Source organism: Rhodococcus sp. G6(2025) (assembly GCF_058628105.1).
Genome location: NZ_CP179750.1, coordinates 7,354,073 through 7,410,714, shown reverse-complemented (window position 1 = coordinate 7,410,714; position 56,642 = coordinate 7,354,073). Strand labels below are relative to the sequence as shown.

Here is a 56,642-nt window from a genome sequence, read left to right as displayed (position 1 = left end):
GAACGGGTCTCCGGAGACAGTGGGATCGAACATGCTGGAGACGATGATGCCGCTGCCGTCCGGCAAGGGTGCGACTGCGTTGGCGTACACGTCACCGGGGATGGGAACGCATCCCACCCACGTCAGCGCCACGGGATCTGCCTGTGGGTCGAGGTGGAAGACTTCGATCGATTCCCGCTTGTGATTGACCGCGTACAGGGTGACTGGCTGTCCGTCGGTTGTCGGGGCAATGGCGATTCCGTGTGGTTCGGCGGACGAGGCGTCGGGGACCCCGGCGCAATCGGGGTAGATGCTGCGGTTCCATTCGGCATGCTGATCCGGGCTTGGCCAGAGCGGCACAGTGGCATTGGTCGTCGAGTCGACGGCGACGAGCCTTCCCGGGGTTCCTCGCTTGGGCGAGGCCATGCTGCTGGCCAGAACCCATGCGGTGTCCGGGACCGCGACGAGATCCTCCGGTCGGACGACGCCGCTGACTTGGTTTTCGCTAACCGACGTCCATGGCGTCCCAAGCGGGGAGAGGGTGGGTTCCGGATTTGTGGCGGACTCTGCATCGTCGGGGTTCGTGGAACAGGCACCGGCGAACATCAGCGCGCACACGCCGATGGCTATAACAGTTTTCGACATAGGACCTGCTTTTCGTGGGAGCGGCTGATGGAGAACACCGCGGAACTGTGACCGCCGGGCGGCGCAGATCCGCTCAGCGCCGGTGGCTGTCCGGGGCCGTGGTGCACGGGTCGCTCATCGCCCAGTCTCCCGGCACCATCGGCGACGCCTCCGGTGCTATTTGTGGCCGCCGAGCAGTCCCGACGACGGGGCGCCATGGCACGGGGTCAGACGGCGATCATCCCGTGTGGATCGATGACGAACTTCTCGGCCACGCCACGGTCGAATGCGCTGTAGCCGTTGGGTGCGTCGTCGAGTGAAATCACGGTGGCATTCACCGCTTTCGCGATCTGTACCCGGTCGGCGAGAATCGCATTCATCAACTCCCGGTGGTAACTCATCACCGGGCACTGCCCGGTCGCGAAGGACAGCGACTTGGCCCAGCCGGTACCCAAACTCAACGAGAGCGCTCCCCCCTTGGCAGCATCGTCGGCGGCGCCCGGGTCCCCGGTGACGTACAGACCCGGAATGCCGATGCCACCGCCGGCGGCGGTCAAATCCATCAACGAGTTGAGGACGGCGGCAGGTTGCTCGTGACCTGCGTCGCCACCGTGACCGCGGGCCTCGAATCCCACGGCGTCGATCGCGGCATCTACCTCCCGGGCACCGAGGATCTGCTCGATCTGATCCTGAGGTGCGCCCCGGGAGACATCGATGGTTTCACATCCGAACGAGCGGGCCTGAGCAAGTCGATCAGAGTTCAGGTCGCCGACGATCACGACTGCGGCACCGAGCAGTTGCGCACCGGCCGCGGCGGCGAGTCCGACCGGTCCCGCACCAGCGACGTACACAGTCGAGCCGGCGTGCACCCCGGCGGTGACGGCGCCGTGGTATCCGGTGGGAAAGATGTCCGAGAGCATGGTCAGGTCCCGGATCTTTTCCATCGCCTGATCCCGATCGGGAAACCTGAGCAGGTTGAAGTCGGCGTACGGGGCCATCACGTATTCTGCCTGACCACCGACCCAGCCGCCCATATCGACGTACCCGAACGCGGATCCGGGCCGATCCGGGTTGACGTTGAGGCAGATCCCGGTCTTGCGTTCCTTGCAGTTGCGGCATCGACCACATGCGATGTTGAACGGCACAGAGCACAGGTCGCCGACCTTGATGAACTCGACGTCGCGACCGACCTCGATCACCTCACCGGTGATCTCATGGCCGAGGACCAACCCCTCGGGGGCAGTGGTGCGGCCGCGAACCATGTGCTGATCGCTGCCGCAGATGTTGGTGGAAACAACCTTCAGGATGACGCCGTGCTCACACTTGCGGCCGATATTGGCGGGGTTGACGCCGGGGCCGTCCCGCAGCTCGAGCTTCGGGAACTCGATGTCGCGTACCTCGACCTCGCCCGGTCCGACATACGTCACCGCGCGGTTTGCGCTCATCGTCATCATGGTCTTTCTGTGAAGTGATTCGAAGCCAATTGCGATGCAATCGGCCGAGGTCAGCGGCGGAAGTTGATCCCGCCGTTCAGCTTTCCTGGGAGGAGAGGGCACTGCCAGTAACGGTCAGGACCTCGTTGCGAGGTGTGTGTGCTGCGATCGTGCACTCGGAACCACTCATGGCTGACCGATGGTTGTCAGGTACGCATGGTTCCGGGGCGATCACAGGTCGAGAACCAGTCGTCGCGAGCAGGCCCGGGACACGCAGATGAACATGGTCTCCTGAGCGTCCTTCTCGTCCTGGGTGAGCAGCGAATCGCGGTGATCGGCCTCACCCTCGAGTATCGGTGTCTCACAGCTGCCGCAGGTGCCCTCCCGGCACGATGAGACCACGATCGCGCCGGCCTCCTCGACGACGTCGAGGATCGAACGGTCGGCCGGCACCGACACCGTGACTCCCGTTAGCGCCAGCTCAACCTCGAATTCGGTGTCGATGGTTCCGGGGTCGGCGGTCTTGGCGCGAAACCGCTCCATGTTGACTGATCCTGCCGGCCACGAGATGCAATAGCCGTCGATGGCATCGAGCAAAGGGCCCGGACCACAAGTGAAGACCCGGCGGCCCGGCCGGTGTTTCCCAAGAATCGCGGGCAGATCCAGATGCCCGACCTCGTCCTGGGGGTGGATTGTGACCCGTCCGGGATAACGGTTTTCGAGGTCCTCGACGTACGCCATCGAGGACCGCGCGCGCCCACCGTAGACAAGCCGGAACGGAATGCCCTGGGCCTCGGCGGTGGCGATCATCGGAATCAGCGGCGTGATGCCGATTCCCCCCGCGATGAACAAGTACTCCTGCGCGTCGACCAATGCGAAGTTGTTGCGCGGACCCTGGACCTCGAGCGTGGCCCCGACGGTGAGATTGTCGTGGACCGCGAGGGAGCCGCCGCGGCTGTCCGGTTCACGCAGGACCGCGACCCGGTATGCCGTGCGGTCACCGGGGTCGCCGCACAACGAGTACTGGCGCACCAGGTTCGGACCGAGGACCAGGTCCAGGTGTGCACCGGGCGCCCACTGGGGTAGCGGCCACCCTGCGGGGTGGGTCAGGGTCAGTTCCACGACAGCATCGGCGACCACGGTCCGTGCCGCGACAGTCAACGTCATACGGTTCTCCGCGGACGTCGGCAGGGACGTGTCAGTGTCGATCACAGGTGTCGTTTGCATGGGGAGGTCCTTGTCGGCGAGTTATTCGGTGGTGCTGTCGGCGGGGTCCCAGGTCGCGACGAGGCTACGTCGGATCGGCAGCATGACCAGCGGGAGGAAATCCTGTTCGAAGTCGGGAGCGATGCGCAGGCTGGGTAGTCGTTCGAACAGCACGCGGACCCCGGCGGTGCCTTGGGTGCGGCCGAGCGGCTGTCCCAGACAGGTATGGCGGCCCTTGGTGAACGCGTAGTGGTCGGTGGGCTCGTCGCGGTGGATGTTCCACTTCTTCGGTTCGAGGTAGTGGTCGGGGTCGTTGTTGGCGCTGGCAAGTGCCACCCACACCATGTCCCCGGCAGGGATCGTGACCCCTGACAGTTCGACTTCGCGGGTTGCCTGCCGTGAGGCGAACGGGGCGGAGGGGCGCCGCCGGAGGGTTTCTTCGAACACCCTGGGCCACAGGCTCGGATCGGCTTGGGCCTGGTCGAGTTGGCCTTCGTTGCGCGAGAGGAAGATGACGGCGTTGGCCATGCCCTGGGCGGTCGTGTCGGTGCCGGCGGCCGAGAACTCGCACAGGTGAAGCGCGACACGCTCATCGGACAGGGTTGGTTCGCCGTTGCGGTTCCGTGCCGAGGCCATGACCGAAATCAGATCGAAGGCGGCGCTGTCGCGGCGTTCGCGCACCAGTTCGCGGAGCTTGAGTTGCGCGTTGGTGTACCGCGTCCACACCTCGGTGCGGCGCGGCTCCTCCATCGGCTCTCGACCGCTGGCCAGGACCGCGAAGTGGTCGTCGCGTAGTTGGCGCATCATCGGCTCGAACGAGTCCGGCAGATCCATCAGCGCCATCAGCGTCTGGGTGGTGAGCTCGAGGCAGTAGTCCTCCATCAGCTCGGCGGTGCCGCGGTCGGCGAGCCGATCGATGATGCGGTGGGCGCGGGCTTCGATCTCCGGCTCGAGGGCGTCGATGACCGGCTTGAGGAAGCCGCGTTGGGCGACCCGACGCATTTCGGTGTGGATCGGCGGGTCCATGCTGATGGAGATGTGCGCCATCAGCTCGGAGGTGACGATAGAGGTGAATTGCTCGGGCACGGGAAGGTTTCCGCCGTTACCTGTGCAGGAGAACGTCTTCCAGTCCATCAGGGCTGTGTCGACGTCGTCGCGGCGAGTAACGACCCAGGTGCCGAGCTGCTCGTGCCAGAACACGGGCCGCTCGGTGCGGATCTGGTCGTACATCGAGGCCGGGTCGAGCAGGGCGCTCTCGCTCAGCGGATTGAATTCTGGTGGTGCAGCGGGGCGCTGCCCGTAGGTGCTGGTCATGTGGGGGTCCGTTCAGAGGGCGGTGGCCGCGGCCATGGTGGACAGACGTTGGAAGCGGGCGAGGTTGTCGCCTTCCTCCATCACTCCGGCGGTCAGGCACACGAAGGTCAGGTCCTTGTCGGGGTCGACCCAGAACAGGGTGGAGCCGGCGCCGTAGTTGCCGTGGGTGCGTGGGCTGGTGGATGCGCCGAAGAACGTCGGGTACACCCCTTCGCCGCGCAGCGCGAAGCCGAGACCGAAGTTGCCGGGGGGCACGTCCCACCCGCGGGCGTGGCACAGCATGGCATACAGGTCGTTCGGTGCTGTGCCGGTCTGCAGGGTGGTGGCGAGATCGAGGATGCTCGGCGAGAGGATCCGGACACCGTCGAGTTCGCCGCCGCGGCGGATCATTTCCGCGAAGCGCAGAATGTCGCTGGTGGTCGATACCGCGCCGACCCACGGCATTTCCGCGCCCTCGACGACGATGTCCTGCATGACCTCGATGTCCGAGGACTTGAGCCATCCCCCGGGAGGGAAGTGGGCTTTGATGGGCACCATCCGATCGGCCCACGCCTTGGGGGCGCCGAGTGCGGTGTCGGTCATCTTCAACGGGGCGAAGAGCTCGTTGGTGAGCAGTTCCCCGTAGCTGCCGTATCCGGTGGCCCGGCGCACCATCTCCCCGAGCAGCGCGTGGTTGAGGGTGGGGGAGTAGTTGAAGGTTCCGCCTGGTTCGCCGACGACGTCGAGCTGGCTGATCGCGTCGATGACGGCGTCGAGGTTGCCGAGTTCGGAGTACGGCAGGGGGGTGGGTGTGGCGACGAGACCGGCGCGGTGCGTGAGCAGGTGACCGACGTTGACGCGGTCCTTCTTCGCGGCGCGGAACGGGTCGCGGCCGACGAACTCGGGGATCACGTCGACGACCCGGGTGGTCAGATCCAGCTGACCGCGGTCGATGGCCTGCAGGACCAGAATGTTGGTGAACGCCTTGGTCATCGAGAAGATCCAGAAGATGTCGTCGACGGTCGCGGTGCGTCCGGTGGTGCGGTCGGCGTATCCGATGGCCTCGTGCATGCCGATTTCGCCGTGGCGGGCGATGGCGATGACCGCGCCGTCGTAGTGTCCGGCGTCGATGTCCTCGCCGATCGTGGTGCGGATGCGGCGCAGGGCGTCCTGGTCGAAGGTGGTCGTGGGTGTGCTCATGGTTGTGCTCTCTTGTCTGTGTGTCCGGGCGGGTTTACATGTAGAGGCCGCCGGACGGCGACAGGGTCTGTCCGGTGTAGTACTTGCTGTCGTCGGAGGCGAGGAACAGCATGGTGGCGGCGAGGTCTTCGGGCTTGGCCAGGCTCGAGATTGGCTGCACGCTGGCGATGGAATCGACGATCTCGTCGGGCTGGGCGCGCAGCAATGGGGTGTCCACCGCGCCCGGTGCGACGGCGTTGACGCGGATGTCGTGGGGTGCGAGCTCCCCGGCCGCGGCTCGGGTCATGCCGAGGACACCGGCCTTGGAGGCCGGGTAGTACAGCGGCATCGGCGTTCCCACGAGTGCGGACACGCTGGAGATGTTGACGATCGACCCGCCGCCGGATCGTTTCATCAGCGGGGCAGCCTCGCGGATGGTGTAGAAGGGGCCCTTGAGGTTGACGGCGAGGACGCGATCGAAGTGCTCGTCGGTGACACCGGACAGGAAGTCCGGGTGCAGGATCTCGCCGCGTTTGCGGGCTTCGAACACAGCCACGTTGACATCGACCAAACGCTGGTTCTCTTCGCGGGTCGGTGCGTTGATGCCGGCGGCGTTGATCAGCACATGGAGTGCGCCGTAGCGGTTTTCGACGTGCGCGAATGCCTGCTTGACGGCCGTGCTGTCGGCGACGTCGAGGGCGATGCCTTCACCCTTGTCGATTCCGGACAGTACCTCTTTGACGTTGGCTTCGGAGATGTCGGCGCCGATGACGGTCGCACCGTGCTCGGCGAACAACCGGGCGGTGGCGGCGCCGATTCCGGACCCGGCGCCGGTGACGAATGCGACTTTTCCAGCAAGCTTCATGGAGAGACTCCTCGAGAGGGGGCGAGCGCAATGACGGCTCGTAAGTGGTGCAAGACACACCATACCAAAAACTAGATCCGTGTCTAGTTTTTTTCTGGATTCTTGTCTAGTTCAGCTTTCAGTGCTGGTCACGGCACCTATACGATGGGCCTATGAGCACGACGGAAACCGCATCCCCGACCGACGCGTCTGCACCGCGCATGGGCAAGAAGAAGCGGGCCACCCGCGCCCGCATCGTCGAGTGCGCGATTCCGCTGTTCTCCGAATACGGCTACGACAAGATCACCATGGAGTCGATCGCCAAGGCCGCCGGCATCAGCCGCGCCAACCTCTATCTGCACTTCAAGGCCAAAGCGGAGCTGGTCGACGCCATGCTCGAACAACTCAGTCCGGAGGTCATCGACAGCTACCGAACGCTCGATTCCCTCGACCCGGCCGATACCGACGGCCTGCGGCGGTGGGTCGAAGACAGCTCACAGTTGTGGGTGGACAGGCGTCGGCAACTCGAAACCCTCGAGCATGCCTTGTCCGTCGAACCGGTCGTCTCACAGCGGTGGTACCAGACGCTGTCGGAAGCGGCGGACGCGATGACGACCTTCCTCGGTCGCTACCCGGACGGACCGGAACGGCAACGGGCACGATTGACGCTGGTCACGACGATGCTCGGCTTCGAGCGCACCCTGTACTTCGTGCTCGTCCGCTCCGCTCCGGCCGACCACTCGGATGTGATCGACGTCTTGACGGCGCAATGGCACGCCGCTCTCGCCGGCGCGACTACCCCGGCGGCGACGCACCCGGGGTGACGCGCACGGCGGCTAACGCGGGCCTACTCGATGACGAGCGTGTCGAGTTCGGTGCCCGGTGGGTAGCGACCGTCGAAGATCACCGCACCGGCGCCGGTCAGGGTCGCGGCGTACCGGCGTGCGGTGAGCCCGTGCTCTGCTTCCCGAAGATGCAGCTCGGCCAGGGGGATGCGTCGAGTTCGATCCGGCCATCCGGTCGGATCTGCCACCGACAGGATCGGCCCGGACTCGGTCATCTCGACCCACGGCTCTGCAATCAGGATGTCGAGCATCCCACCGTGCCCACCGAGCCGAACGACTCCGCCGAACCGCACCACCTGCGGCGCGTCCGGCGATGGAATCGGCGGGAAGGTGAAGTAGCTCGTCTCGCCCAGATGCGCGCCCTCGGACATCGCATGTCGACCGTCGGGCAGAGTGGCGATATAGCGGATGAAGCTGCGCTTGATTCCCCAGGTCAATCCGACCCGGGCAAGCGCGCACGGTCCGACGCCGGCGGTCATGGCACCTCGAGGGTCAAGGTCGCGCCGCGCCCGCCTTTGCCGCACACTACGCGGGACACACAGGCGCACAGCTTCTTCGAGTTGGCCTTCTGCTCCTCGCTGAAGAACACGTCCCGGTGGTCGACGGTGCCCTCGACGTCGACGATATCGACCTGGCACAGACCGCACTCGCCCTTACGGCAGTCGAACATCATGTCCGCGCCGGCTCGCTCGAGAGCGTCGAGCAGCGAGTCACCGGACCGAACGGTGGTCTCGATGCCCAGTCGCGGGATGTTCACGACGAACTCCTCGGCCTGGAACCACCCGCTGTTCCCGAAGGTTTCGTACCGCAGATTCGGCAGCGGCAGATCCCGCTCGATCCAGTTGCGGCGCACGGCATCCATCAGCCGGATCGGCCCGCACATGTACAACTCCGTCACCTCGTCGACGCCGGCCACGAGATCCCGGACATCGAGTCCGGTGCCCTCGTCGTCGATGTGCGCCTCCAGGCGATCACCGTGCACGGCGAGCAGTTCCGGCAGAAACGCCATCGCGGTCCGACTGCGCGCGACGTAGACGAAACGGTAGTCGGCCCCGACCCGCCGCAGCACCGCCGCCATCGCCGCCATCGCGGTGATCCCAATGCCCCCGGCGAGCAGGACATACCGCGGTGCACCGACCCGCAGCGGGAAGTTCTGCAGTGGGGCGGTCAGCTCGATCGGGTCACCGGCCTGCAGGGTGTGCATGTACCGGGACCCACCACGGGAGGTGGGGGACAGGTGGACCCCGAGGGTCACGCTGTGGCCGTCGGCGGCGCCGGAGACGATCGAGTACGAGCGGACGGCGCCGCTGCCGATGCGGACATCGACGTGCGCTCCGGGGGCTGCACGATGGGATTGTTCGGTGGCGATCACGATCTTGGCGATGCCGTCGGCGGCGGGCTCGACAGAGGTGACCTGTCCCTGCTGCCAGGTGATCTTGTTGTCGGTCATGTCAGTTCACAGTTTCGGTCAGCGCGTCGATGTTCGCGGTGTGCAGGCGCTCACTCTCGATCATGCGCTGAATGATTCGGCGGACCCACATCCCGCCCGCGTCGATGTTGAGGTTGTAGAACTCGTGATCCGGGTTGGCCTCGATGGCGGCCTGCTGGGCGGTGAGCATGGCCTCGTCCTCGCCGAAGACTCCGTGCACGCCGTCGCGCAGCTGCGTGGTGATCAGCTGGCTTTCGAGGCGGTAGTTGCGTTGGAAGGCCCAGAAGTACAGCGCCGTCTTCTCGTCGACGGGGGTAATGGTGTTCATGACGAACCCGTTCACGCCCTGGCTGCGATCACCCTCGGGGGCACCGGTACCCGCCTCGGCCACGCCGACGTCGATGCGGATCGTGCCCGGTGCCTGGAATTCGATGATCTGCCAGCGATCGACCTTGCCCTCGAACCCGGGGAACTTGTCGCGCATATTCTTCAGCCAGAACGGCGGTGCGTCGATGTTGTGCATCCACCGGGTGACGGTGACCGTGCGCTCGTCGTGGGTGACCACGAAGTCGGACTCGCTGAGTTCCTCCTGCCCGATGGAGGAGGAGTGGACGAACTCTTCGTGGGTGAGGTCCATCAGGTTGTCGAGCACCAACTGGTAGTTGGCCTGAACGTCGATGGTGCGGCCGTCGCCGGCCCACTCGGGCGAGTCCATCTGGAACATGTCCGGGATGGTGGCGGGGTCGGCGAGCGTCGGATCTCCCGGCCACACCCACAGGAACCGATGACGCTGTTCGACGGGGTAGGACGCCACCATCGCCGACGGGTTGATCGTCTCCTGCGCCGGCATCTTGGTGCACCGGCCCGCAGAGTTGAACCGCAGGCCGTGGTAGGGGCACTGCACCTCGTCCGCGCCGATACGGGTACCGAGTGAGAGCGGGGCGAGTCGATGCCAGCAGGCGTCGGCGAGGGCGACCGGGCGGCCGTCGGTGGTGCGGTACAGCGTCATCGGCTTGTCGGCAATCCTGCGGGCAAGCAGCTTCGCGGAGGTCACTTCGTAGTCCCACGCCGCGACGTACCACGCGTTGAGGGGGAAGGCCATGCTCTTGGCGGTCGCGCCGCCCGGGCCGAGATCGGTCATGCGATGTCCTTGGGGATCGTCACCAGTAGAAACCGCAATAACTATGCAGATAGCTATTGGGTGATGTGACGCACACACTATCTATCGATATAGTTATTGGCAAGACAGTCCGGCCGATGAGGAGACATGAGCCTTCGCTACGCACTGCTGGCCCTGCTCACGGCGGGCCCGCTCACCGGATACGACGCCGCCAAACGGTTCGGCGGCTCCGTCGGGCACGTCTGGCACGCCCCCGATTCGCAGATCTATCCCGAACTGCGCCGCATGCAGAAGGACGGACTGATCGAGGGCGAGCAGGTCAGGTGGGGGCCGAGGAGCACCAAAACGCAATACAGCATCACCGACGACGGCATCGCCGCCTTCCGAACGTGGATGAACACCCCGCTCGACCACGCCCCCGAACGCGATGCCCACCACATGCAAGCCGCCTACTTCGAATGGGCGGACCCCGATCATGCACGGGAGATCCTGCACAAGCACATCGAGTACTACACCACTCAAGTCGAGTTGCTCACCGCCGTCCGGGACGGAATCAAGGCCGGCACGGATCCAGCCATCGTTCGGCGACTCGATCACTACCCGCAGCACGAACACGCCCGGATCATCGCGTACAAGGCCTACACCTACGACGGCATGATCAGCCGCAGCAAGGCCGAGATCGATTGGGCAGTAAAGGGACTTGCCCTCCTAGACGAAATGTCGCATCCGGTCGAGCCCAGCACGCACCCGTGACTATGTGGCGGTGGCACCGCCCTCTCGATCCTCATCGTCCGCGTACCGGCAGGCGCGACTTGTTCTTGAACAGCTCACCGCAGACCGTGCATTCTACCGCTGAGAGTCTGACCTTTCGCGAATACTTCCAGATGCTCGTCGACGCCGCGGGCGGTACACGCAGCATCGACGAACTGGACGAGGAGCACCCCTGCTGCCCGACGCGATGATCGTCCAGGGTCGGGGCAACACCATGCACTACGAGCCTGACGCAACCGAGACCGCGCTGCTCGGTTACACCAAGACAGATTGCACACGTGCGATCGCGCAGATCGTGCACACCGCCAGTCGCGCTTCCGTATGAGACCGCACACAGCATGCGTGTAAATCTCATACCCTCCCGCGTGGCGGGAGATGCCAGTTCGAAGGGTCGCCGAGGCTTCGTACGGTGACCCCCGTCACGCTACGAATCGTTCACATGCGAAGGAAGTAATCTACGTGCGCACACGATCGCTTGCTGTCGTAGTTTCGGTCACAGCTGTGGTCGGCGCGCTGCTGCTCGCCACTTCGGCGGCTGCACAGCCACTCGATTCTCCTGGCCCCGGAAGTACGTCATCAGCGCCGGGATCTGGGAGTTCGTCATCGCCGGTGAACTGTCCGCGTTCCCCGCTCGCGCCGCCGATGCGTTTTCTCGAGAACGCAGCGCTCAATACTCGGGCAGTCGAGTTGGCACAGGATCCGCTGGTTGTCGCGGCCAAGGCCACGCTCCGCGCCACGCTGGCACAGTCGGGCCTCGCCACAGACGATGCCACCACAGCAGAATTGGCGTCCTAGATCGATGGTCTGGCACTCGCGGTGGCCAGCGATGTCGCCAACCTCGGTCGAACTTCCATCGCTGGGACGATCAGCCGGACCGTCGATGGGGGCTCGACAACCCCGACGTGATCTACCGATCCGCCACGATCGACGAGAACGGCTCCTACGTGATCAAGGGCATCCGACACTCGTCGCAGAACATCTACATCCAAGTCCTCGACGCCTACCCGGGTGACGGAACCCTCGGGAACACAAACTTCTCCGATTACCTGACGCTCACCTGGTTGCTGGCGTCCATTGCGACCATCGGTGGGGCGCTCGGGTCGGGTCTCGAGGACGACGCCGCCGTCAAGGAGGCGGCGTACGGGGTCCGGCAGCGGCAGCGCTTCGAGGAGACGCGGAGGCGGTCGAACGAGGCGGGATGATCCCAGCCCGCGAAGCGTACAACCCGGCGTCCAGTGAGCCTTGTGGTCAGCGTCCGTCATGGGTGTGCAAGGCGGGAAGGCGTTGTGGCGTCCAGAAACAAAGATGGCACCGGTGACCATGACCGATGAGCGGAATCGACAGCGGTGCCGGCGGCGCGCGACATTGCGATCTGCAGCAGGCTGGCAGCTCCGCCGAAGGACAGGCCCCAAGCGGCACTGAGGTAAGCGTGCGCAGGCGCTGGTCCGATCGATGCTCCGGTGCCGACGAGGCTCGCCAGCGACGCGACACCGAAGGACAGCACGCACCACCAGCGCCGCTCTCTACCTATCTCGATGCGCGCGCGCCGTGGCGTATGCCGACGACCTCCTGCACACCGAAAGCCCCAGCGGGTGCCGGCGCACGATCACCCTGTCCGACTTGGACTACCTGCCCGGATACCGTTCCAGCACGGCACCCTCGCTGGGCGAGAACACCGCGTCCGAGTCGGACCGCGGGCCCCCAGGTGAGCGCAACGGGCCCATGGGTGAACACCTCATCGGGCCGTGAGGAAGGGTGCGTGATGTCATTCCCGCCTCTCTCCGGCGCGAACGTGCACCGACGGATTCGGACGTCCACCTCTGCGGCACGCGGGTGTCCGGACCGCTACCGATTCGTACCGAAAACCGTTGACGGAGCGCCACACGCGTGCAACACTGAACTCGATGGTTCAGTATCCGATTCTCGACGCCACGTTCGCCGCACTCGCAGACCCCACGCGACGTGGGATCCTCCGTCGGCTCGGCGAGGGCGCCTCCTCGATCAGTGACCTGGCCGAACTCTTCGAGATGACGCTCACCGGCATCAAGAAACACGTGCGACTGCTCGAAGAGGCGGGGATGATCGTGACCGAGAAACGTGGCCGGGTGCGGTACTGCATGTTGGGGACCAATTCCCTCGAGCGTGAGGTGGCCTGGATCCGCGACTACCAGCTGTCGCTCGAAGGGCGCCTGGACCGTCTGGACGAATTCCTCAATCGAACGGAAGGCACGTCATGAGCACCTCGCAGACCCCCACGACCGCGACCGTCTCGACGCCGACGGACCGGGAGATCCACGTCGAACGCATCTTCAACGCTCCCCGCGACCGCGTGTGGGCCGCATTCACGAGACCGGAACTGCTCGCCCAGTGGTGGGGCCGCGGAAACGAACTCGACCTCGAGCGCTGGGAATTCGAGCGCGGCGGGCACTGGCGCTTCGTCGAACATTCGGACGGCGAAACCCACGGCTTCGAGGGCAGATTCCGGGAGATCACCCCGGAAGAGCGCCTGGTGTACACGTTCGAGTGGGACGGCATGCCCGGCCACGTCATCGTCGAGAACAACACCTACACCGACCTCGGCGACGGACGCACCAAGCTGTCCGTGGTCAGTCAGTTCCACACTCCCGAAGAGCGCGACGGCATGCTGCAGACCGGTATGGAAAGTGGCATGAACGAGAGCTACGCGGCGCTGGATGCGGTTCTGGCGCAGACGAGCTGGTGATCACTCGACGAGCACGCAGCGCGCTCCGCTGAAGATGGTGGGCATGCACTTGTTGCAGTGGATGCACAACGACTGGGTGCGGGACTCGGACCGGATGCGGTTCACCAGGTCGGGTTCGCGCAGCAGCGCCCGGGCCATGGCGACGAATTCGAAGCCCTCGGCCATGGCGGTGTCCATTCCCGCCCGGTCGGTGACTCCGCCGAGCAAGACGAGCGGCAAGGTCACCGCCGCACGGATCTGGCGTGCGTGCTCGAGCATGAACAGGTCGCGGTACGGGTAGGCGTGGATCATCGACTTCCCGAGCAGTTGCACGCCGAGGCGGACCGGCTGCGGCATGGCGGCCGCGAACTCCCGCACCGGCGCGTCACCCTTGAACAGGTACATCGGGTTGAGAAGTGAACTGCCCATAGTGAGTTCGAGGGCGTCGACGCTGCCGTCGTGCTCCAGCAGTCCGGCCACCTGGATGGCCTCGTCGAGCCAGAACCCGCCGGGGACGCCGTCGTCCATGTTCAGCTTGGCGAGGATCGCGACCCGGCCGCCGACGGCGTCGCGCACGGTCCGGGCGACGTCCCGCACCACCCGGGCCCGGTTCTCGAGTGATCCGCCGTAGGAATCGGTGCGACGGTTCAGCTTCGGGCTGAGAAACGCACTGGCGAAGTAGTTGTGGCCGAAGTGGATCTCGACGGCGTCGAAACCGGATTCGACGGCGATCCGTGCCGCGGTTCCGTGGGCGGCGGTGATCCGGGTGATGTCGGCGGTGGTGGCGCTGCGGATCATCCGCATGCTGAGCGGGTTGAACGACCGCGAGGGTGCGAGCGCCGGCAGTCCGGTGGACTTCTCGTTCGCGACGGGTCCGGCGTGCCCGAGTTGGGCGGATGCGGCCGCACCCTCGGCGTGGATAGCGTCGGTGAGCCTGCGCAGCCCGGGCACGGCGTCCGGGCGCATCCACAACTGCCCGCGTTCGGTGCGACCCTCCGGTGCCACGGCGCAGTAGGCCACCGTCGACATCCCGACCCCACCCGCCGCGGGCCGGCGGTGGAACTCGATCAGTTCGTCGGTGACCAGCGCGTCGGGAGTGCGGCCCTCGAACGTGGCCGACTTGATGACCCGATTGCGTAACGTGATGGGGCCCAGCGTGGCCGGGGCGAAAACGTCTGGATGTGTGGTCATTCCCGGCCCTTCGTCGTGTGCGTTCGACGGTAGGCGGCGGGAGGGTTCGGCGACCGGAACGTGTCCGCTGAGCGGGAGACCACCGCGGCCCCACGGATGACCCCTCGACATCCGTGAGACCGCGGGTGTCGTCTCAGCCGACGGTCTCGGGCGTCTTCTCCGGCGTGGAGTCGGCGGCCGCACCGCGTTGCCTGCGTCCGAGCACCCAGCAGGCCAGTGTGATCGCACACGTGAACGTGAGCGTCGCGAACAGCTGGTTGCGTGCCGCGTCGTCGAACAACGCCAGCACCGCGACCGCGGCCAGCAGCGCGAGGGCGACGTACGACAGATACGGGAAGCCCCACATCTTCAGCGGCAGATCCGTCCGGCCCGACTTCTCGGCGCGCCGCCGCAACACGATCTGCGAGACGGTGACGAACGTCCAGAGCACCAGGATCGTCGAGCCGACCGCGTTGAGCAGCAGCGGCAGAACACGATCCGGGGCCAGGTAGTTGAGGACGACGGTGACGAACCCGAACGTCACCGACGCCAGCACCGCCACGCGGGGAACGCCGTTGCCCGACACCCGGCCGAACACCTTCGCCGCCGCCCCACGCTCGGACAGCGAGTAGATCATCCGGGAGCCACTGAACAGCATGGCGTTCAGCGACGACAGCAATGCGATGACCACGACGACAGTCATGACGGCGCCGGCTCCGGGCACGTGCGCGGCGTTCAGGACCGCGACGAACGGTCCCGTCGCGAGTTCGTCGGCGGTCCACGGCAGCACCGCCACCATGATGAGGACGGAACCGACGTAGAACACCAGGATCCGCCACACGATGGACCGCACCGCCCGGCTCACGTTGCGTCGCGGTTCCGACGTCTCGGCGGCCGCGATGGCCATCACCTCGGTGCCGCCGAACGCGAAGACCACGATCAGCAGGCCGGCCGCGATGCCGGTGACACCGTTGGGGGCGAACCCGCCGTGACCGGTGAGGTTCGACAGGCCGGGCGCGTCGAAGCTGGGAATCCAGCCGAGGATCATCGCGGAACCGACCGCCAGGAACGCGACGATCGCGACGATCTTCAGTGCGGCGAACCAGAATTCGAACTCGCCGAAACGGGAGACGCCCGCCAGGTTCACGGCGGTCAGCACACTCATGTACGCGAGGGCCGCCGCCCATTGTGGCACCGCGGGTATGGAGGCGGCGGTGATCGCCGCCGCCGCGGTCGCTTCCGCGGCCACCACGATGACGACCTGCACCCAGTAGAGCCAGCCGATCGTCCGGCCGGCGACCGGGCCCATCGCGTTCTCGGCGTGGACGGAGAACGCGCCGCTGTCGGGGTCGGCGGCCACCATCTCGCCCATCATCCGCATCACGAGGACGACGAGGAATCCGGCGATGAGGAAGGAGACGAGCACGGCGGGCCCGGCGACGGCGATGCCGGCACCGGAGCCGACGAACAGTCCGGCGCCGATCGCGCCGCCCAGGCTCATCATCACCAGCTGGCGTGGTTTCATCGCCTGCTGCAGGCCAGAGGATTTCGGTGGGTCGTGCACGGTGTTCATGGGGGCTCCCGGCCGTCAGACGAGCTGATCGAGTGCGATCTCGAAGGCGGTACCGGCGATTCCGGTCGGCTGCGACGAACGCGCGAAGCACCGCTCGAGCGCCGTCGCGACGGTGGCGGAGACGTCACCGAAGATCGCCTCGTCCGACACCTCGATGTCGCCCTCCATCAGCAGCGCGAACGCCCGGGCCATACCGCAGTTGGCGATGAAGTCGGGGACGACGGCCACACTCTTGTCGGCGTACTCGTAGATGGGGCCGTAGAAGATCTCGTCGTCCGCGAACGGCACGTTGGCGCCGCTCGCCACCACCTCCAGGCCACCGGCGATCAGCCGGTCCACCTGGTCGCGGGTCACGAGACGTGATGCGGCGCAGGGGAGGAAGATCTCGGCGCCGGAACTCCAGATCGTCTCGTTGATCTCCTCGAACGGCACCGTGCCTGCCGCGCGCAGTTCGTTGCCCTCCTTGGCCAGGAACAGGGCGCGGATCTGCTCGAAGTCGTAGCCGTCGGTGTTCGACAGCCCACCGTTGCGGTCGAGGATGCCGACGATCCGGGCCCCGGACTGCGCCAGGTAGTACGCGGCGGTGGCGCCGACGTTGCCCCAGCCCTGCATGATCACGCGCTTGCCGGCCAGTTCGCCGCCGTAGACCCGGTAGTAGTGCCGCACCGATTCGGCGACACCCCAGCCCGTGATCAGGTCGGACACCGTGTACTTCGCGTGCGGATCGGGAGTGAACCGCGCATCCTCGACGACCTTCGCGACACCCAGGCGCAGCTGTCCGACCCGCTGGACCCGCTCACGATCGCTGGCCGCGAAGTGCCCGTTGACGACACCTTCCTGCGGATGCCACAGGCCGTAGCTCTCGGTGATCGGCACGACCTCGGCCATCTCGTCGACGTTCAGGTCGCCGCCGGTGCCGTAGTACGCCTTGAGGAGCGGGGTCACGGCCTTGAACCAGCGTCGCAGCACCTCGTCCTTGCGTGGGTCGGTCGGGTCGAAGTCGATGCCCGACTTCGCGCCGCCGATCGCCGGACCCGAGACGGTGAACTTGACCTCCATGGTCTTCGCGAGCGACTCCACCTCGCGCCGGTCGAGACCGCGACGCATCCGGGTGCCGCCGCCGGCAGCGCCGCCACGCAGCGAGTTGATCACCGTCCATCCGCGTGCGGAGGTCTCCGTGTCGTGCCACTCGAAGACGATCTCGGGGGCCTTCTCTTCGAATCGGGTGAGCAGATTCTTCATGGCTTCTCTCGGTTTCTCGACTGCCGGGGGCTCGGGGCGACCCGGTCGGTGTTCCCGACCGCTGCCCGCGCTGTTACGGCGATCACTGTGTCGGGCACCACTCGTGCGCCGCAACCGGCCGGGCGGCACATAGCCACGATGAACATCACCGAGAAAGAAGTTCCAGGATTTTCTATTCAGTTTGTGCAGCAGAGCCGATGATCGTGTTGCTAATCCGGTTCCGAGGAAGCTGTGCGGTAGGCCGGGGCCTTCGCTGAGCGCGGCCGGTCGAGGGTCCGCAGGAGAGGCATCGACCGGTACGGGACGATCACCGACAGCACCATCACGCTGGTGGACCGGGCGACGACGCTCGACTTGTTCAGATCGATCAGCGTCTGCTGCAGCCCGAGGTGGGAACCCGCCGCGATGCGGCACAGGATGTCGCCCGAACCGGTGGTCGCGAAGGCCTCGAGCACGCCGGGAATCGACTCCAGTTCCGACGTCACGGAGTCGAGCGCGCCCTGCGCCGTCTCCAGCGTGACGAACGCCTGCACGTCGAACCCCGCGGCCGCGATGTCGAGACGCGGCTCGTACCCGGCGATCACGCCCGACTCCTCGAGTTTGCGCACCCGCGCCTGAACGGTGGCCCGCGCGACCTTGATCCGGCGCGACAGCTCCAGCACGCCGGCCTTCGGGTCGTCGTGCATGGCGTCGAGAAGGGCGAAGTCGAGCTCGTCCAACTGCACTGCGTCCTTCATGGCCAGACCTCTCCGGGCGGATTCAACTAGTCCGACTGTATAAGAAAAGTGGTTCCGGGGTCGCCGAAGATGGCACTGTGGCTAGCTTCTGCTGGCCCGGTTGCCTATGTGGGCGGGGTGGGTTTTCGTAGTGACCCAGGCAACAAGCCATACCCCGTCCCTCGAACCAGGAAGACAGCGATGACGATCGAGCAGACTCTCACCGACAAGGAACGCCTGGCAGGTCTCGACCTCGGCCAGCTCGAGCAACTGGTCGGGCTCGTCGAGTACGACGGCACCCGCGACCCGTTCCCGGTCAGCGGCTGGGACGCCGTCGTCTGGGTGGTCGGCAACGCCACCCAGACCGCCCACTACTTCCAGTCCGCGTTCGGGATGACCCTCGTCGCCTACTCCGGACCCACCACCGGCAACCGCGACCACCACAGTTTCGTCCTCGAATCCGGCGCCGTCCGCTTCGTCATCAAAGGCGCCGTGAACCCGGACAGCCCCCTGATCGAGCACCACCGCACCCACGGCGACGGCGTCGTCGACATCGCCCTCGCCGTCCCCGACGTCGACAAGTGCATCGCCCACGCCCGCGCCCAGGGCGCCACCGTCCTCGACGAACCGCGTGACGTGACCGACGAGCACGGCACCGTCCGCCTCGCCGCGATCGCCACCTATGGCGACACCCGCCACACCCTCGTCGACCGCAGCAACTACACCGGCCCCTACCTGCCCGGCTACGTCGAGCGGGCGTCGTCGCACACCAAACGGGACGGGGCGCCCAAGCGGCTGTTCCAGGCCCTCGACCACGTCGTCGGCAACGTCGAACTCGGCAAGATGGACCACTGGGTCGACTTCTACAACCGGGTCATGGGCTTTACGAACATGGCCGAGTTCGTCGGCGAGGACATCGCCACCGACTACTCCGCCCTGATGAGCAAGGTCGTCTCCAACGGCAACCACCGGGTCAAGTTCCCCCTCAACGAACCCGCCCTCGCCAAGAAACGGTCGCAGATCGACGAATACCTCGACTTCTACCGCGGTCCCGGCGCCCAGCACCTGGCGCTGGCCACCAATGACATCCTCACCGCCGTCGACCAGCTGACCGCCGAGGGCGTCGAATTCCTGGCCACCCCCGACTCCTACTACGAGGACCCCGACCTGCGGGCCCGGATCGGCAACGTCCGCGCCCCGATCGCCGAACTGCAGAAACGCGGCATCCTCGTCGACCGCGACGAGGACGGCTACCTGCTGCAGATCTTCACCAAACCCCTCGTCGACCGGCCCACCGTGTTCTTCGAACTCATCGAACGCCACGGCTCCCTCGGCTTCGGCATCGGCAACTTCAAAGCCCTCTTCGAAGCCATCGAACGCGAACAAGCCGCCCGCGGAAACTTCTGAGCGAGAGGATCACTCCGCGAGGCCGGTGAGCGGGCACCTTCGTCGACGATTGTGCAGCGACTTTCCCGCGCGATCGGTGCCGTCCCGAATACGATGACGCCATGAGCCCTACCGAGGCAGTGGTGGCCGGTGCCGGTCCGACCGGGCTCACGCTCGCGCTGGAACTGGCGCGTCGGGGCGTGGAGGTGCGGATCCTCGACAAGTCGCCCGAGCCGTTCGCGGGTTCGCGGGGAAAGGGATTGACCGCGCGCAGCCAGGAAGTGATGGACGATCTCGGCATCGTCGACGAGATCGTCGAGGCGGGGTTCCGGCACCTGCCCAGCCGGGTCGCGGTGCGCGGCCAGGTGGTGCGCGACAGCGACCCGCACGCGGACCTGAGCCCCACGCCCGATCGGCCCTACGACGGCGGTCTGATGATCCCGCAGTGGCGGACAGAGCAGATCCTGCGAGAAAGACTGTCGGAGTTCGGGATCGACGTGGAGCGCGGTGTCGAGGTGGTCGGCTTCGAGCAGACCACCGACAAGGTGACCGTCCGGCTCGCCGGCGGCGGGACCGTCATGGCGCGCTACCTGGTCGGCTGCGACGGCGGGCGCAGCGCGGTGCGCAAGGCGCTCGGGGTGACGTTCGAGGGGACGGGCGGCATCGAGGGCATGCTCCTCGGCGACGTGTCCGTCGACGGGCTGGTCCCCGATCGCTGGTACCAGTGGACGCACCCCGAGCGGGGGTTCGTCGCGTTGTGCCCGTTCCGTGGAATCAACTCCTGGCAGTTCCAGGGCGTGCCGTTCGCGGACTTCGACGAGGAGGGCAACCTGCCCGAACCGTCGCTCGAGTACTTCCAGCGGGTTCTCGACGACATCGCCTGCGGCCCCGGCGTGCGATTGTCCGAACCGACGTGGCTGTCCACCTGGCATGTGAACGTGCGGATGGTGGACCGCTTCCGCGACGGTCGGGTGTTCCTGGCCGGGGATGCGGCCCACGTTCATCCACCGTCCGGTGGGCTCGGGATGAACACGGGAATCCAGGACGCCTACAACCTCGGGTGGAAGTTGGCTCTCGCCCTGGCCGGCTCCGCGGACCCGTCGCTCCTCGACACGTACCAGGAGGAACGCTTGCCGCTCGCGCGCTGGACGCTCGGGGTGAGCAGCGCGGGACTGCAGAAGGTGGCCTCGAACCTCGGACGCGAGGACTCCGAGAGTTTTGCGGGCGCGGTGACCGAAGACGGCCAGCAACTCGGTCTGGGCTACCCGTGGAGTTCGCTGTCGCGGGACGGGGACGCGACGACGGGTCTGCGCGCCGGAGATCGCGCACCCGACGCGCCCTGCCTGAGCCCCGACGGCACGCCGCTGCGGCTGTTCGACGTGTTCCGGGGGACGCACTTCACGGTCCTCGGGTTCGGCGGCGGCTCCCGGCACATCCTGCAGACCCTGGCCGAAGACGCGCCCGACGACGTGACGTACGTGGTGGTGGGCGATTCCCGAGGTCCCGGCGTGGACGTCGTCGACGACCGCGGTTTGGCGCGCAGCGCATACGGGGCACACGGTGGCACGCTGGTGGTGGTGCGCCCCGACGGGTACGTCGCGCTCACCGCCGCGGCCACCGCGGCCGACGACGTCATCGACTATCTCGGTCGACTGGTGGGGAGGTCGTCCTGACGAAAGGCTGAACGATGCGACACAAGGACGAGGAACGGGACTACGACGAGGCCGATCTCGAGGTCGGGCCCCCGAAGGACCACGCGGCAGGCCCGACCGCTGTCGCGGTGTCGATGAAGCGCGCGCTCGAGCACATGGGCGTGGTCCGCACGGCCGAGACGTTGCTGCAACTGAACCAGGCCGAGGGGTTCGATTGCATGAGCTGTGCGTGGCCCGATCCGGAGCCGGGCCACCGGCACGCCGCGGAGTTCTGTGAGAACGGCGCCAAGGCGGTGGCAGAAGAGGCCACCCGCGACCGCGCGACACCCGAATTCTTCGCCCGCCACAGTATCGCCGAGCTCGACTGTCACAGCGAGCACTGGCTGGGTCAGCAGGGCCGGATCACGCATCCGATGGTGAAGCGGCCCGGCGGAACGCACTACGAGCCCATCGAATGGGACGAGGCCTTCACCCTGATCGGGGATCAGCTGAACGCCCTGGACAGTCCGGACGAGGCGATCTTCTACACGTCCGGCCGGGCGTCCAACGAGGCGGCGTTCGCGTACCAGCTGTTCGTCCGCGCGTTCGGGACGAACAATCTGCCCGACTGTTCCAACATGTGTCACGAATCGACCAGCATCGCGCTGCAGGAGTCGATCGGCATCGGCAAGGCCAGCGTCACGATGGACGACGTCTATCAGGCGAAACTCATTGTGCTGCAGGGCCAGAATCCGGGTACCAATCATCCGCGGATGTTGTCGGCGCTGGAGAAGGCCAAGCAGAACGGTGCGAAGATCCTCTCGATCAACCCGCTCCGTGAGGCGGGCCTGGTCAACTTCAAGAATCCGCAGACGCCCCGCGGCATGGTGGGCCCGGGCACCGACTTGTCCGACATGCACCTGCCTATAGCACTGAACGGCGACCTCGCGCTGCTCCAGGCGTTCGGCTCACTGCTCGTCGAATGGGATGCCCTCGATCAGGAGTTCATCGACCAGCACACGATCGGATTCGAGCTGTGGAAGCAGCACGTCACCGACATCGACTGGGACGTCGTCACCCGCACGACCGGGCTGTCGCGGGAACAGATCACCGACGCGGCCCGGCTCCTGCGGGATTCCGACGCCACCGTGTTCTGCTGGGCGATGGGACTCACCCAGCACCACAACTCGGTGGCGATCATCAAGGAAGTCACCAATATCGCTCTCGCTCAGGGAAACATCGGCAAACCCGGTGCCGGGCTGCTGCCGGTGCGCGGGCACTCGAACGTACAGGGCGACCGCACGATGGGGATCTGGGAGCGTCCGCCGCGGCACTTCCTGGACGCGCTCGCGAAGGAATTCGACTTCGATCCGCCCCGCGAGAACGGGTACGACACCGTCGATTCCATCCGGGCGATGCGTGACGGCAAGGCGCACTTCTTCCTCGGGCTGGGCGGCAACTTCGTCCAGGCCGCCCCGGACACCGACGTCACCGCCGCCGCACTGCGCAAGACCCGGATGACGGTCCACGTCTCGACGAAGATCAACCGCTCGCATCTCGTGTGCGGTGACACCGCTCTGATCCTGCCGACGCGGGGGCGCACCGAGCAGGATGTCCAGGCGGGTGGGCCGCAATTCATCTCGGTCGAGGACTCGACGTGTTCGGTCCACGCCTCCCGTGGTCCATTGAAACCGGCCAGCCCGCACCTCGATTCGGAGGTGGGGATCGTCACCCGCATCGCCGAGGCCACGATCGGCGACCGCTACGGTCTCGAGTGGAAGAAGATGCGGGACGACTACGCGAACATCCGCCTGCACATCTCGCGGGTGGTGCCCGGCTGTGAGGGGTACGAGGTGAACGTCCGCCGGCCGGGCGGGTTCGTCCTGCCGCACCCGCCGCGTGATTCCCGGACGTTCCCCACCCACTCGGGGCGCGCCGAATTCGCGGTGTCCCCGATCGAGGTGCTGCAGGTGCCCCCGCGGCACGTGATCCTGCAGACGATCCGCAGCCACGACCAGTTCAACACCACGATCTACGGGCTCAGCGACCGCTACCGCGGAATCGAAGGGGGACGCCGCGTGATCTTCCTGCACCGCGACGACATCGCCGCCCTCGGATTCGACGACGGGGACATGGTCGACCTCTTCACACACTGGGCAGAAGACGACCGCGTCCGCTGTGCCCACGATTTCCGGATCGTCGAATACGACACGCCCCGGGGTTCGGCCGCCGCCTACTACCCGGAGACCAACCCGCTCGTCCCGCTCGATTCCACGGCGGCAGGCAGCAACTGTCCCACGTCGAAGTCCGTCATCGTCTCCCTGGAACATGCCGGCAAATACAGCGCCGAATTCCCACCGGAGGCGAGCCAGGACCAGGTCGGATCGGACCGATTCCACAAGGCGACCCCCCAGCCGAAGCACCTCTCCTGACGTGAGTGGCATCGTGTGCGCCGGCACGCTTTCCCACTCACCTGCGCAGGTGAGTGGCGATGTGTGCGGGGCTACGCGTCGGCACTCACGTCGCCGGGCGAACCGGACATTCTGCACTTACCACGAAGGGTGTGGTGCACCTCGCCGGTGAGGGGCCGAGGCCGCTGTTCAGCTCGCTCGAGTTGTACGCGCTCGTCGTGGTGGGAGCCGCCGCGGTCGCGCTGCAGCAGTCGGCCTTTCAGGTCGGAGCGCTGCAGGCGTCGCTGCCCGCGACCACTGTGATGGAACCACTCGTGGCGTCGCTGCTCGGCGAATACCTCGACGCCGACCGGAAGGTGACCGCCGTCCTCGTCGCCCTGATCGCGGTCATCATGGCCGCGGTGGCGCTGGCGCGCGGCGCCGCCGTCGTGGAGGACGCGGGCACGGATCCGGCTCAGCCCCTGTCCCGATCGCGCAGGTAGGCCGCAAACGGTTCGTGGCGTTGTATGCGCGACACGGCGATTCGACGCGCCACCACCCACATCAGCGCGGAGATGACGACGGCGAGGACGACGCACAGCGCGAAGTCCGCGGTGCCGATCCGTGTGTGCACATCGGCGGGTCGCATGAGGCGCCACAGCACGACCGGGACGACGGCGATCGCGACGGAGAATGCCGGGAACACCCCGTACGGCACCACCAGCAGGATCAGCCATCGGACGACGACGGTGTGCCAGCGGTCGCGTTGCTCCCACCGCCACCGCAGCGACCGCTGGTGGTAGGGGAAGAACACACCGACGAGACTCGACCCGGCGAGTGCACCGAACGGACACAGCGCCACCGCGACGACCACCACCGCCGTGAACAGCCAGTCCTGCTCGACGAAACCCACGGCGACCGCGATGGTCGCGCAGATCGGCGCGATCAGCATCCACAGCGCCACCGCCTTCGCGGCGAGCAACGCACCCAGCGCGGCCCCGTCGTCGAGTGCGGCGAGAACCCGCTCACGGTCCGGTGCCAGCACGTTGGTGGCGGTGACGTCGGCGTACATCCAGCCGGCGAGGGCCAGAGCGAAACCCGACGGTCCGGTCCACTCGAACAACCAGTTCCGGGGCAGCAGGAACCAGGCCCCGATCATCAGGACGGCATTGAACGCAACGGTCGCCAGGGTGTCTGCCGGGTTGCGCCAGATTCTGATCCACTCCGCGCGAAGAGCGGCCATGCCGTTCAGCGTAAAGCGTCGGGCGGGCCGTCGGAGCCGTGTCGGCAGGATCCCGGACGATCGGGACTCCGGTCCCTTCCACCTGGGACATCGGGTCGGCGACAGTGGTGCGATCCGAGAGAAAGGCCTGTCGTGACCATCGACGACGAGGAGGCAGCCGGGGCCGCGACCCTGATGGACACCCTCCCCGACCGCCACCGGACGGTGCTGCGACTCCGGCTCGCGCACCGCCTCCCGGCCGTCGAGGTGGCGCGCATTCTCGGGACGAACGTCGAGGGCGTGCTCCTCCTCCAGCACGCGGCGCTCAACCTCCTCCGGCGGCAACTCGCCGCGGGGGCGGTGGTCGACGGCGACAATCCGGCGAACGGGCAGTACTGATCGACGCCGCGGGATCCCGCGGTGCTGCCTCTTTCACGTCGTCTCGGCGGTGTGCCGGCGCGTTCGTGGAGTTTGCCGACCCACAGGTTCATTCTGAGGAGGGTCCGAAAGGAGAGCCACAATGATGACAATCATCACCAGAGTTGTGCTTCGCGAGGAGGGAGCCGAGCGATGGGACGGCGCAATGCATGAGCGGGTTGCTGCGGCGCGTGAAAAGCCGGGGTGGATATCAGCGCAGCTTCTCAAGGGGGTCGACGAGCCACTCGAGCGCGCCATCGTCGGTGTGTGGGAAACGAGAGAAGACTGGTCGGCCTGGCATCATGACGAAGCCTTCCGCGCGACTCGCGACGAGCTCGTGGGACTTGAAGCCGGCCAGATGGATTCCACCTGGTTCGAGGTGGTCCAGAACACTGCGACTGAAGAAGACTGATCGAGGTGTCGGTAGCTACCGGCTGGAACAGGGCACGTGTGGTCCGGGCGTGCTGATCGAGCCGCGCCCGGACCACCAGGGATCCGGTTGTGCCGGACTTTCGGTTCGGCGGTGCATATCCGGATTCGCCGAAGCATGCTCCGTTGAATGTTCGACGAAGTGAAAAGGAGTTCCGTCCCTCACGAACTCGTGTCCGGAATGTGATGCTGCTCCACGTCGAGGACGGATCAATCTTCGAAGCCGGGCGTCCGTGGTCGGGCGGGACGACCGGCGACCATCTCGCGGACGCCGGGACGGTACCGAGCGATTGGGTTGGGCGCAAGTCCCCCCGATCCGCGTCCTTCACGCTGGCAGGGTGCTGATCTTGACCAGGTTGTGCGCCAGGACACCGTGGCCGACCCAGATCTTGGCGCCCTCGGTGCTGTCGATGCGGGTGCGGTCCCAGCCGTATCCACGTTGGCACTCCTGCGCGAAGGACTGAGCCGAGACCGGATTGCCGTCCCCGATCGCGGTCTCACAGGCTGCGAGGATTTTGCCGCCATCGATCAGCGGCTGCAGGTACTCGTTCTGCCCTGCGTGAACTCCCGCGCCGTACACGCCCAAAATTATTTCGCCCGAGCAATCTTCAGGCCCTCGCAGGGCATTGCCGCGAGCAAAATTCGCGGCCGGCTAGCAAGCAGGTAATAAGTTCCGTCGTCTCACGTTCCATCGTCAATAGTGCCGAGGGTCACCGCTCGCCGTGTGACTGGTGACCGACCGCAAATATAATTGGATCGAACGATTGTGTCAACTGATCCACTACCCTGATTGCTGGTTGAGGGTGGGGGACCTGAGAGTTGGGCATTCTAGAACGCAGGTTGTCACCCGACCCTGTCGCGTTCCTCCTAATCGTGGCGTGAGATCTGGTGTCACGCGATAGGGGTGTCCCGGCAGCACTCGAAAGATCCCATGATTTCTGAATAGACAATGAGGCTATTGCCAAGACCCGCTGTCTCGTTTACGGTCTGTGACCGGTAGCACAGCTGAGTGATGCGATGCGAAGGGCGTTCGAGGCGACGGCGATTGGGTCTTCGTTGTCCCAACCAATCGTGTTCGGAGAGCGAGGGCAACGACAGGCATAGATGAGCAGTGAATGAGGTGATTTCCGGTATGACGGCGTGTAAGCAACGCGGTCACGCGGGAGCGGCGGTTGTGCTGGGCAGTACAGGACCAGTGTGTGGCGCATCCAGGCTTGGATGAATCGTCCTGAGTTCGTCGTGTAGAACGATTCCAGGCGGCCCTCACGTCAGAGCGAGCACCGAACGCCGCGATTCGCAGTTCCACAACTCAGCGTGGAGCGCTGTGCCCGCGGACCCGAAAACTGACCTGGGCCACATTCTCGAGATGGGAAGGTCCACAAAGCCACAGCGCCCGCACGTCATAACTTCCGCACGTGGTCATCGGTCGATCTTCGTCGATGCGGAGAGAGTAAGAAGGCTCCTCTCGATGCCTCTCCCGTAGATGGGATCGACCTCATATCTCAACTTGGCCTATGGGCCGCGTTAACAGCTTCCAACCCGAATAAGGAGAATCAAGTGATCACGAACGAACACAAGCCGGGTTTCCCCCGCATTGTGCGTATTGCAGGCCTCGGTGCCGCTGCTCTTGCGTTCAGCGTGATGTCCAACGCCGTAGCGAGCGCTGACACTCTTATTCCGCTGCCTGATGGGTCGAAAACGGGGCCGAACGCGACGGTGACGCGGACGGCGGAGAGTGCATTGGTATCGCCGTCGTTGGCGGCCAATGGTGCCGGCCGCACGGCGTGGGTGTCAGGCACGGTGACCGCAGATGTCAAGGGCATAAAGGAGGTCACCGAGGCGCCCACCGCAAATGGAACGCCCAATACCGCGGGTACGTATAACGGCACGAACGGATCTACCACACACGGGGTTTCGCGAGTATCGACCGGGTACATCGTGGGTTGTCAGGTGGACGTGACCGGTCTGTCGGCCAACCCGTCGCTCAGCTTGGGAATGGACTCCCTCGCGACGTCTGTCGGTTTGACAGTTCCCCTGAACTCCGGTGAAGTCAAGTACGTTCCTGTTACCGCTAAGGACATCCTGAAGGACGGGGTGTACACACTGCAGTACCACGACGCCGAACTGCAGGTACAGAACTGCGGCGGCTTTGCTCAGGCTCGCGCATACACCGTAATGGAGATCGTGGGCAACGACTATTCGAAGACTGTTCTATACGGAGCCCCGTTCAGCATCGGCTGACTTCTGCGCTAGCTCCAATTCATCTTTCTCGCGTGCGCGAGGCTTCTACCCTGAGAGGGAACAATGACTATTAACCGAAAGAACGGTGCGCGGTTGGCTGCGGTTGGAGCCGCTGCTGTCGCGACCATGGGTTTTTTCTCTGTCGGTGCCGCGAACGCTGACACCTTCGTGCCCCTGCCGGGTGGCACGGCCACAGAGACCCTGGCGGACGGCACTGTAGTCACACTTCACTTGACGAACGAGAGCGCAAACGTGTCAGCGTCGCTGGGCTCGACGCCACTGCACCGCAACGTCTGGGTGTCGGGTAAGGCTTCTGTCAACCTTCAAGGCAATCCCGCGAAGACTGCTTACATCTACCCGGGTTATATCTTGGCTTGTCAGGTCGACTTCGGGGCCGGGGTGGCAGGCAATGCAGGAGCCTCAGTGACTCCCAGCCAACTGGCCTCCGGAACTGCTTCGATTCCGGCTTCCGGCGGCGCAAACGGCGGTATTACGCTTGGGCCAGGTCAGGCGGTTGACACCGCCATCCTCGACATCGAAATGCCGGATGCATATGGATCGGAAATCCATTGGGGCGCTCACTACTTCCAGGGTGGTGCAGGTTCCGTTGGTTGGTCCGACGTCTCTCTCGGCGTCAACGGCTGCGCCGGCTACGCCCAGGCTCGCTCGTACGTCAAAGTCGAGGTCGAGACCGGGAATGTCAAGAGCACTGTCACACTGTGGGGACAGCCGTTCAGTATCGGATGATCGACCGGCTGCCGGATGCCTCCAACTCCAGAACAGGAACCGCGTAGGCAGGCCTGTGCTGGAGTTTCATAGGGTGGTCGCAGCGCCGTGACCATCGCTGACAGCCATGCTCGTTGCGGTAGAAGGTCTCGCCATCTTTGGCCGCAACGAGCGGACGAACCGCAAGCGCGGCCATCGCCCACCGCGTGGCCGTCTGAGTGCTGAAGGTCGGGCTGGTTGTGGCCTCCGTACTAATCCCGCGAGATCGTCCGCCGGCAGGGCTGGCTCATTGTGAACGGGCGCGGGACGCTCGAGTTCAAACACAGCGTTGTCGAATGTCTTTTCTGCGACCATTGTGCGCTGCGTAGGGATTCGAGGGAGCTCCGGCGGTGTAACCCACTCCTCGGGCGATGCGGAACCGATGGGAAACCAGGGCACGCTCGCGTCTCCTCGTCTTCACAACCCCAAAGGGGCGTCATGGATGACACCGTCACAGAATTGAGCGATCGCTTGGTTTCGTGAGCGTTGCCGAAGATTTGTTTCACTCGCTCGCTCCGGTGGGCCGGTGGCGTGCCGCCATGGGAGTGTGTCAAATACCCTCCAGTGCAACGTGGATGGGTCTTGATTCCTGCGTCCAACGTAGTGGATCAGTTGACGGAATCGCTCGCTCTATCTTAATGTGTGACGGGTCACATGGTCCGTGGGACTCCCGGACAACGCACATCACTCACGTCCGCGCGGCCTAGCCGCTAAAGAAATGCAGGTAGCGCATGTCTGCTAACCCCGAAAACTGGGCCCGCCAGGGAGCCGCTCCGATTCCCCCTGCCGGCGAGGACTATTCGCGCGATGCGGACGGTGTCGCACACAAATCGACTGCGGGTTGGATCGGCGTCCTGATAGTTCTGGTGCTTCTCTCCGAAGAAGTAGCGTATGCCTTCAATCTGGTGACTCCCGCACTGCCGGAGATGGCGATGGCCTTCTCGACGCCGAATATTGCGTGGGTGTCCACTCTGTTCACCCTCGCCGGTGCTGTCACTGCACCGCTGGTCGGAAAGCTCGCGGACAGGGACGGCAAGAAGAAATGGCTGCTCATTGTGACTGCCTGTATGGCGGTCGGGTCTTTGATCGTTGCCGTTGCTCCGAACTTCGCCGTTGTTCTCGCCGGACGTGCGATCGAGGGTATCGGCCTTGCAATCCTACCCATCACATACTCGCTGATGAGGGATATTTTCCCGAAGCGGATGCTCGCACTTGCGGTCAGTCTCGCCACCGCGGGTATTGGTGTCACTGGCATTATTGGGCCGGTAGTCGCAGGTGCCCTGCTCGACCAATTCGGCTACCGTGGTGTGTTCTTCGCGCTGGCAATCTTCCCCATCGTGATAGGTGGGATTCTAGTTATTATCGTGCCCGAGTCGCCAGTGCGCGTCACAACCAGCATCGACTGGGTTGGTGGCTTACTGCTCGGAGGTGGCGTGGCGGGCCTCCTGTTCGGACTCGGTGAAGGTGGAACGTGGGGTTGGACTTCATGGAAGACTCTGGCATGCGGCGTAATCACACTGGGCGTCTTTGTCGGGTGGGCGCGTTACGAGTCGAAGATCGTCGAGCCGCTCATTGACCTCGCAGTTCTTCGCGGTCGGGCCGTTGTCACCACGTTGATCACCCAGTTCACCGGCCAAGCCGTCATCGTTCTTCAGTTCATCCTCTTGTCGTTCATCGTGCAGACCCCGGCGGCACTGGGGATCACATATGGACTCGGTGAGTCAGCGGGGTATATGGCCCGCATCACGACGCCGGGTGGCATTGCGTCGGTGCTGATGGGCTTCACGGTTGGGTATCTCGCGGAGAAGCGTGGAGCACGACTGCCAAACGTCGTCGGGTTCGGGTTGATGGCGGTCGGATCTGCGATGCTGGCTCTCGCTCACACGAGTTTCAGCACAATTTTAGCCGGGTACCTCGTGTACGCATTCGGTGGCGGATTGATCAGCGCTGCAATTCCCAATCTCGTTATTGCGGCCGCGCCGGTGCGGCTGCAAGCCGTAACCGCCAGCACAGTAAACGTTGTCGGATCACTCGGCAGCGCGGTCGCCGTACAGATCGGGTTTGCGATTCTTTCGCTCAATGTCGTCACCGTTGTGGAGGGCTCGCCGATCTACGCGGGAATGGGGTTCACCACCGTGTATGCCTTGACGACTGCTCTCGCTCTCGGTGGCCTGGTGGCGAGTTTGATGATGAGACATGGTCTCAAGCCGCAATCAGTGGAGTCCGTGGCCTGAACCCGCCTGGTGATCGCCGAAGATGTCCCCGAGTGCGGGCTTCGGATGAAAAAGTGCAACAGACCAAGACGCATCCAGCACTGCTGCAGAACATTAGCGCCACCGGCAAGGTTCCTCGTCGCAAACAATTAAGGGGAAAGAATGAATGACACATCGGCAAAGATCGTGCAGGATCACCCGATCGCGACTACCGATATAGAACTCGGCAAGCGTCAACTCGACAAGTTCGGGTACACAGTTCACGAGAGCCTGATCTCGGCCGATGAGGTGGCGCGCACGCGAAGTAGGCTCGAGGAGCAGGCCGCGCTCGAGCTCGAGCAAGGCGTTGCATCATTCAGGATGGCAAACGAGATCACGCTCGGCGACCGCGAGCTCGGGAGGCCCGCACACGGTGCGCTTCCTGCATGGCAAGCGATCCTGGCACTGCCGAACAAAGGTCGCGAATTTATCGACCTGGCCATGAATCCTGTTGTGGCTGAATATGGTCGACACATACTCGGAGGCGTTCCTTTCTTTATGGCGCAGTCGACGGGTCTCGTAGTGCGCCGCGGGTCGGGGGGCCAAGTTCTCCACAGCGACCAACAACCAATCCCCTTTGCGACGCCTTCCCCGGTCTACTTCCATGCGATGGTGGCGCTGAGCGACTTCGAAGTCGGTATGGGTGTGACCGAGATGGTGCCCGGTAGCCATCACTGGCCTTCGCCACGCATAGGGAGAAACCCCCAGACCGGGAAGGCTGAGTCGCTAGAGTCCTTCACCTCGGAACCGATGGTTTGTAAGGCAGGCTCGGCGGTCATCTTCGAGAGTAGAACGTGGCATTTCCAGGGACGATCAAGTTCAGATAAGACACGACTCTCCATCCTCAATGGCTATTGCATGCACTTCATGCGACCTCAGGACGACTACGTCGCCTCTCTGCACGACGACGTGTACGACAACCTGTCGGAAGCCGAAAAAAGGATGCTCGGGTTCGAGGTGGTTGCTGAATACACGGGACGGGTCTTTCCCCGCTCTGAAACCGACAGTCGCGGTAGTGTGAATGCCCGGTACCCCTACATCCCGGAACTCCGGAGCGGAGTCGATCGCCGGGCGATACGGTTCGAGGATATGCATTCCGACGAGAGCTGACAGCAGAGGGGTGCGTGGCCATGGCTGTTTGGCACGCACCCCAGGCTGGCAGCTGCAACCTGTCGTCAGGTGCGGAGGGCGCCGAGTGCGTCGATGCGTTTGATGGCGTCGGCGATTATGCCGTCGATGAGGTCCTTGCAGGTGGGTAGGTCGTCGAGTAGTCCGACGACCTGTCCGGAGGCGAGGACGCCGGCGTGGGTGTTGCCGTCGACGAGCCCGGCTTTGAGCAGCATCGGGGTGTTGGCGGCCATGATGATCTGCTGCCAGGTGCGGTCGCTGGACTTTTTCATGGCGAGGCCGTCTTTGACGAGCGTCGACCATGTCATGCCGGTCATGGCCTTGAATTTGGATGCGTTGCGGGCGGCGGCGACGAGGCCGCGGATGTTGCCGGAGTGTTCGAGGCTGTTGACGAGGTCGGTGTTGAGGACCCGGTGGGGCATGCCGTCGACCTTGCGGGAGACGGTGGTGTCCTGCAGTCCCCGGGCGAGGTATTGCTGTTTGACGGAGTCGGGGACCGTCGATTCCTGGGTGAGCAGGAAGCGGGTGCCCATCGCGATGCCGGCGGCGCCGTAGGCGAGGGCGGCGGCGAGTCCGCGTCCGTCGTAGAAGCCGCCGGCGGCGACGACGGGGATGTCGACGGCGTCGAGCACCGAGGGCAGCAGCAGGGTGGTGGCCACGGGGCCGGTGTGCCCGCCGCCCTCGCCGCCTTGCACGATCACGGCGTCGGCGCCCCACGAGGCGACCTTCTTGGCGTGTTTGGCGGCGCCGATCGACGGGATGACGACCACGCCGGCGGTTTTGAGCTTCGCGATCAGTTCCTGTTTCGGTGCCAGCGCGAACGACGCGACGCGCACGTTCTCCCGGATGAGCAGGTCGATGCGTTGCGGGGCGTCGGTGGCGTCGGCGCGGATGTTGACCCCGAACGGTTTGTCGGTGAGGGTCTTGGTCTTCGCGATCGCCGATGCGAGTTCGGTGTAGGTCATCGTCGCCGATGCCAGGATGCCGAGGCCGCCGGCGTTGGCGGTGCCGGCGACGAGTCGTGGTCCGGCCACCCAGCCCATCCCGGTCTGGACCACCGGGTGTTGCACGCCGACCAGCTCGGTCAGCGCGGTGCGGAGGGTGCTCATGCCGACACCTCCCGCTCGCGCAGGTTGCGGGGGTCGAGGACCTCGCGGATCAGCTGTAGTTCGTCGTCGGTGGGTGCGCGGGTGGCGCCGGCGTCGGCGAGTCCTGCCACCTCGAACGAGGTGTTCTCGGTGACCTGGTCGGCGGTGACGCCGGGGTGCAGCGACAGCGCCCGGAAGGTGTGGTCGGGTCCGCCGAAGTCGAACACCCCGAGGTTGCTCACCACCCGGTGCAGGTGGTGGAAGCGGTAGGCGGGGTTTTCCGGGTCGATCTGGTCGTAGCCGACGCCCGAGACGATGTCGACCTTGTCGCAGAACACCCGCGGGGTGTGTTTGCCCACCCAGTAGCTGGTGGGGTGGTTGATCGTGTTGCCGGGGGCGCCGCGGACGCCGAACATCTGCCGTGTCGGCTGCTGCAGCGGACCGAACGCCGACAGGTTCTGGTTGCCGTGTCGGTCGATCTGGTTGGCGCCCATCACCACGTGCCGGCGGCCGGAGGCGACGACGTCGAAGACCTTCCGGAACGGCATCCAGCCCTCGATGGGGGCCTTCGCGCCGACGGCGGGGGTGTCGGCGAAGATCAGGGCCTCGCCGTCGGTGATCAGCAGGTCGGGTTCGGTGGTCAGTCGCGCGAGGCGGGCGCCGATCAGGGGCAGGGTTGCCATCGGGCTGGCCATGATCTCGCCTGCCCCGGAGAAGATGTCGGCGCACGCGATCGCGCAGTACTCGGCGCGGGTGACGTCGGTGGTCGTCTCGCTCATGCCTGCTGCTCCTCTGCAAATTTTTTCACGGCGGCCTGGTAGTGGTCTTCGCTGCCGGACAGGTAGGTGTCGACGAACTGCTGCCACGCCTTCGGGGTCTTCGCCGATTCGGCGTAGTGGCGCTGGAATTTCTCGTCGCGGCCGTAGCTGTCGCCGGCGAGGGTGAAGTGGGCGCCGTGCGGGGCCTCGATCACGCCGTCGACCATCATCCGGTTGAGGATGAGGTTTTGCAGTGGAACGGTTTTCACCAGTTCCTCGGTTTCCACCACCCGTTCGACGGAGACGAACCGCTTCTCGGCGGCCGCGCAGTACAGGTCGTCGAAGTAGGGGTCGACTCCGGTGTAGGCGGCGTTGCCGTGCTTGTCGCCGAGGTTCAGGTGGACCAGGGCCGCATCGAGATTGAGGGCGGGCATCGCGATCAGCGTCTCCGGCGTGCCGGACGCGTCGGGGTAGGGGGAGGTGACGGTGCGCAGTTCCTCGCCCCAGAAAGCCCGGACGTCGGAGCCGAGCCCGGCGCGGATCGGCAGGAACGGCAGCCGGGCGGCGGCGGCCTCGAGGCCGCACTTGACCATGCCCTCGTCCATTTCGCGGACCTCGATCGCACCCGCGGTCCGCGCCTTCGCGAACCACGGGTCGTAGAACGGGGCCGAATCGAGGGACACGAAACCGTAGTACGCCTTCCTGACCTTGCCCGCCGAGCACAGCAACCCCAGGTCGGGGCCGCCGTAGGTGACGACGGTGAGGTCGGTGACGTCCGAGCGCAGCAGCGCCCGGATCAGCGCCATCGGTTTGCGGCGCGAACCCCAGCCGCCGATGCCGATGGTCATTCCGCTGCGCAGTTGCCCGACCGCGTCGTCGAGCGAGATCCTCTTGTCGCGTTTGCTCGCCATCGATGTCAGCCTTTCCTGGTGTTCGAGTTCGAGCGGGGCTTGCCGGTTTCGACGAACTCGTCGCGGTGCTCGTCGGAGACGCCGGCCAGGTTGAGTTCGAAGGTGTAGCCCTGCTCGAGGCGGTAACTGGTCTTCACGTCGACGGGGTCGATGCCGTTGATGGCTTCCTTGGCGCAGCGGATGACCCGGGTGTCCTTGGCCGCGATCGTGGCGGCGATGTCGCGGGCGGTGTCGTCGAGTTTTTCGCGCGGCACCACCTCGTACACCGATCCGAAGTGCTGGAGTTGCTGGGCGGTGACGTTCTGCGCCGTGTAGTACAGCGTGCGCATCATGTGCTGGGGGACGAGTCGGGCGAGGTGGGTGGCGGCGCCGAGTGCGCCGCGGTCGACCTCGGGTAGTCCGAAGACGGCGTCGTCGGACGCGACGATCACGTCGGCGTTCCCGACCAGGCCGATGCCGCCGCCGACGCAGAATCCGTTGACCGCGACCACGACGGGCACGGCGCAGTCGTAGACGGCGGCGAACGCGGCCGCGCAGCCGCGGTTGGCGTCGACCAGCGCGCCGTAACCGTCGGTGGCCTGCATTTCCTTGATGTCGACGCCGGCGTTGAACCCGCGTCCCTCCGCTCGCAGGATCACCACGTGGGTGTCCGGATTCCGGCCCGCGTCGAGTACGGCGTCGGCCAACTCGAACCAGCCCCGGGACGGGATGGCGTTCACGGGCGGGTAGTCGACCGTGACCGTGGTGATGCCCCCGGTCTCATTTTCAGTCCGGATCCCCATTTTCTTTTCTCCTCCACGCCGCGACTTCACTCACCAAGCAATTGCTTGGTAGGGTAGCACGATGGAAACAGGTTCTAACATGACCGGAAGTGTCGTGCTGGTGACCGGCGGTGTTCGCGGGGTGGGCGCCGGCATCAGCCGCACGTTCCTGCGGGCGGGCGCGACGGTGGTGGCCTGCGCCCGCCGGCCGGGGGAGGCGCCGGTGGAGGTGGACGGCCGGGTGGTCGAATTCCTGCCGTGCGACATCCGTGATCCGGGGCAGGTGCAGGGTCTCGTCGACCGGATCGTCGAGCGGCACGGCCGGCTCGATGTCCTGGTCAACAATGCCGGCGGCGCACCGTTCGCGCTCGCGGCGGAGGCGAGTCCGAAGTTCCACTCCAAGATCGTCGAGCTGAATCTGCTCGCCCCGCTGCTGGTGTCGCAGGTCGCGAATGCGGTGATGCAGAAGCAGGATTCCGGTGGTGCGATCGTGAACATCTCCAGCGTCAGCGGCTCGCGACCGTCGCCCGGGACCGCGGCGTACGGTGCGGCGAAGGCGGGGGTCGACAGTCTCACCGGCAGTCTCGCGGTCGAGTGGGCGCCCAAGGTGCGGGTCAACTCGGTGGTCGTCGGCCTGGTCCGCACCGAACTCGCGCATCTGCACTACGGCGACGAGGCGGGGATCGCGGCGGTCGGGGACACGGTCCCGCTGGGCCGGATGGCCTGCCCGGAGGACATCGGCAACTGCGCGGTGTTCCTGGCTTCACCGCTGGCGGCGTACGTCAGCGGTTCGACACTGACCGTCCACGGCGGCGGAGAACGTCCCGCCTTCCTGGCGGCAGCGACAGCATCTACAGCGACAGCATCTACAGAGGAGAAGGCATGAGTGGAGTGGTCGACGGTCGCGTCGTCATCGTGACGGGCGCCGGACGCGGAATCGGACGCGCCCACGCGCTGGCGTTCGCCGCCGAGGGCGCCAAGGTGGTGGTCAACGACATCGGAGCCGGTGTCGACGGTTCCGCGACCGGGGAGGGTCCGGCCGAACGGGTGGTCGCGGAGATCGTCGCCGCGGGCGGCGAGGCCGTCGTCAACGGTGACGACGTCGCGGACTGGGCCGGCGCCGAGAACCTGATCAACACCGCCATCGGCACGTACGGACGCCTGGACGTGCTGGTGAACAATGCCGGGTTCCTGCGCGACCGCATGCTCGTCGGGATGAGCGAGCAGGAGTGGGACGCCGTCGTGCGCGTGCATCTGAAGGGGCATTTCGCGACGCTGCGCCACGCCGCCGCGTACTGGCGGGCCGAGGCGAAGGCGGGCAACCCGGTCGACGCCCGGATCGTCAACACCAGTTCCGGTGCCGGACTGCAGGGTTCGATCGGGCAGGGCAATTACGCCGCCGCGAAGGCGGGGATCGCGGAGATGACCATTCAGGCGGCCGCGGAACTGAACAACTACGGTGTCACCGTCAACGCGATCGCCCCGGCCGCACGCACCCGGATGACGGTCGGCGCGGGCGGCGCGATGGCGGAGGCGATGGCCGCGCCCGAGGAGGGGTTCGACGCGATGGCGCCGGAGAACATCTCCCCGCTCGTCGTGTGGCTGGGCAGCACGGAGTCGAAGGATGTCACCGGCCGGGTGTTCGAGGTGGAGGGAGGCAAGATCACCGTCGCCGAGGGCTGGCGGCACGGCCCCACCCAGGACAAGGGTGCGCGCTGGGAACCGAAGGAGATCGGGCCCGTCGTCGCCGACCTCCTCGCCAAGGCCGAAACCCCGCTCCCGGTCTACGGCGCCTGAACAGGGGGGTGCGCAGCGCATGTCGATTCCGCTGCGCACCCATGAGTCGTCGGAGCACGGCTGCCTTTGGCAATTCAGCTCGGGAGCACGTGGACTAGGTGAGCCGCACTCGGATCATTTCGAGTCCCTGAGTGGCCGCTGACGACCCGGAGAAGGCCGACGAGTCGACGAGGTGCATGTCAGGAAACCGAGTCGCCAGCACTTGCAGCGCTTCGGTCATTTCGGCTCGCGCCAGTGCGTGGCCGAGACACAATCGGTGACCGCGCCCAAAGGTGAGATGCTTTGTCGCGTTCGCCCGGGCTAGATCAAATACATCGGGGTTAGGGAACATCGCAGGATCGCGGTTTGCAGCAAAGATATTGAGCGCGATCGGAGTGCCCGGGGAGAAGTGAATGTCGTCGACAACCAGGTCCTGGGTTACCGTCCGCAAGATGGTGTGCAGGGAAGGTTGCAGGCGCATCGATTCGTCGATCGCAGCTGTTGCCAGGTCGGGGTTCTCGACGAGCGCATCCCATTGCCCCCGGTTCTGCATGAGAAGCGCCACGGCGGAACCGAACTGCAGCCTGGTGGTGTCATGTCCCGCGAAGAGAAGGTTGACTAGAGCGCCAAACATCTCTCCCTCGGAGAGACGGTCCTCGTTACCAGCGTCGGATTCCGCTTCGATAATCGCTGTCACGAAGTCGTCAGCAGGTTTCACACGGCGAAGGGTGACTAGATCACGGAAGTACTCGTACAGACCGCGCAATGCGCGATCGATTTCGCCCATGAATGGGTCGATGGGGTAATGGGAGAGTCGTGCAAGACTGACAGTCCACTCCTTGAAAAGTGGAATATCCGCAACGGGCACGCCGAGTAGTCGGCAGACGACTTCGATGGGATATACATCGTTGAAGTCAGCGACGAGGTCCAGCTCACCACTGGACGTGTGAGCGTCCAGCAGCCCCTCGGCGCAGGCACGCATGACCGAACGGAGTCGCCTCACTCGTGACGCCGAGAACGCCAGTTGTAGTACGCGCCGGATCGGATCGTGGCGAATCCACGGCATCAGCGGGAGCATGCCTTCCGACGCGTACTGGAGGATAAGGTCCGAAGCGTTCTGCTGTCTGTAGTACTCGCTGCCGGGTCCGTCGAGGTGTTCTTTGTCCAGGGTCAGTTGGGAACAGGCTTCGTACGACAGAACCTCATAGCCGCGAACGGACCTAGCCAGCCATATTCGCTCACGCGCGGCGCGCACTACCGATGCTGGATCTGCCCGATACTCATGACTTTCGTAGTCGAGATAAGGAAGCGCCAGGTCCTCCAGGGTGCGTATCTGCGTCGCCATCACGCGTTTCCTTCAGAATGGGAGATGGACTTCACGCCAGCGCCCGCAGGCGCGGCGCAAGGTCACGCTCGAAAAGCTGAAGGAAGCGCTTCTGGTCGTGCCCAGGCGCATGGAAAACGAGGTGATTGAGTCCGGCATCGACGTACTGCCGGATCTGCTCGACCGCGTGGTCGGGGTCCGATGCAACGATCCACCGCTTGGTGACCTGTTCGATGGGCAACGCATCGGCTGCCGCTTCCATCTCGATCGGATCATCGATGCTGTGTTTCTGCTCCGCAGTCAGCGATAGGGGTGCCCAGAACCGAGTATTCTCGCGTGCACTCGCCGGATCGGTGTCGTAAGAAAGCTTGATCTCGATCATCCGATCGATCGAATCGGACTCACGGTCCGCTTTCTGTGCCCCTTCCTCCACCGCCGGCAGCAGCCTCTCGGTATACAGGTCCATCCCTTTGCCTGATGTGCAGATAAACCCTTCCCCGGCTCGTCCTGCATACCGCGCTACCAAGGGTCCGCCCGCCGCGATGTACACGGGGATGCCGCCCTTGGGAACGTCGTAGATCGATGCCCCCTTCGTCCTGTAATAGACGCCGTCGAAGTCGACGCGCTCCCCGGTCCACAGGGCTCGCATCAGGTCAACCGACTCGCGGAGGCGGGCGAACCGCTCCTTGAACTCCGGCCAGTCACCTTCGAATCCGGTGGCGATCTCATTGAGCGCTTCACCTGTGCCCACGCCGAGCATGATCCGGTCGGGGTAGAGGCAGCCCATGGTCGCGAAGGCTTGCGCAATCACCGCGGGGTTGTATCGAAAGGTTGGGGTCAGAACCGAAGTGCCAAGCTGGACTCGCTTCGTACGCTCGCCAACCGCGGTCATCCAGGCGATGGAGAAGGGTGCATGTCCACCGGTGTGCCGCCACGGCTGGAAATGGTCGGAGACGGTGACACTGTCCAGGCCGTGATCTTCAGCCGCCACGCCCAACTCGACCAATTCTCTGGGCCCGAACTGTTCTGCAGATGCTTTGAGGCCAAGCTTGAGGTCCATGATTCTCCTGAGGTCAACGCTCGTCGGGACATCGCATCATCAGGTTCTCTGCCCGTCGTATCGTGCTTACGGGCCGGGCACGCCGCCGCAGCGCACCCAGGATCGGCGTCACTCGACCCAGAGGCTGTGATGTGCGACATACGCTATCACGAAAACGAGCAAGCGCATGCTTGGTATTGCTCCCTTTTCGTGTGCGGCGGGAGTGGCGGGTGGCGGCGGGCATGGTCGGCACCCGGCATGGTGGCGTGGGCATCCGTGTTCAGCCCCACAGTAGGAGGGTGCGTAAACAGTGCATCTCCGTGCGAACTTCGCCCACTTCGCCCAGGTATGAGAGTGGGTCGATATCTGCGTCGTCGTGCCGGGTTTTTGAGCCGTTGGCGCGAGCGGGCTGCGGGGTGCCGCTACGCGGATGATTCGGCAATGAAACCCCCTATTGTGTAATTGATTTCGCTTCTACTTGCGATCAGGCATAAGTGCCGGTCATGGAGCGATTCGACCATGGTCCCGAGGATGGGTGAAAAAGGGGGATCGCGAGTGCGCGTCCAATCTTGAAGCCGGGAACGCTGGCCCCGGGGTGTCGACGTCGGATACTAGCAGGCTGGAGGACGGGATGGGGCGAAAGGGATGGCTCCGAGGTTCCGCTTGACAGTTGTGACCTGCCTCATAAAGATGGGTAGCAAGCGCATGCTTGGGTAGTCGCGCTTGCACGCGTAGTAGGAGTACTTGTTGTTGACTCATGCGTCGCCAGGATTCGAGAAGGTCCCAGCCTCCCTGAGTGGTCGTCGCGTACGAGTGGCGACCAGGATCTGCGCGAACCCGACGCGTGCTCGCAACCTGTGTTCGCATACATCCATGCGCGCACGTCGGCGAAGTAGGAAAGGGCATCGACCGATCCGGTCGACACCGACATCACCACGAGAAAGGAAACACTCACAATGGGACGGGTAGCCGGCAAGGTCGCGTTCATCACCGGAGCCGCACGGGGTCAGGGCAGGTCCCACGCGTTGCGGCTGGCGGAGGAAGGCGCGGACATCATTGCACTGGACATTCTCGAAGACGTGGAGACCGTGCCCTACGAAAGTGCCTCCGCTGAAGATCTCGACGAGACAGTCGCCCTGGTGGAGAAGACCGGCCGGCGGATAGTTGCACAGAAGGTCGACGTCCGCGATCAGGCAGCCGTGTCGGAGGCTGTACGCCAAGGAGTCGCCGAACTCGGCCGTTTGGATGTGGTTGTGGCCAACGCAGGGATCTTCGGAACTCCGGCGAAGATCTGGGAAATGACCGACGAGTTGTGGCAGACCACCATCGACGTCAATCTGACGGGAGTCTTCCACACCGTGAAGGCCACGGTCCCATACCTCCTCGAGCAAGCCGAGGGCGGCTCGATCATCATCACCAGCTCCGCAGCCGGCCTCAAAGGCGTACCGAACTACGGAAGCTACTCGGCGTCCAAACACGGTGTACTCGGCCTCGCGCGTTCACTCGCCATGGAACTCGCCGAACACAACATCCGAGTCAATACCGTACATCCCGGGAATGTCGACACCAAGATGATCATCAACGACACCACCTTCAAGGTGTTTGTGCCGGACAAAGAGCATCCCACGAAGGACGATGTCCGGGAGAGCTTTATGTCGACGCTGATGATGCCGATCCCCTGGCTGGATGCGACCGACATCTCGAATGCCGTGCTATGGCTCGCGTCGGACGAGTCGCGATACGTGACCGGTGTGGCCCTGCCCGTCGACGCAGGAATGACGGCGAAGTAGCAACACCGAATTCAGGAGTCGGGATGCCGGGGGCGCAGCTACATTTGCCCAGCCCCCGCGCGGGAAGCCGTGTGAAGTCGACCGTTGGTTCCGCACGAGTGAACCCGCAATCGACGCCGGGCCCGATTCGGGCCAGCGCGCGAAAATCACTATCGCTCAACAACAACTGCTCCCGGACGGCTCGAAGACCTGATGAAGCAGAAGCTCGTCAGCCTCGACGCCGTCGAGATCACCGTGCTCGATGAGGCCGACCACATGGCCGACTGAGTTTCACCGGCCAAATAGGACGAAAGTCCGTCGCGAATTCAGCACGTCATCCACGCAGCTTGAACCCGCTGTCGACGGCTTACATGACGCGAGCCAATCGTTTCCAACCAGTTTTGGCGCACGAGCGCACCCTGAGGAGGACCTGCATGAGACTGCGAAAACCCGTCGTCACGGCATCAGCATTTGTGATGTTGTTAAGCGCGGCAGCATGTGGTGGTTCCGGTGGTGACGAGGCCACGGCGGCAACAGGCACCTGCACCACCGAGCGAATCGGTGGATCGGTTACCCAGGGAACGCTGCTGTCGCCGCGTGGACTTGACCCGGTAGGTCAACCCGGTGCCGCCGGTAGCGGAGGCACAGAAGTCCAGGCGCTATTCGACACCCTGATCACCTACAACGCCGAGACGCAAGCGTACGAACCGCAGGTTGCGCAATCCTTGGACTCCAACGCGGACCACTCCGTGTGGACGATGAAGCTCCGTGACGGAGTGACATTCGGCAACGGTGACGCTCTCACCGCCGACGATGTCAAGCGAAGTATCGAGCGCCACCAATCGCCGAGCAATACCCAAGTATCTCGTGGCGAAGCGTTGACCATCGCCTCCATGGACGTTGTCGACCCGCTGACGATTCGCTTCACACTCGACGGTCCATATCCCAGCTTCCCTCACGTTCTGGCCACTGACATCGGCATGGTGACCAATCCACGAATCGTCGACGCGATGGGGCCTGATCAGTTCGCACTCAACCCCCGAGGTGCCGGAGTCGGTCCCTACGAGCTCGTGCGGTACACGCCAGGCGAGGAAATCGTCATGGCCGCGAAGAACGACTATTGGGGCGGTCCTGTGTGCATTGGGACGCTGAGGTTCATCAGCATCTCGGGCGCCGACGCCACCTTGGACGCGCTCCGAACGGGTGAACTTGACATTGCACTTCTCCGTGAACCCCCCGCAATCGATGACGCACGAGCGGAGGGATTCGAAAGCTTGCCCACCCTCTACAACTATGGCGAGGGCATCGTGATGAACTCAGCCTCGAACAGGCCAACCGCCGATGTTCGGCTTCGCAAAGCGATCACTGCGGCAATAGATCCCGAGGCCATCAACAACCGCGTATTCAACGGAACGGCACTTGCGACCTCGGCGCTAATTCAGGAGGCAACTCCCGGCCTGTATTCCGGCGAGAAGGGGCCCGCGTACGACCCCGACTCCGCCAGACGCCTCGTCGACGAGGTCAAGAGTTCAGGGTGGAACGGGTCCATTCGGCTGCTGGCGGATAACAGCCCCATTCGGGTCAACGAGGCGATTGCAGTCAAGGCGCTCCTCGAGAACGTGGGCATTACGGTCGAATTGACCAACGACATGTCCTTGGCGGAGGTTCTGGGAAGGGTTGCCTCCGACCGTGACTACGACCTTGTCATTTGGGGACCCAACTACACCAATGAAGGCCTGTGGGCTCTGATGAATCGACAGCTGAACAGTCAGAGCAAATCCAACTACTACGGATACGCCGACAACCGGATGGATGCAGCGTTGGCAGACCTGCGGGCCGCGGACACGGTCGACAAGCAACAGAAGATCGTCGGTCGCATGCAGGCAATCCTCAACGACTCTCCGGTAATTGCCAGTTTCGCCGCCTACGAGGAAGACAACATTCATTCCAACCGCGTCGGTGGCTTGCTCCTCACACGGGGGAGCGTGCTCCGTTACGACAAGGCATTCGTCACAGGTTCATAGGAGTCACGCGACTGGAGGAGGTCTGTCATGTTCCACAGAGTTGCCACTGTGCTCCTGAGAATCATTCCCGTCCTGATCGTTGTGAGCGTGAGCACGGCGGTTCTGATTGAACTTGTTCCCGGAGACCCGGCAGTTGCCGTCGTCGGCGCCGAAGGGACCCCCGAACAGTACGCCGCAGTTCGTGAGAATCTCGGTCTCGATCGCCCGTGGTTCGCGCGCTACCTGGACTGGCTCAATGGACTTCTACACGGAGACCTGGGTAAGACACTGGTCCCACCCATCCAGGATGTCTCAACCCTGATCGCTACGCGTCTTCCCGTGACGTTGGAGATTGCTATGCTGTCGGTTCTTCTTGCGCTGGCGATTTCGATACCGGTAGGAACATGGTCGGCCTACCGGTACGGCCGTGCATTCGATCGTGTTGCGTCGGGCTTGTCCTTTGCGTTGATCTCGGTACCGAGCTTCCTGCTGGCGCTGATCCTGATCTACTTCGCGGTCTTTCGCCCCGAGGCGGTGAAAGGGCTCATACTTGCGGCCTGTGTGATCGCTACCGTCGTTCTGGCGGCGGCGACGGTCGGCAGGCGGGGTGCACAATTGACCGCACAGGGACGCCGCGGCGTCCGGTTGTTCGCACTGGGCGTGTTCGCGGTCGGTTTCGTCCTCGCCGCCTTCCTGCCGGACTTTCCACGACAAGGGTTCTCTCGGATCGGTGAAGATGGTCTGGCCGAGAATCTGCGCACGATTTTCCTCCCGGTTCTCGTTCTGGGGCTCGCCGAAAGCGCTCAGCTCACGCGCCTGCTCCGCAGCGATATGGCGACCACTCTCAATGACGACTTCGTACTGGCGTCGCGCGCGCAAGGGATGCCAGTACGGCACATTCTGGTCAAGGAGGCGCTCCGACCGTCGACCTTCTCGTTGGTCACTGTCGCCGGCATCAGTTTCGGCAGGTTGCTCGGCGGCACAGTCATCGTCGAGACGATCTTCCGCCTCCCGGGCATGGGCACATTGATCGTCGAAAGCGTGGCGAAAAAGGAGTTCATGGTGTTGCAGGCCGCAGTGCTCGTCGTTGCCGCCCTTTACGTGCTTGTGAATGCCCTGGTCGATATTTCGTACCTGTACCTGGATCCGAGGACCCGCCATGTCCGTGTCTGAACGCATAGAAGAGCCGACCCGAGACGACGAACGATCCTCGGCCGTAGGGACACATCCTCCGGTGCATCCGGAACGCCGCAGTCCACCTATCAAAGTCTGGTTTCGACGTCTTGGACTGTGGCTGAGCGTCGGATGGCTCGCCGTGGAAATCATCGCCGCTCTCCTCGCTGACTTCCTCCCACTCGCCGAGGGCCGAAACCCTTCGTTGACCCTGGATGCTCCGATCCTTCAACCCCCTCAGATCCTCTCCGGGCATCCGCTCGGCACCGACCGTCAAGGACTGGACATCTTGAGTGGGGTGATCTATGGAGCGCGCACCTCCCTGGTCGTTGGCTTCGGGGCTGTCTTCCTGGGAGTAGTGGTCGGCGGCGTCCTCGGTCTGACGGCGGGGTACTACCGGGGCAAGGTGGACGCTGGGCTCAATTTCCTCAACGATGCGCTGCTCGCCTTTCCACCGTTGATTCTCCTTCTCGCGCTCTCGTCGGTTGTTCGACCGAACCTCGAGAACGTCACACTAGTCCTCGGAGTGCTCGCTATCCCGGCGTTCTTCCGCCTGACGCGTGCCAACACGATGGCCTACTCCCAGAGGAATTTCGTACTTGCGGCGCGGGCGCTCGGTGCGCGGAGTTCGCGGATTCTTGCACGCGAATTGACCCCGAACGTTTTGGCTTCGACCCTTGCGTACGCGTTCGTCGTCGTTGCCGTTCTCATTGTTGCCGAGTCCTCTTTGAGCTTCCTCGGGTTGAGTATCCAGCGGCCCGAACCGACGTGGGGCAACATGATCGCCTCCGGCCAGAACGACCTCGAGAAACACCCTCATTTGGTGTTCGTGCCTGGCGTTGTCCTTTTCCTGACAGTGCTTTCGCTCAATCGAATCGGCGACTGGGCGCAGCGACGTTGGGACCCACGGTCACGGAAACTATAGATAACCTGCGACGAGTTCGGAGAGCGGCTATGAGTGGAAATGCGCTACTGGAAGTGCGAGATCTGACGACCCGGTTCGACACTCCGAAGGGCTCCGTGTGCGCTGTGAACGGGGTGTCGTTCGCTCTGGAGAGGGGTGCGGCTCTCGGCATCGTGGGTGAATCCGGTTCAGGAAAATCAGTGCTCGTGCGGACCATCATGAATCTGCTTCCCGAGAATGCCTCTGTGTCAACCGAGTCGCGGGTGTTCTATGACGGTTGTGATGTCGCAACCATGGCACCGGAGGAGAAGCAACACCTGTGGGGTCCACGAATCAGCATGATCTTCCAGGACCCGATGACTGCGCTCAACCCCGTTCGAAAGATCGGCGCTCAAATCGCAGACCCTCAGCGTTATCACCTACATCGAACGAAGCGGCAGGCTTGGGACAACGCGGCCGACCTACTCGCCCAGGTCGGGATTTCGGATCCGCGGCGACGACTGGATCAATATCCGCACGAGCTTTCAGGCGGCATGCGGCAACGTGTCATGATCGCAATTGCAATTGGCTGTGAGCCGGATCTGCTCATCGCAGACGAGCCGACCACGGCACTGGACGTGACCGTTCAACGGCAGATCCTGGACTTGCTGACCGAGATCCAACGTGATCGAGACATGGGATTGCTACTCATTACTCATGATCTGGGCGTGGTCGCTCAGCACACAGACCATGTCGCTGTCATGTATGCCGGAAGTTTCGTCGAATCGGCGCCAACCGGCACACTCTTCCGGAACATGGGGCATCGCTATACTTCCGCGTTGCTCCGATCCACCCCCCATGCCGGGGCAGTGCCTCACACCAGACTGCATTCGATCGCGGGACGTCCACCGGACCTGGTGAATCCACCGTCAGGTTGCCGATTCGCTCCTCGATGCGAGCACACCGTCAGGGACTGCCGAGTTCCGCCGGCCTACCTCTCGGTAGGTGACGCTCATCGTCTGGCATGCCACAACCCAAACACAACACAGGTTCCCCGCGACGAAGGAATTGTGCGATGACGACTACAGAAACGTCTGCAACGCCGACCGCGGACGTTCTACTGGAGGTCAGCGAGCTCGAAGTTGAATTCCGGTCCGGACGATCCGACGTCACGCGCGCTGTCGCAGGGATCAGCTTCGACGTCCGCCGCGGCGAAACACTCGGAATCGTCGGAGAGTCGGGGTGCGGAAAGTCGACGACAGCGCGAGCGATTCTCCAACTGCCGAGGCCGACCGGAGGGACAGTCCGCTTCGACGGCCGTGACCTTACCAAGTTGTCCGACGCGGAGATGCGTTCAGTACGACGACGGCTCCAGGTGATCCTGCAGGATCCGATCGCATCACTCAACCCGCGCCGGAAGGTACGCGACATAGTCGCCGAGGGTCTCGCCATCTGGGGCCTAGCAGACAGGGACGAGCGCGTACACCGCGCGATGGAAGCTGTCGGCCTTGATCCGGATGCGACCGGTGACCGGCTGCCGAGTGAGTTCTCAGGTGGACAGTGCCAGCGGATCAGTATCGCGCGGGCGCTCGCACTCGAACCTGAGATGATCATCTGTGATGAACCGGTATCGGCGCTCGATGTGTCGGTCCAGGCCCAGATCGTGAACCTGCTAGAGGACCTCAAGGATCAGTACGGTCTTACACTCGTTTTCGTCTCTCACGACTTGAGTGTCGTCAGGATTGTCAGCGATCGAGTCATGGTCATGTATCTCGGCAAGGTGTGCGAGATCGGTCCGGTCACCGACTTATTCGATGACCCCAAGCATCCGTACACAAAGATGTTGCTGGACGCGTTACCCGTTCCCGACCCCGACGTGAAACGGGCGTCGGTTCAGTCGCACGGTGAGATTCCGTCTGTGATATCACCGCCGACGGGCTGCCGATTTCGCACAAGGTGCGTGCGCGCCACCGCGTACTGCGCGGAAGTGGAGCCGCTACCCACCGAGCTCGGTGGAGACCGTTACGTGTCTTGTCATTTTCCGTTGAGCTGACACTTGGCCCCTAACCCGTGAGCACCGCCATCAGCGCTGCGGGCTCGGCGATCCGTCATTGCTGGCCGACCAACTACAAGCGGCTCAAACAGGCGGCTCGCGCAACCAATGAGGAGTAGCTCGTGACTTCAGCAATCCGTGCAGTGACAGCCGGTGAGATCGACTTCTTCGCGGCGCACGGGTGGGCACATCTTCCTGCCCTCGTCGATCCCGCATGGATCGACCGTCTGCGTGAGATTGCGGTGAATCGACTGCGAGACGTACGTCGCACGCCGAGCGCAGGGGTGGTGGACCGGGCCTTCGGCCAGGATCGCGACGTCGCACAATTTGAGCCAGACTTCCATCGCCTTACCCACCATCCAGCCATGGGAGCAAATGCGGTGCACCTGCTCGGTACCGCAGAACGCGTGCGAGTGCAGATCAGCAATCTTCTCGTCAAGGAACCTGCCGGGGCCGGGCGCCACAGTGAACCCACGGTGTATCACCAAGACTTCCCCTGGCTACCTATGGACCGATCCGCGATGCTCACCTTCTGGGTTGCACTCGCACCGGTCACCGCCGAAATGGGATCGCTGCGGTTCTTTGACAAGTCGAACGCCCTGGGACTCCTAGGGAGGAGCTTCGTAACCGACGGCGACGACATCCCCACCCAACACGCCTGGCTCACTGATCAACCCGTCGTGGGCGGATATGATCTCAGCCCTGGCGATGCCACCGTGCACCACGCGCTCACCGTGCACGGAGCTCCTAAAAACAGCTCCAGCACAGCGCGGCTGTCCTTCACTGCGACGTACTTCGATGCAAATGCTTTGTATACCGGAGCACCGTACTCGCAAACGGACCAGCTCAGTCAGAAGCTCGAGGTCAACAGACCTTTTGAGCATCCTGCGTACCCAATCGTTGGATCCGAGGAGACCCGGTGAGTACCAACACCATAGCGTCAGTACGCGGGCCGCTCGATCTCGCGAATGTCGGCGCAACCCTCATTCACGAGCACATCTTCGGTCTCAGCCCCGAAATCCACTGGAACTGGCCCGACCTTCCCGAGAAGTGGGACCTCGAGCGCCGCGCATTAGAAGCAGCCGAGAGACTCAACGAGATCAAGAGACTCGGAATCGACACGATCGTCGACCTCACAGTGATCGGTCTCGGACGTTGCATCCCGGCAATAGAACGGGTAGCGGCGCACACGGATATCAACATCGTTGTTTCGACCGGGATTTACACCTACGACAGATTGCCACCCTACTTCGGGAACAAGGGCCCAGGATCGATCTTCGGTGGTCCCGACAGGATGGTCGAATTCTTCGTCCGCGACATCACCGAGGGAATCGGCGAAACCGGTGTGCGGGCAGGGATGCTCAAGTGCGCCGTCGACGCTGCCGGAATCACGACAGATATCGACCGTCTGCTTACGGCGGTCTCCGAGACACAACATCGGACAGGAGTCCCGATCACAGTCCACACCGACTCTGAGGCGAAGTCAGGTACAGAGGCGTGGCGCGCACTATCTCGGCTCGGGGTAGCGCCAGACCGGGTAGTTATCGGCCATGCCGGCGACTCCACCGATCTCGATTATCTCTCACGTCTCGCTGATCGCGGACTGTGGCTAGGAATGGATCGATTTGGCATCGAAACGACGTCCTTCGAAGACCGTGTAGCGACGGTCGCAGCGCTGTGTCGGCGCGGCTACACCGAGCGGATGGTGCTGTCACACGACGCCTACAGCTTCAATGACCGAGTCGACCCAGTCGTGGTGAGCAAGGCGCATCCGAACTACCACTACGCGCACATCTCGCGTGACGTCCTACCCGAACTCCGTCGACGAGGCGTCTCAGGCTCGGAAATCGCAACGATGATGGTGGAAAACCCCCGCCGCATACTCGAAGTCCAGTGATTCCTGACTGCCTTCAGCTACCGAAGCAATGCCCTGAGTTGGTGCAAGGTCTCTAGAGTGGGGTCCGTGGCTGCAGTCGGGAGCCAGAACACGACTCGATCGACCCCCATGCTGCGGTATCTGTCGAGTGCCGCCGGGTGGGGGCAGGCGTTGAACAACGTCACCGAGGGGCGAGGCCGGCCAGCTGCGTCGGCGAGCCGCCGCAGCTCGCCGATGCGCCAACCAAGTTCAGCTTCAAACTCCTCAACCTGCCCCGAGAGGGGATCGCCCACCTGATCGGTCCCTTCCCTGAATGGCATCCAACCATCGCCGTAGGAGATGACCCGCTTCAGGACGGTCGGGCCTCCACCCCCGACCAGTACGGGCGGGCGGGGGCGCTGTACGGGCTTCGGCCACGACCACATGGGCGCGAAGTTCACATGCTCTCCCTGGTACGACGCTTCCTTCTGCTGCCAGATCGCACTCATGGCTTCGACCCGCTCACGAATGAGGCTGAACCTAGTTGACGGCTCCGTACCGTGGTTTCGCATCTCCTCGTCATTCCAGCCGGCACCCACGCCCAGGGTTACCCGACCGGCTGACAGTTGATCGATGGACGCGATCTGTTTGGCCAAGATGATCGGGTCACGCTGGGCTACCAGGCACACCGCGGTGCCGATCGTGATGTTGGTTGTTGCGGTCGCGGCTGCTGTCATGGCCACGATGGGATCCATCGTTGTGCGGTAATACTCGGGGACGTCGTGGCCGGAGTAACCCGGTGAACCGTCGCCGAGCGGGACGTGAGTGTGGTCGGGGAAGAACACCGACTCGAACCCGCACCGCTCGGCACTCACCGCGAGATCGTTCGGGGTGATCGATTCTGCCGAGGGGAACATCTGGACACCTGCGTGCATCACACGTCCTCCCATCGTTGGGGCGGAATATCGTCGCGAATGTTCATCGGCTCGCGCAGATGGTGCGCCATGTCGCCGAACAGGTCGTTTCCCACTCGACGTTCACTAAAACGCCAGACGTCTCCCACCTTGACGAACCGATCCAGATAGTCGCCTGCAGTAATGGGATTGAGCGGTACACCTGGCGGATTCTGTACGACGAGCACGTAGGAGTGCGCACGGATCACATCGGGGCCGTCATCCTCGATGATCAGGTTCGTAGCGATGTGATGTGTCCTGGGGGTGCCGTTCGGGTAGATCTGGACGTAGCGTGCCCACAGGTCCGCCACAGCTCCCGCGTCGCTGCGAATGGCGAGACTTCCATCGATGTAGATGTCGGCGTGTGCAAATAGTTCTCCCATCTCAGGTAGCCGCCCGGCATCGAGCAGATAGGGGTAGCGGTAGATCAGGTTCTGAATCTGCCGGTGGTCATCGAACTTCACGTGGTCTCCTCGTCGCGGCCGTATGTCGATGCGGGGGAGTGGCCGTCAGCTCAGGCCGAGGTTCTCAGCTGATCGGCACGCTCCCGCAGTGACGCCTTGGCGATCTTGCCGTTCGCCGTGACTGGGAGTGCGTCGAGAACGAGGACGCGGCGTGGGGCCTTGTAGTTCGACATGTTCGCTCGGGCCCAGGCGACGATCTCCTCCTCAGTCGGATCCTCGCCTTCATGTGGGACTACAAACGCCCAGACAACTTCACCGAGGACATCGTCCGGTGCGCCGATCACTGCAGCTTGAGCGAGCTGTGGGTTGTGCAGGAGGAGGCTCTCGATCTCTGCCGGGTAGGCGTTGAAGCCACCGACGATCAACATTTCCTTTGTCCGCCCGACGATCCGGAGATTGCCTTCAGCGTCGAGTGAACCGACATCGCCGGTGCTCAGCCACCCATCCGAGGTGAATGCGTCGGAGGTGAGTTGCGGGGCGTCCCAGTACCCTTGCATCACTCCGTAGCCGCGAATCTGGATCTCGCCCTGCTCACCGGTGCGGGCCGGTGCGCCGTCGCTGTCCACCAGGCGGAGCTCCATTCCGGGAACTACTCGACCGGCCGAGCCCGCAACCACAGCCGTCGGGTCGCCCGGCCGGGTCATCGTTACCACCGAGCCCTCGATCAGGCCGTACGCGTTGGTGATTCGCTCGAACCCGAGTCGGTCTTGCAGTGCGGTCACGAGTTCGTCCGGAACGCTCGCAGCGCCGACGATTGCCCAGCGGAGCGACGAGGTATCCCGTTGATCGAGTTCGGGATCCGAGAGGATCCGGCTGAAGAGGTTCGGCGGGCCTGCAAGAGTCGTCAGGCCGAGGTCCTCGACCATATCGAGCGCGCGATCGGGATCGAAGACGGCGACAGGCACCATCGTCGCAAGGCGTTCGACGCATGCGATCATGCCGGCATTGATTCCGAAGCCATGTGCGAACGGGCTGACCACTGGGAGTCGGTCACCCTTGCCGAGCCCACAGACTTCGGCCCAATCCCAGTAGGCTCGAAGTATCTGGCCGCCGGTGAGCATGACGCCCTTCGGTTGGCCCGTCGTACCGGACGTCATGAGGATTTCGAAGATGTCGGTGGGTTCGACCGCCAGTGCACGCTTCTCCGCGGCCTCGAGCGGAACCGTGTCGTGCAGATCGAGGAATGCCTCCCACGGGAACGTGCCGGGAATGTTCCTGTCACCTTGGAGCAACACGAGCGTGTGCACGTCGGGGAGATCGGCAAAGGGGGCGTCGGAGCTAGGGCCGCCCACGGCCGTAGCGAGTTGATCGATATACGAGGTACCGAGGAAGTCGTCGATTGCGACGAGCACCCGACATCCGGTTCGACGGAGAACTTCTGCGGTCTCGATCCCTTTTCCCCGCGTGCTGAGGGGAACAACCACGGCACCGCAGTCCCAAATTCCGAAAGTGGTGACCACCCACTGCCAGCAGTTCGGCGCCCACACCGCGATCCGATCGCCCGCGACGACGCCTCGGGAGATGAGAGCTCGCGCGACCTGCGACGCCTGAGTTCGAATATCGGAGAGGCTGAGTGTGGTGTCCCCATCGATGAGGGCAACACTCTGAGGATGGGCGGTCGCGCGCTGGCGGAGCATTCGCGGGAGGGTCCCCCACTCGGGGATTTCGTTCATGAGACGGTCTTCCCTTCGACTGAAACAAGCAATCGCTTGGTTAAGGATCAACCTTCTCACACCAGCAGGCTCGAGGGAAGTTCCTGCGACGCGTTGGCGCAAATGCCGAAGGCCGCCACTCTGCAGTGACGGCCTTCGGTGCAACAGCCGGGTTGGACACGCGGCTACGTTCAGGGTGTTCGTTGTCAGCCCGAGAACAGGGGCCGATCCGGATTCGCCCAAGCGCTCGGCTTCTCGAGGCCGCTCATTACCAATTTCAGGTACTGGTCGGCCAATTCGTCCGCCGACAGGCGTCCGGAAGGTGTGAACCACCGCACCGCGACCCATAAGGAGTCGCGCAGGAATCGGTATGTGATTGCGGTATCGAGGTCCTCCCGGAAGGCCCCGGACGCCACTCCGTCGTCGAGAACCTTGGTCCAGATCCGCCTGACTTCGGCCTCGGACTCGGCGACATACTCGAAGCGCGGAAACTGATTGAGATACCCGCGTTCGTTCTGGATGACCGTGATGGCGGCGCGATGCTCGTCGAGCGAATTGAAAGCCGCCCTCACGAGGTGGCGGAGTGCGACCGCAGGTTCCGAATCCTTGTTGACGATCTCCTCGTACGTCGCCATGAGGCTGGTGAAATACGCGGACAAGATCTCGTCGACGATCGCCTCTTTCGACTCGAAGTGGTGGTAGAGGCTTCCCGAGAGAACCCCCGCTGCGTCACCGATTTGACGTACGGTAGTCGAGCGGAAACCCTGCTCGGCGAAGAGGTCGGCCGCGATGTCAAGCAAAGCCTGGCGCCGTTGGGAGCTGCCTTCTCCCTGTTCCGACCGTTGCCGAGTGCCGCGTCGCGGGCGTGTCGCGGGTGCAGACAGGGTGGTTCGGGATTTCGGTGCCATGGGTACAGTATGCATTGTTTTCACCCAAGCGCTAGTTTGCTTGGTTTCGTCGTGTCCAGCGAATCAGTGTGGACGGGTTCCCGTCCCGCAGGTCGGGCGACGTGAACTCGGCGACTACCTGCAGGCCGACTGTCAGGTCGGATCCGTGCTCGTCTCCGGTCCAGCCGCCGGGTATGAGCAGGTTCTCGCCCGCGTCGAGGCGGACGAGGACGACCACAAACGGCACGACGGTACCGGGGGTGAATGCCCGATGCGTGGCCGTCCAGGTCACCACGGTCCCTGCGCCGTACGTCGTGAACCACTCCCAGTCGAAGGAACCGCACTCGTTGCACAGAGCTCGGGGCGCCCACCGGAGTGCGCCGCACGTGCACTGTTGGACCTGCAGTTGCTGTCGCTCCAAGGCCTGCCACCAGCTGGCCGAGTCGCGATCGCCGTACGAACCGGTCATCGGACACCTCGCAGGATCAGGGCCGAGGTGACACCCGAGACATAGCCGGGCTGGCCGGTGCACAGGGCGGTTCGAGCGTGTTCGACCTGACGCGGTCCAGCCTCTCCGCGCAGTTGCAGTACCGCTTCGGCGACATGATTGAGACCGTGTGCGTAGCCCTCGGACAAGTGTCCTCCGTGTGTGTTGACGGGCAGGCTTCCACCGAAGGTCGTCTCGCCGGCGGCTACAAATGCTGCTGCCTCGTCGCGCGGCGCGAGTTGGTAGTCCTCGAGCTGCATCAGTACTAATGGAGTGAATGCGTCGTACAGTTCGGCGATGTCTATGTCTTCCGGGCTGATACCAGCGCGTGCGTAGAGTCGTGGCGCCATCTCGCGGGCGGCGCTGGTTGAGAAGTCGGTCCTGCTGCCGGAGTAGAGGCTGTGGCCGCCGCCAGTGGAGGCAGCGCTGATCAGTACGGGTGATCGACGCAGGTCGTGGGCCCTGGCCGCGGATGTCACGACGACGGCGACCGCGGTGTCCGTCTCGAGGCAGCAGTCGAACAAGCGCAGCGGGTCACTGACGAGGGGTGAATTGAGGTACTCGTCCATGGTCAACGGTGTCGTCATCATCGCCAGGGGATTCAGCATCGCGTGCGACCTTTGGTTGACTGCGATGCGGCCGAGGTCTTCGGAGGTAGCGCCCGACCTCGCCATGTACGAGCGTGCCACGAGCGCGAACTGTTGTGGTGGGGCGAGAAGGCCGTACGGAACCTGGTACTGAAACTCGACCAATGTCGGTGCGGAGCGGCCGGTGCCGCCCATCCGGAACTCGGAGCGGGCGTTCAATGCCCGCCAGACCACTACGACCTCGGCCTGGCCGCTGGTGACTGCCATGGCGGCGGCACCAACGGCGGCGGCCGACATGCTGCCTCCACCGACGAGATCGAGGAGGACGTGGGGGTCGTCGACTCCGAGGCTATGGGCTACCGCAGACGCTGGGACGGCGTCGCCCACACTGTGGGTAATCAAGCCGTCCACATCGCCGAGTTCGAGGCCGGCGTCGTCGAGCGCCGCGCTGATGGCCCGAAGTCCCAGTTCGAGCGTGCTCACGCCCGAGTTCTTGTAGAACGGCGTCCGGCCGACGCCGGCAATCGCACTCTGATCACGCACTGTGGTTGCCTCGGGTATTTGAGCGGCTGCTTCCCGTTTCACTCTTCGTCACGTTAGACTCCGGTTGAACTAGCGCTTGGTTTTGATGCAAGGCTAGGGTCGCAGGCGGGAGCTGTCAAAGGTTGCTCTCGGCATTGACCTCGGACTGGGCGGACTCGTAACATCAATATTTGAGCAAGCAGTTGCTTGTTTTCGATGAAGGGACGAAGAGTGGCACGCGGCATCTATCTCCTCGAAGAGGTTTACTTCCACCCGATGAACTCCACGAACCCGCGGGAGTATCTTCAGTGGCTGGTCGATTACAAGAAGGAAGACGAACAGCGGACGGACTCCGATGCGGAGCTGACGAAGGGTTTGTCGGTCCGATCACGGGCGATCGACCTGGTCGGCGCGTTCTACGCGATCGGAATCACCGGGCACGAACAGTTCAAGGCCGTCACATTGTGGGATTGCCACGGCGGGTGGGACGGTGGCTGGCGCCAGCAGCTGGACATCTACAACGGTGTGAAGCCGGAACTGTTCCTGTCTAGTATCGACGACCTTCGCCACAAGGCTTTCTCCCGCCCCATGGGTGCGGTGCGCGGCACGCCTGATCTTCAGGAACTGCGTGCGGAGCAGTACACGGCGCCATTCTTCCTCCATGAGATCGCTCAGGTTCGCCCCGGGGCAGCGCAGGACTATCTCGCTGCCGTGCGCGAGGAGCGGGCTCCGATTCTCGCCGACCACGGCCATCGACTCGTCGGGCTGTACGAGGTCATGCTCTCCGACACGGAGGTGGTTACCTTCTGGGGCACGGACATCGACAGTCATCTCGAGACGCAGCGCGCATACGACGCCGCGGTCGGACTCGATGCCGAAGCGACCGCAGACCCCAGGCTCGTCGAGTGGCGCAAGAGTGCACGACAGTATCTCGATGGGCCCTGGCGTGAGACGTTGCTGGCGCCGTTCCCCGGATCCGTTCTCGCCCCGAAGTAGGCCATTCCCTGTGCAGTGGTGATGAAAGAAGGATTTGATGCGGTACGTACTCGGTCTCCCGACTGATCAGGTCGACCGGCCCACGGAGTTTCTCACCGCCGACGCCGTGGCCGATGTCGCTCGCGCTGCGGAGGACGCGGGGTTCGATGCGGTGTCCGTCACCGACCATCCTTTCCCGCAGGACAAGTGGCTGTCCCGGGGAGGCCACCAAGCCCTGGACCCGATGGTCGCTCTGTCCTTTGCAGCCGCAAGTACGACCCGTGTCAGACTCCTTACCAATGTGTTCGTGCTTCCCTATCACAACCCGTTCCTGACTGCGCGGGCGGTCGCGAGCCTCGATGTCCTGTCCGGCGGACGTGTCATCTTTGGAACAGCGGTGGGATACCTCCGGTCCGAGTTCGCCGCATTGGGCCTGGGCTACGAGGATCGCGGGGCGCGCACCGATCAAGCGCTGCGATTGATGAAATCGGCGTGGTCGGGTGAATCCGTCACCATCGAGGATCCTCCCTACTCAGTGGTGGAGCACACGATGCGCCCGGCACCCCTGCAGTCTCCACATCCTCCGATCTGGTTCGGCGGGAACAGTAAACGCGCGATTCGTCGGGTCGTCGAGTTCGGACAAGGGTGGATGCCCATGCCGCAACCGGCCGCAGCGGCGAAGCTTACGAGAACACCGGGACTGGAGACGATCGACGAACTGGCCGACCGCATCCAG

At 64.2% G+C, this 56,642-nt stretch carries 55 protein-coding genes (2 of these 55 running past the window's edge); 28 read left to right on the top strand and 27 right to left on the bottom strand.

Annotated elements, in window-relative coordinates:
• The 6 genes from ACLIVD_RS34330 to ACLIVD_RS34305 all read right to left on the bottom strand — a co-directional run.
• Positions 1-624, bottom strand: partial view of a hypothetical protein gene (locus tag ACLIVD_RS34330; protein WP_491931506.1) — the 5' portion only. It extends 495 nt beyond the left edge of the window; 624 of the gene's 1,119 nt are visible here — the first part of the coding sequence; it begins with the start codon at positions 622-624; its stop codon lies off the left edge, out of view.
• A gap of 206 nt (positions 625-830) precedes the next feature.
• Positions 831-2,048 carry a formaldehyde dehydrogenase, glutathione-independent gene (gene fdhA / locus ACLIVD_RS34325; protein WP_491931505.1) on the bottom strand — a complete coding sequence of 406 codons (1,218 nt, stop codon included), beginning with the start codon at positions 2,046-2,048 and terminating at the stop codon, positions 831-833.
• A gap of 219 nt (positions 2,049-2,267) precedes the next feature.
• The gene (locus ACLIVD_RS34320) at positions 2,268-3,263 is read right to left on the bottom strand and encodes a PDR/VanB family oxidoreductase (RefSeq protein ID WP_491931504.1); all 996 of its coding nucleotides are present in this window, start codon (positions 3,261-3,263) and stop codon (positions 2,268-2,270) included.
• 21 nt (positions 3,264-3,284) lie between these two features.
• On the bottom strand, positions 3,285-4,556 hold the full coding sequence (locus ACLIVD_RS34315; RefSeq protein WP_491931503.1) for a cytochrome P450: 1,272 nt from the start codon (positions 4,554-4,556) through the stop codon (positions 3,285-3,287).
• Positions 4,557-4,568: 12 nt separating this feature from the next.
• Complete coding sequence (locus ACLIVD_RS34310; RefSeq protein WP_491931502.1) at positions 4,569-5,735, bottom strand: serine hydrolase domain-containing protein; 1,167 nt, start codon at positions 5,733-5,735, stop codon at positions 4,569-4,571.
• Positions 5,736-5,769: 34 nt separating this feature from the next.
• Entirely contained in the window at positions 5,770-6,579 is an 810-nt protein-coding gene (locus tag ACLIVD_RS34305) for an SDR family NAD(P)-dependent oxidoreductase (protein ID WP_491931501.1), read from the bottom strand.
• A 152-nt stretch (positions 6,580-6,731) separates the two neighbouring features.
• On the opposite strand from ACLIVD_RS34305, the gene ACLIVD_RS34300 reads away from it, so the two are divergent.
• Positions 6,732-7,382, top strand: coding sequence for a TetR/AcrR family transcriptional regulator (locus ACLIVD_RS34300; protein ID WP_491931500.1), 651 nt, complete (start codon positions 6,732-6,734; stop codon positions 7,380-7,382).
• A gap of 23 nt (positions 7,383-7,405) precedes the next feature.
• On the opposite strand, the gene ACLIVD_RS34295 is transcribed toward ACLIVD_RS34300, so the two are convergent.
• The 3 genes from ACLIVD_RS34295 to ACLIVD_RS34285 are packed head-to-tail and all read right to left on the bottom strand — an operon-like array spanning position 7,406 to position 9,973.
• Entirely contained in the window at positions 7,406-7,882 is a 477-nt protein-coding gene (locus ACLIVD_RS34295) for an HtaA domain-containing protein (protein ID WP_491931499.1), read from the bottom strand.
• Positions 7,879-8,853, bottom strand: coding sequence for a PDR/VanB family oxidoreductase (locus tag ACLIVD_RS34290; RefSeq protein WP_283334400.1), 975 nt, complete (start codon positions 8,851-8,853; stop codon positions 7,879-7,881). The genes ACLIVD_RS34295 and ACLIVD_RS34290 overlap by 4 nt, the downstream gene beginning before the upstream one ends.
• 1 nt (position 8,854) lies before the next feature.
• Positions 8,855-9,973, bottom strand: a complete 1,119-nt coding sequence (locus ACLIVD_RS34285) for an aromatic ring-hydroxylating dioxygenase subunit alpha (RefSeq protein ID WP_491931498.1) — start codon at positions 9,971-9,973, stop codon at positions 8,855-8,857.
• A gap of 126 nt (positions 9,974-10,099) precedes the next feature.
• On the opposite strand from ACLIVD_RS34285, the gene ACLIVD_RS34280 reads away from it, so the two are divergent.
• From ACLIVD_RS34280 to ACLIVD_RS34260, 5 genes are all read left to right on the top strand, one after another.
• Positions 10,100-10,705, top strand: a complete 606-nt coding sequence (locus ACLIVD_RS34280; protein ID WP_283334398.1) for a PadR family transcriptional regulator — start codon at positions 10,100-10,102, stop codon at positions 10,703-10,705.
• Positions 10,706-11,625: 920 nt separating this feature from the next.
• A complete protein-coding gene (locus ACLIVD_RS34275) occupies positions 11,626-11,925 on the top strand; it encodes a hypothetical protein (protein WP_283334520.1) in 300 nt (99 codons plus the stop codon).
• 346 nt (positions 11,926-12,271) lie between these two features.
• Positions 12,272-12,472, top strand: a complete 201-nt coding sequence (locus ACLIVD_RS34270; protein ID WP_491931497.1) for a hypothetical protein — start codon at positions 12,272-12,274, stop codon at positions 12,470-12,472.
• A 155-nt stretch (positions 12,473-12,627) separates the two neighbouring features.
• Positions 12,628-12,960 (top strand): ArsR/SmtB family transcription factor, encoded by a 333-nt coding sequence (locus tag ACLIVD_RS34265; RefSeq protein ID WP_491931496.1) that lies wholly within the window; start codon positions 12,628-12,630, stop codon positions 12,958-12,960.
• Positions 12,957-13,445, top strand: a complete 489-nt coding sequence (locus tag ACLIVD_RS34260) for an SRPBCC family protein (protein ID WP_491931495.1) — start codon at positions 12,957-12,959, stop codon at positions 13,443-13,445. Before ACLIVD_RS34265 ends, ACLIVD_RS34260 begins: the two co-directional genes overlap by 4 nt.
• On the opposite strand, the gene ACLIVD_RS34255 is transcribed toward ACLIVD_RS34260, so the two are convergent.
• The 4 genes from ACLIVD_RS34255 to ACLIVD_RS34240 form a co-directional block, all read right to left on the bottom strand.
• Positions 13,446-14,615, bottom strand: coding sequence for an NADH:flavin oxidoreductase (locus ACLIVD_RS34255; protein ID WP_317569488.1), 1,170 nt, complete (start codon positions 14,613-14,615; stop codon positions 13,446-13,448).
• Between the two features lie 133 nt (positions 14,616-14,748).
• The gene (locus tag ACLIVD_RS34250) at positions 14,749-16,167 is read right to left on the bottom strand and encodes an amino acid permease (protein WP_491931493.1); all 1,419 of its coding nucleotides are present in this window, start codon (positions 16,165-16,167) and stop codon (positions 14,749-14,751) included.
• A 15-nt stretch (positions 16,168-16,182) separates the two neighbouring features.
• On the bottom strand, positions 16,183-17,409 hold the full coding sequence (locus tag ACLIVD_RS34245) for a Glu/Leu/Phe/Val dehydrogenase dimerization domain-containing protein (RefSeq protein ID WP_133985475.1): 1,227 nt from the start codon (positions 17,407-17,409) through the stop codon (positions 16,183-16,185).
• 209 nt (positions 17,410-17,618) lie between these two features.
• On the bottom strand, positions 17,619-18,146 hold the full coding sequence (locus ACLIVD_RS34240) for an Lrp/AsnC family transcriptional regulator (RefSeq protein ID WP_005261973.1): 528 nt from the start codon (positions 18,144-18,146) through the stop codon (positions 17,619-17,621).
• A gap of 180 nt (positions 18,147-18,326) precedes the next feature.
• Between ACLIVD_RS34240 and hppD the strand changes: the two genes are divergently transcribed.
• The 4 genes from hppD (at position 18,327) to ACLIVD_RS34220 (ending at position 24,035) form a co-directional block, all read left to right on the top strand.
• On the top strand, positions 18,327-19,532 hold the full coding sequence (gene hppD, locus ACLIVD_RS34235) for a 4-hydroxyphenylpyruvate dioxygenase (RefSeq protein ID WP_491931492.1): 1,206 nt from the start codon (positions 18,327-18,329) through the stop codon (positions 19,530-19,532).
• A 101-nt stretch (positions 19,533-19,633) separates the two neighbouring features.
• Positions 19,634-21,184 (top strand): FAD-dependent oxidoreductase, encoded by a 1,551-nt coding sequence (locus tag ACLIVD_RS34230; protein ID WP_491931491.1) that lies wholly within the window; start codon positions 19,634-19,636, stop codon positions 21,182-21,184.
• Between the two features lie 14 nt (positions 21,185-21,198).
• On the top strand, positions 21,199-23,574 hold the full coding sequence (locus ACLIVD_RS34225; RefSeq protein WP_491931490.1) for an FdhF/YdeP family oxidoreductase: 2,376 nt from the start codon (positions 21,199-21,201) through the stop codon (positions 23,572-23,574).
• Between the two features lie 59 nt (positions 23,575-23,633).
• Positions 23,634-24,035, top strand: a complete 402-nt coding sequence (locus ACLIVD_RS34220; protein ID WP_283334390.1) for a DMT family transporter — start codon at positions 23,634-23,636, stop codon at positions 24,033-24,035.
• Here the strand turns inward: ACLIVD_RS34220 and ACLIVD_RS34215 are convergent.
• A complete protein-coding gene (locus ACLIVD_RS34215; RefSeq protein WP_283334389.1) occupies positions 24,008-24,775 on the bottom strand; it encodes a hypothetical protein in 768 nt (255 codons plus the stop codon). The two genes, ACLIVD_RS34220 and ACLIVD_RS34215, sit on opposite strands and share 28 nt — an antisense overlap.
• Positions 24,776-24,907: 132 nt before the next feature.
• Here ACLIVD_RS34215 and ACLIVD_RS34210 point away from each other — a divergent pair, with 132 nt between their 5' ends.
• The gene (locus ACLIVD_RS34210; protein WP_283334388.1) at positions 24,908-25,153 is read left to right on the top strand and encodes a sigma factor-like helix-turn-helix DNA-binding protein; all 246 of its coding nucleotides are present in this window, start codon (positions 24,908-24,910) and stop codon (positions 25,151-25,153) included.
• 121 nt (positions 25,154-25,274) lie between these two features.
• A complete protein-coding gene (locus tag ACLIVD_RS34205; RefSeq protein WP_005250101.1) occupies positions 25,275-25,583 on the top strand; it encodes an antibiotic biosynthesis monooxygenase family protein in 309 nt (102 codons plus the stop codon).
• Positions 25,584-25,925: 342 nt separating this feature from the next.
• Here the strand turns inward: ACLIVD_RS34205 and ACLIVD_RS34200 are convergent, their stop codons facing one another.
• Entirely contained in the window at positions 25,926-26,180 is a 255-nt protein-coding gene (locus ACLIVD_RS34200) for a hypothetical protein (RefSeq protein WP_491932979.1), read from the bottom strand.
• Between the two features lie 980 nt (positions 26,181-27,160).
• Here ACLIVD_RS34200 and ACLIVD_RS34195 point away from each other — a divergent pair.
• The 4 genes from ACLIVD_RS34195 (at position 27,161) to ACLIVD_RS34180 (ending at position 31,968) form a co-directional block, all read left to right on the top strand.
• Complete coding sequence (locus ACLIVD_RS34195) at positions 27,161-27,841, top strand: MspA family porin (RefSeq protein WP_283334511.1); 681 nt, start codon at positions 27,161-27,163, stop codon at positions 27,839-27,841.
• 63 nt (positions 27,842-27,904) lie between these two features.
• Positions 27,905-28,588, top strand: coding sequence for an MspA family porin (locus ACLIVD_RS34190; RefSeq protein WP_491931489.1), 684 nt, complete (start codon positions 27,905-27,907; stop codon positions 28,586-28,588).
• 749 nt (positions 28,589-29,337) lie between these two features.
• On the top strand, positions 29,338-30,840 hold the full coding sequence (locus tag ACLIVD_RS34185) for an MFS transporter (protein WP_491931488.1): 1,503 nt from the start codon (positions 29,338-29,340) through the stop codon (positions 30,838-30,840).
• A 141-nt stretch (positions 30,841-30,981) separates the two neighbouring features.
• Positions 30,982-31,968 (top strand): phytanoyl-CoA dioxygenase family protein, encoded by a 987-nt coding sequence (locus ACLIVD_RS34180; protein ID WP_317569496.1) that lies wholly within the window; start codon positions 30,982-30,984, stop codon positions 31,966-31,968.
• Between the two features lie 65 nt (positions 31,969-32,033).
• Here the strand turns inward: ACLIVD_RS34180 and ipdC are convergent, their stop codons facing one another.
• The 4 genes from ipdC to echA20 are packed head-to-tail and all read right to left on the bottom strand — an operon-like array spanning position 32,034 to position 35,525.
• The gene (gene ipdC / locus ACLIVD_RS34175) at positions 32,034-33,095 is read right to left on the bottom strand and encodes a (3aS,4S,5R,7aS)-5-hydroxy-7a-methyl-1-oxo-octahydro-1H-indene-4-carboxyl-CoA dehydrogenase (protein ID WP_491931487.1); all 1,062 of its coding nucleotides are present in this window, start codon (positions 33,093-33,095) and stop codon (positions 32,034-32,036) included.
• Positions 33,092-33,853 carry a cholesterol ring-cleaving hydrolase subunit IpdB gene (gene ipdB / locus ACLIVD_RS34170; RefSeq protein WP_491931486.1) on the bottom strand — a complete coding sequence of 254 codons (762 nt, stop codon included), beginning with the start codon at positions 33,851-33,853 and terminating at the stop codon, positions 33,092-33,094. The genes ipdC and ipdB overlap by 4 nt, the downstream gene beginning before the upstream one ends.
• The gene (ipdA, locus tag ACLIVD_RS34165) at positions 33,850-34,743 is read right to left on the bottom strand and encodes a cholesterol ring-cleaving hydrolase subunit IpdA (RefSeq protein ID WP_491931485.1); all 894 of its coding nucleotides are present in this window, start codon (positions 34,741-34,743) and stop codon (positions 33,850-33,852) included. Before ipdA ends, ipdB begins: the two co-directional genes overlap by 4 nt.
• Positions 34,744-34,748: 5 nt before the next feature.
• Entirely contained in the window at positions 34,749-35,525 is a 777-nt protein-coding gene (gene echA20 / locus ACLIVD_RS34160) for a (7aS)-7a-methyl-1,5-dioxo-2,3,5,6,7,7a-hexahydro-1H-indene-carboxyl-CoA hydrolase (protein WP_491931484.1), read from the bottom strand.
• A 79-nt stretch (positions 35,526-35,604) separates the two neighbouring features.
• Between echA20 and ACLIVD_RS34155 the strand changes: the two genes are divergently transcribed.
• Together ACLIVD_RS34155 and ACLIVD_RS34150 are read left to right on the top strand one after the other, a co-directional pair.
• Positions 35,605-36,390: an SDR family oxidoreductase gene (locus ACLIVD_RS34155; protein WP_491931483.1), complete on the top strand. Its 786-nt coding sequence runs from the start codon at positions 35,605-35,607 to the stop codon at positions 36,388-36,390.
• On the top strand, positions 36,387-37,301 hold the full coding sequence (locus tag ACLIVD_RS34150; protein ID WP_491931482.1) for an SDR family oxidoreductase: 915 nt from the start codon (positions 36,387-36,389) through the stop codon (positions 37,299-37,301). Before ACLIVD_RS34155 ends, ACLIVD_RS34150 begins: the two co-directional genes overlap by 4 nt.
• Before the next feature lie 94 nt (positions 37,302-37,395).
• Here ACLIVD_RS34150 and ACLIVD_RS34145 read toward each other — a convergent pair whose 3' ends face one another.
• Together ACLIVD_RS34145 and fgd are read right to left on the bottom strand one after the other, a co-directional pair.
• The gene (locus ACLIVD_RS34145; protein WP_491931481.1) at positions 37,396-38,625 is read right to left on the bottom strand and encodes a cytochrome P450; all 1,230 of its coding nucleotides are present in this window, start codon (positions 38,623-38,625) and stop codon (positions 37,396-37,398) included.
• Positions 38,626-38,656: 31 nt separating this feature from the next.
• Positions 38,657-39,664: a glucose-6-phosphate dehydrogenase (coenzyme-F420) gene (gene fgd, locus ACLIVD_RS34140; RefSeq protein ID WP_283334377.1), complete on the bottom strand. Its 1,008-nt coding sequence runs from the start codon at positions 39,662-39,664 to the stop codon at positions 38,657-38,659.
• Between the two features lie 935 nt (positions 39,665-40,599).
• On the opposite strand from fgd, the gene ACLIVD_RS34135 reads away from it, so the two are divergent.
• The 8 genes from ACLIVD_RS34135 to ACLIVD_RS34100 all read left to right on the top strand — a co-directional run bounded on the left by ACLIVD_RS34135 (position 40,600) and on the right by ACLIVD_RS34100 (position 49,421).
• Positions 40,600-41,433: a mycofactocin-coupled SDR family oxidoreductase gene (locus tag ACLIVD_RS34135; protein ID WP_283334376.1), complete on the top strand. Its 834-nt coding sequence runs from the start codon at positions 40,600-40,602 to the stop codon at positions 41,431-41,433.
• A 413-nt stretch (positions 41,434-41,846) separates the two neighbouring features.
• A complete protein-coding gene (locus tag ACLIVD_RS34130; protein ID WP_491931479.1) occupies positions 41,847-43,436 on the top strand; it encodes an ABC transporter substrate-binding protein in 1,590 nt (529 codons plus the stop codon).
• A gap of 27 nt (positions 43,437-43,463) precedes the next feature.
• Positions 43,464-44,588, top strand: a complete 1,125-nt coding sequence (locus tag ACLIVD_RS34125) for an ABC transporter permease (RefSeq protein ID WP_491931478.1) — start codon at positions 43,464-43,466, stop codon at positions 44,586-44,588.
• A gap of 142 nt (positions 44,589-44,730) precedes the next feature.
• The gene (locus tag ACLIVD_RS34120; RefSeq protein ID WP_491931477.1) at positions 44,731-45,513 is read left to right on the top strand and encodes an ABC transporter permease; all 783 of its coding nucleotides are present in this window, start codon (positions 44,731-44,733) and stop codon (positions 45,511-45,513) included.
• Positions 45,514-45,542: 29 nt separating this feature from the next.
• A complete protein-coding gene (locus ACLIVD_RS34115) occupies positions 45,543-46,550 on the top strand; it encodes an ABC transporter ATP-binding protein (RefSeq protein ID WP_283334372.1) in 1,008 nt (335 codons plus the stop codon).
• Positions 46,547-47,524 (top strand): ABC transporter ATP-binding protein, encoded by a 978-nt coding sequence (locus tag ACLIVD_RS34110; protein WP_283334371.1) that lies wholly within the window; start codon positions 46,547-46,549, stop codon positions 47,522-47,524. The genes ACLIVD_RS34115 and ACLIVD_RS34110 overlap by 4 nt, the downstream gene beginning before the upstream one ends.
• 122 nt (positions 47,525-47,646) lie before the next feature.
• A complete protein-coding gene (locus ACLIVD_RS34105) occupies positions 47,647-48,447 on the top strand; it encodes a phytanoyl-CoA dioxygenase family protein (protein ID WP_491931476.1) in 801 nt (266 codons plus the stop codon).
• The gene (locus ACLIVD_RS34100) at positions 48,444-49,421 is read left to right on the top strand and encodes a phosphotriesterase family protein (protein ID WP_005260875.1); all 978 of its coding nucleotides are present in this window, start codon (positions 48,444-48,446) and stop codon (positions 49,419-49,421) included. Before ACLIVD_RS34105 ends, ACLIVD_RS34100 begins: the two co-directional genes overlap by 4 nt.
• A gap of 17 nt (positions 49,422-49,438) precedes the next feature.
• On the opposite strand, the gene ACLIVD_RS34095 is transcribed toward ACLIVD_RS34100, so the two are convergent.
• The 6 genes from ACLIVD_RS34095 to ACLIVD_RS34070 all read right to left on the bottom strand — a co-directional run bounded on the left by ACLIVD_RS34095 (position 49,439) and on the right by ACLIVD_RS34070 (position 54,952).
• Positions 49,439-50,296 (bottom strand): LLM class F420-dependent oxidoreductase, encoded by an 858-nt coding sequence (locus ACLIVD_RS34095; RefSeq protein ID WP_491931475.1) that lies wholly within the window; start codon positions 50,294-50,296, stop codon positions 49,439-49,441.
• Positions 50,297-50,313: 17 nt separating this feature from the next.
• Complete coding sequence (locus ACLIVD_RS34090) at positions 50,314-50,796, bottom strand: nuclear transport factor 2 family protein (protein ID WP_283334368.1); 483 nt, start codon at positions 50,794-50,796, stop codon at positions 50,314-50,316.
• A gap of 50 nt (positions 50,797-50,846) precedes the next feature.
• Entirely contained in the window at positions 50,847-52,433 is a 1,587-nt protein-coding gene (locus ACLIVD_RS34085; RefSeq protein ID WP_491932953.1) for an AMP-binding protein, read from the bottom strand.
• Positions 52,434-52,654: 221 nt separating this feature from the next.
• Complete coding sequence (locus ACLIVD_RS34080) at positions 52,655-53,248, bottom strand: TetR/AcrR family transcriptional regulator (protein ID WP_105422270.1); 594 nt, start codon at positions 53,246-53,248, stop codon at positions 52,655-52,657.
• Between the two features lie 139 nt (positions 53,249-53,387).
• Positions 53,388-53,804, bottom strand: coding sequence for a Zn-ribbon domain-containing OB-fold protein (locus ACLIVD_RS34075; RefSeq protein WP_491931474.1), 417 nt, complete (start codon positions 53,802-53,804; stop codon positions 53,388-53,390).
• Positions 53,801-54,952 (bottom strand): thiolase C-terminal domain-containing protein, encoded by a 1,152-nt coding sequence (locus ACLIVD_RS34070; protein ID WP_491931473.1) that lies wholly within the window; start codon positions 54,950-54,952, stop codon positions 53,801-53,803. The genes ACLIVD_RS34075 and ACLIVD_RS34070 overlap by 4 nt, the downstream gene beginning before the upstream one ends.
• Positions 54,953-55,162: 210 nt before the next feature.
• On the opposite strand from ACLIVD_RS34070, the gene ACLIVD_RS34065 reads away from it, so the two are divergent.
• Both ACLIVD_RS34065 and ACLIVD_RS34060 read left to right on the top strand, forming a co-directional pair.
• Complete coding sequence (locus tag ACLIVD_RS34065; RefSeq protein WP_491931472.1) at positions 55,163-55,927, top strand: hypothetical protein; 765 nt, start codon at positions 55,163-55,165, stop codon at positions 55,925-55,927.
• A 37-nt stretch (positions 55,928-55,964) separates the two neighbouring features.
• Positions 55,965-56,642, top strand: the 5' portion of a protein-coding gene (locus ACLIVD_RS34060; RefSeq protein WP_491931471.1) for an LLM class F420-dependent oxidoreductase. Its footprint extends 237 nt past the window's final position; 678 of the gene's 915 nt are visible here — the first part of the coding sequence; its start codon is at positions 55,965-55,967; its stop codon lies off the right edge, out of view.

Excerpts from the sequence above, each read along its gene's own strand:
- fdhA (WP_491931505.1), bottom strand. The coding sequence starts at position 2,048 with ATGAGCGCAAACCGCGCGGTGACGTATGTCGGACCGGGCGAGGTCGAG.
- ACLIVD_RS34320 (WP_491931504.1), bottom strand. The coding sequence starts at position 3,263 with ATGCAAACGACACCTGTGATCGACACTGACACGTCCCTGCCGACGTCC.
- ACLIVD_RS34315 (WP_491931503.1), bottom strand. The coding sequence starts at position 4,556 with ATGACCAGCACCTACGGGCAGCGCCCCGCTGCACCACCAGAATTCAAT.
- ACLIVD_RS34310 (WP_491931502.1), bottom strand. The coding sequence starts at position 5,735 with ATGAGCACACCCACGACCACCTTCGACCAGGACGCCCTGCGCCGCATC.
- ACLIVD_RS34305 (WP_491931501.1), bottom strand. The coding sequence starts at position 6,579 with ATGAAGCTTGCTGGAAAAGTCGCATTCGTCACCGGCGCCGGGTCCGGA.
- ACLIVD_RS34300 (WP_491931500.1), top strand. The coding sequence starts at position 6,732 with ATGAGCACGACGGAAACCGCATCCCCGACCGACGCGTCTGCACCGCGC.
- ACLIVD_RS34295 (WP_491931499.1), bottom strand. The coding sequence starts at position 7,882 with ATGACCGCCGGCGTCGGACCGTGCGCGCTTGCCCGGGTCGGATTGACC.
- ACLIVD_RS34290 (WP_283334400.1), bottom strand. The coding sequence starts at position 8,853 with ATGACCGACAACAAGATCACCTGGCAGCAGGGACAGGTCACCTCTGTC.
- ACLIVD_RS34285 (WP_491931498.1), bottom strand. The coding sequence starts at position 9,973 with ATGACCGATCTCGGCCCGGGCGGCGCGACCGCCAAGAGCATGGCCTTC.
- ACLIVD_RS34280 (WP_283334398.1), top strand. The coding sequence starts at position 10,100 with ATGAGCCTTCGCTACGCACTGCTGGCCCTGCTCACGGCGGGCCCGCTC.
- ACLIVD_RS34265 (WP_491931496.1), top strand. The coding sequence starts at position 12,628 with ATGGTTCAGTATCCGATTCTCGACGCCACGTTCGCCGCACTCGCAGAC.
- ACLIVD_RS34260 (WP_491931495.1), top strand. The coding sequence starts at position 12,957 with ATGAGCACCTCGCAGACCCCCACGACCGCGACCGTCTCGACGCCGACG.
- ACLIVD_RS34255 (WP_317569488.1), bottom strand. The coding sequence starts at position 14,615 with ATGACCACACATCCAGACGTTTTCGCCCCGGCCACGCTGGGCCCCATC.
- ACLIVD_RS34250 (WP_491931493.1), bottom strand. The coding sequence starts at position 16,167 with ATGAACACCGTGCACGACCCACCGAAATCCTCTGGCCTGCAGCAGGCG.
- ACLIVD_RS34245 (WP_133985475.1), bottom strand. The coding sequence starts at position 17,409 with ATGAAGAATCTGCTCACCCGATTCGAAGAGAAGGCCCCCGAGATCGTC.
- ACLIVD_RS34240 (WP_005261973.1), bottom strand. The coding sequence starts at position 18,146 with ATGAAGGACGCAGTGCAGTTGGACGAGCTCGACTTCGCCCTTCTCGAC.
- hppD (WP_491931492.1), top strand. The coding sequence starts at position 18,327 with ATGACGATCGAGCAGACTCTCACCGACAAGGAACGCCTGGCAGGTCTC.
- ACLIVD_RS34230 (WP_491931491.1), top strand. The coding sequence starts at position 19,634 with ATGAGCCCTACCGAGGCAGTGGTGGCCGGTGCCGGTCCGACCGGGCTC.
- ACLIVD_RS34225 (WP_491931490.1), top strand. The coding sequence starts at position 21,199 with ATGCGACACAAGGACGAGGAACGGGACTACGACGAGGCCGATCTCGAG.
- ACLIVD_RS34220 (WP_283334390.1), top strand. The coding sequence starts at position 23,634 with ATGTGTGCGGGGCTACGCGTCGGCACTCACGTCGCCGGGCGAACCGGA.
- ACLIVD_RS34215 (WP_283334389.1), bottom strand. The coding sequence starts at position 24,775 with ATGGCCGCTCTTCGCGCGGAGTGGATCAGAATCTGGCGCAACCCGGCA.
- ACLIVD_RS34205 (WP_005250101.1), top strand. The coding sequence starts at position 25,275 with ATGATGACAATCATCACCAGAGTTGTGCTTCGCGAGGAGGGAGCCGAG.
- ACLIVD_RS34190 (WP_491931489.1), top strand. The coding sequence starts at position 27,905 with ATGACTATTAACCGAAAGAACGGTGCGCGGTTGGCTGCGGTTGGAGCC.
- ACLIVD_RS34185 (WP_491931488.1), top strand. The coding sequence starts at position 29,338 with ATGTCTGCTAACCCCGAAAACTGGGCCCGCCAGGGAGCCGCTCCGATT.
- ACLIVD_RS34180 (WP_317569496.1), top strand. The coding sequence starts at position 30,982 with ATGAATGACACATCGGCAAAGATCGTGCAGGATCACCCGATCGCGACT.
- ipdC (WP_491931487.1), bottom strand. The coding sequence starts at position 33,095 with ATGAGCACCCTCCGCACCGCGCTGACCGAGCTGGTCGGCGTGCAACAC.
- ipdB (WP_491931486.1), bottom strand. The coding sequence starts at position 33,853 with ATGAGCGAGACGACCACCGACGTCACCCGCGCCGAGTACTGCGCGATC.
- ipdA (WP_491931485.1), bottom strand. The coding sequence starts at position 34,743 with ATGGCGAGCAAACGCGACAAGAGGATCTCGCTCGACGACGCGGTCGGG.
- echA20 (WP_491931484.1), bottom strand. The coding sequence starts at position 35,525 with ATGGGGATCCGGACTGAAAATGAGACCGGGGGCATCACCACGGTCACG.
- ACLIVD_RS34155 (WP_491931483.1), top strand. The coding sequence starts at position 35,605 with ATGACCGGAAGTGTCGTGCTGGTGACCGGCGGTGTTCGCGGGGTGGGC.
- ACLIVD_RS34150 (WP_491931482.1), top strand. The coding sequence starts at position 36,387 with ATGAGTGGAGTGGTCGACGGTCGCGTCGTCATCGTGACGGGCGCCGGA.
- ACLIVD_RS34145 (WP_491931481.1), bottom strand. The coding sequence starts at position 38,625 with ATGGCGACGCAGATACGCACCCTGGAGGACCTGGCGCTTCCTTATCTC.
- fgd (WP_283334377.1), bottom strand. The coding sequence starts at position 39,664 with ATGGACCTCAAGCTTGGCCTCAAAGCATCTGCAGAACAGTTCGGGCCC.
- ACLIVD_RS34135 (WP_283334376.1), top strand. The coding sequence starts at position 40,600 with ATGGGACGGGTAGCCGGCAAGGTCGCGTTCATCACCGGAGCCGCACGG.
- ACLIVD_RS34130 (WP_491931479.1), top strand. The coding sequence starts at position 41,847 with ATGAGACTGCGAAAACCCGTCGTCACGGCATCAGCATTTGTGATGTTG.
- ACLIVD_RS34125 (WP_491931478.1), top strand. The coding sequence starts at position 43,464 with ATGTTCCACAGAGTTGCCACTGTGCTCCTGAGAATCATTCCCGTCCTG.
- ACLIVD_RS34115 (WP_283334372.1), top strand. The coding sequence starts at position 45,543 with ATGAGTGGAAATGCGCTACTGGAAGTGCGAGATCTGACGACCCGGTTC.
- ACLIVD_RS34110 (WP_283334371.1), top strand. The coding sequence starts at position 46,547 with ATGACGACTACAGAAACGTCTGCAACGCCGACCGCGGACGTTCTACTG.
- ACLIVD_RS34095 (WP_491931475.1), bottom strand. The coding sequence starts at position 50,296 with ATGTTCCCCTCGGCAGAATCGATCACCCCGAACGATCTCGCGGTGAGT.
- ACLIVD_RS34085 (WP_491932953.1), bottom strand. The coding sequence starts at position 52,433 with ATGCTCCGCCAGCGCGCGACCGCCCATCCTCAGAGTGTTGCCCTCATC.
- ACLIVD_RS34075 (WP_491931474.1), bottom strand. The coding sequence starts at position 53,804 with ATGACCGGTTCGTACGGCGATCGCGACTCGGCCAGCTGGTGGCAGGCC.